The organism is Lactiplantibacillus argentoratensis (genome assembly GCF_037290055.1).
Lineage (GTDB): Bacteria > Bacillota > Bacilli > Lactobacillales > Lactobacillaceae > Lactiplantibacillus > Lactiplantibacillus plantarum.
In genome coordinates this window covers 288,358-345,694 of record NZ_CP147647.1, presented here as the reverse complement: position 1 = coordinate 345,694, position 57,337 = coordinate 288,358, and the positions used below count along the sequence as shown (strand labels likewise).

The 57,337-nt window shown below is 44.8% G+C and carries 60 protein-coding genes (1 of these 60 cut by a window edge); 22 read left to right on the top strand and 38 right to left on the bottom strand.

What is annotated here, in order from left to right; translation table 11 throughout:
• Positions 1-253: 253 nt before the first annotated feature.
• The 3 genes from V7R88_RS01590 to V7R88_RS01580 all read right to left on the bottom strand — a co-directional run bounded on the left by V7R88_RS01590 (position 254) and on the right by V7R88_RS01580 (position 4,161).
• A complete protein-coding gene (locus V7R88_RS01590) occupies positions 254-1,585 on the bottom strand; it encodes a dihydrolipoyl dehydrogenase family protein (protein ID WP_114648395.1) in 1,332 nt (443 codons plus the stop codon).
• A gap of 77 nt (positions 1,586-1,662) precedes the next feature.
• Positions 1,663-2,634, bottom strand: a complete 972-nt coding sequence (locus V7R88_RS01585; RefSeq protein ID WP_054397376.1) for an ABC transporter ATP-binding protein — start codon at positions 2,632-2,634, stop codon at positions 1,663-1,665.
• The gene (locus V7R88_RS01580) at positions 2,635-4,161 is read right to left on the bottom strand and encodes an ABC transporter permease/substrate-binding protein (protein ID WP_003641940.1); all 1,527 of its coding nucleotides are present in this window, start codon (positions 4,159-4,161) and stop codon (positions 2,635-2,637) included.
• A 237-nt stretch (positions 4,162-4,398) separates the two neighbouring features.
• Between V7R88_RS01580 and V7R88_RS01575 the strand changes: the two genes are divergently transcribed.
• Positions 4,399-4,845, top strand: a complete 447-nt coding sequence (locus V7R88_RS01575) for a hypothetical protein (protein WP_063724647.1) — start codon at positions 4,399-4,401, stop codon at positions 4,843-4,845.
• A gap of 542 nt (positions 4,846-5,387) precedes the next feature.
• On the opposite strand, the gene V7R88_RS01570 is transcribed toward V7R88_RS01575, so the two are convergent.
• Entirely contained in the window at positions 5,388-6,299 is a 912-nt protein-coding gene (locus V7R88_RS01570; RefSeq protein WP_003643768.1) for an oxidoreductase, read from the bottom strand.
• Positions 6,300-6,435: 136 nt separating this feature from the next.
• Between V7R88_RS01570 and rihC the strand changes: the two genes are divergently transcribed.
• Complete coding sequence (gene rihC / locus V7R88_RS01565) at positions 6,436-7,356, top strand: ribonucleoside hydrolase RihC (protein ID WP_063724646.1); 921 nt, start codon at positions 6,436-6,438, stop codon at positions 7,354-7,356.
• A gap of 153 nt (positions 7,357-7,509) precedes the next feature.
• On the opposite strand, the gene V7R88_RS01560 is transcribed toward rihC, so the two are convergent.
• The 3 genes from V7R88_RS01560 to V7R88_RS01550 form a co-directional block, all read right to left on the bottom strand.
• Positions 7,510-8,067: an acetyl-CoA carboxylase biotin carboxyl carrier protein gene (locus V7R88_RS01560; RefSeq protein ID WP_063724645.1), complete on the bottom strand. Its 558-nt coding sequence runs from the start codon at positions 8,065-8,067 to the stop codon at positions 7,510-7,512.
• Positions 8,068-8,170: 103 nt separating this feature from the next.
• Positions 8,171-8,491 (bottom strand): hypothetical protein, encoded by a 321-nt coding sequence (locus V7R88_RS01555; RefSeq protein ID WP_223843866.1) that lies wholly within the window; start codon positions 8,489-8,491, stop codon positions 8,171-8,173.
• Between the two features lie 153 nt (positions 8,492-8,644).
• Positions 8,645-9,115 carry an RrF2 family transcriptional regulator gene (locus V7R88_RS01550; RefSeq protein WP_214334700.1) on the bottom strand — a complete coding sequence of 157 codons (471 nt, stop codon included), beginning with the start codon at positions 9,113-9,115 and terminating at the stop codon, positions 8,645-8,647.
• A 109-nt stretch (positions 9,116-9,224) separates the two neighbouring features.
• Here V7R88_RS01550 and V7R88_RS01545 point away from each other — a divergent pair, with 109 nt between their 5' ends.
• The gene (locus V7R88_RS01545) at positions 9,225-10,421 is read left to right on the top strand and encodes a DUF2075 domain-containing protein (RefSeq protein WP_003641933.1); all 1,197 of its coding nucleotides are present in this window, start codon (positions 9,225-9,227) and stop codon (positions 10,419-10,421) included.
• A gap of 30 nt (positions 10,422-10,451) precedes the next feature.
• Entirely contained in the window at positions 10,452-10,961 is a 510-nt protein-coding gene (locus V7R88_RS01540) for a YbhB/YbcL family Raf kinase inhibitor-like protein (RefSeq protein ID WP_003641932.1), read from the top strand.
• 112 nt (positions 10,962-11,073) lie between these two features.
• Here the strand turns inward: V7R88_RS01540 and V7R88_RS01535 are convergent, their stop codons facing one another.
• The 3 genes from V7R88_RS01535 to rpiA form a co-directional block, all read right to left on the bottom strand.
• The gene (locus V7R88_RS01535) at positions 11,074-11,442 is read right to left on the bottom strand and encodes a DUF1304 domain-containing protein (RefSeq protein WP_013355173.1); all 369 of its coding nucleotides are present in this window, start codon (positions 11,440-11,442) and stop codon (positions 11,074-11,076) included.
• Between the two features lie 264 nt (positions 11,443-11,706).
• Positions 11,707-13,212: a multicopper oxidase family protein gene (locus V7R88_RS01530; protein WP_054397361.1), complete on the bottom strand. Its 1,506-nt coding sequence runs from the start codon at positions 13,210-13,212 to the stop codon at positions 11,707-11,709.
• Positions 13,213-13,369: 157 nt separating this feature from the next.
• On the bottom strand, positions 13,370-14,038 hold the full coding sequence (gene rpiA / locus V7R88_RS01525; protein ID WP_214334701.1) for a ribose 5-phosphate isomerase A: 669 nt from the start codon (positions 14,036-14,038) through the stop codon (positions 13,370-13,372).
• A 193-nt stretch (positions 14,039-14,231) separates the two neighbouring features.
• Between rpiA and V7R88_RS01520 the strand changes: the two genes are divergently transcribed.
• Complete coding sequence (locus V7R88_RS01520) at positions 14,232-14,795, top strand: M57 family metalloprotease (RefSeq protein ID WP_063724637.1); 564 nt, start codon at positions 14,232-14,234, stop codon at positions 14,793-14,795.
• Positions 14,796-15,024: 229 nt separating this feature from the next.
• Here the strand turns inward: V7R88_RS01520 and V7R88_RS01515 are convergent, their stop codons facing one another.
• Both V7R88_RS01515 and V7R88_RS01510 read right to left on the bottom strand, forming a co-directional pair.
• Entirely contained in the window at positions 15,025-15,294 is a 270-nt protein-coding gene (locus V7R88_RS01515) for a hypothetical protein (RefSeq protein ID WP_054397356.1), read from the bottom strand.
• A gap of 102 nt (positions 15,295-15,396) precedes the next feature.
• Positions 15,397-16,356, bottom strand: coding sequence for an L-lactate dehydrogenase (locus V7R88_RS01510; protein ID WP_054397353.1), 960 nt, complete (start codon positions 16,354-16,356; stop codon positions 15,397-15,399).
• A 528-nt stretch (positions 16,357-16,884) separates the two neighbouring features.
• On the opposite strand from V7R88_RS01510, the gene V7R88_RS01505 reads away from it, so the two are divergent.
• A complete protein-coding gene (locus V7R88_RS01505; protein ID WP_214334704.1) occupies positions 16,885-18,201 on the top strand; it encodes an ammonium transporter in 1,317 nt (438 codons plus the stop codon).
• Between the two features lie 325 nt (positions 18,202-18,526).
• Here V7R88_RS01505 and V7R88_RS01500 read toward each other — a convergent pair whose 3' ends face one another.
• Together V7R88_RS01500 and V7R88_RS01495 are read right to left on the bottom strand one after the other, a co-directional pair.
• Positions 18,527-19,972 (bottom strand): MFS transporter, encoded by a 1,446-nt coding sequence (locus V7R88_RS01500; RefSeq protein ID WP_214334706.1) that lies wholly within the window; start codon positions 19,970-19,972, stop codon positions 18,527-18,529.
• On the bottom strand, positions 19,969-20,511 hold the full coding sequence (locus tag V7R88_RS01495; RefSeq protein WP_046038086.1) for a PadR family transcriptional regulator: 543 nt from the start codon (positions 20,509-20,511) through the stop codon (positions 19,969-19,971). Before V7R88_RS01495 ends, V7R88_RS01500 begins: the two co-directional genes overlap by 4 nt.
• 905 nt (positions 20,512-21,416) lie before the next feature.
• Here V7R88_RS01495 and V7R88_RS01490 point away from each other — a divergent pair.
• Complete coding sequence (locus tag V7R88_RS01490; RefSeq protein ID WP_016527164.1) at positions 21,417-22,415, top strand: IS30 family transposase; 999 nt, start codon at positions 21,417-21,419, stop codon at positions 22,413-22,415.
• A gap of 88 nt (positions 22,416-22,503) precedes the next feature.
• Here the strand turns inward: V7R88_RS01490 and V7R88_RS01485 are convergent, their stop codons facing one another.
• The gene (locus tag V7R88_RS01485; RefSeq protein WP_214334708.1) at positions 22,504-23,595 is read right to left on the bottom strand and encodes an ABC transporter ATP-binding protein; all 1,092 of its coding nucleotides are present in this window, start codon (positions 23,593-23,595) and stop codon (positions 22,504-22,506) included.
• A 12-nt stretch (positions 23,596-23,607) separates the two neighbouring features.
• Positions 23,608-24,423 carry an ABC transporter permease gene (locus tag V7R88_RS01480; protein ID WP_003641920.1) on the bottom strand — a complete coding sequence of 272 codons (816 nt, stop codon included), beginning with the start codon at positions 24,421-24,423 and terminating at the stop codon, positions 23,608-23,610.
• Between the two features lie 594 nt (positions 24,424-25,017).
• On the opposite strand from V7R88_RS01480, the gene V7R88_RS01475 reads away from it, so the two are divergent.
• Positions 25,018-26,184, top strand: coding sequence for a hypothetical protein (locus V7R88_RS01475; RefSeq protein ID WP_063852390.1), 1,167 nt, complete (start codon positions 25,018-25,020; stop codon positions 26,182-26,184).
• A 176-nt stretch (positions 26,185-26,360) separates the two neighbouring features.
• Here the strand turns inward: V7R88_RS01475 and V7R88_RS01470 are convergent, their stop codons facing one another.
• The 6 genes from V7R88_RS01470 to V7R88_RS01445 all read right to left on the bottom strand — a co-directional run bounded on the left by V7R88_RS01470 (position 26,361) and on the right by V7R88_RS01445 (position 31,431).
• A complete protein-coding gene (locus V7R88_RS01470; protein ID WP_003641918.1) occupies positions 26,361-27,536 on the bottom strand; it encodes a pyridoxal phosphate-dependent aminotransferase in 1,176 nt (391 codons plus the stop codon).
• A gap of 153 nt (positions 27,537-27,689) precedes the next feature.
• Positions 27,690-28,010 carry a hypothetical protein gene (locus V7R88_RS01465; protein WP_003646430.1) on the bottom strand — a complete coding sequence of 107 codons (321 nt, stop codon included), beginning with the start codon at positions 28,008-28,010 and terminating at the stop codon, positions 27,690-27,692.
• Positions 28,007-28,978: a biotin--[acetyl-CoA-carboxylase] ligase gene (locus V7R88_RS01460; protein WP_054397326.1), complete on the bottom strand. Its 972-nt coding sequence runs from the start codon at positions 28,976-28,978 to the stop codon at positions 28,007-28,009. Before V7R88_RS01460 ends, V7R88_RS01465 begins: the two co-directional genes overlap by 4 nt.
• A gap of 37 nt (positions 28,979-29,015) precedes the next feature.
• Positions 29,016-29,579, bottom strand: coding sequence for a biotin transporter BioY (locus V7R88_RS01455; RefSeq protein WP_003643749.1), 564 nt, complete (start codon positions 29,577-29,579; stop codon positions 29,016-29,018).
• A 128-nt stretch (positions 29,580-29,707) separates the two neighbouring features.
• Complete coding sequence (locus V7R88_RS01450) at positions 29,708-29,953, bottom strand: hypothetical protein (protein WP_003641910.1); 246 nt, start codon at positions 29,951-29,953, stop codon at positions 29,708-29,710.
• A 65-nt stretch (positions 29,954-30,018) separates the two neighbouring features.
• The gene (locus V7R88_RS01445) at positions 30,019-31,431 is read right to left on the bottom strand and encodes a C69 family dipeptidase (RefSeq protein ID WP_003643748.1); all 1,413 of its coding nucleotides are present in this window, start codon (positions 31,429-31,431) and stop codon (positions 30,019-30,021) included.
• Positions 31,432-32,122: 691 nt separating this feature from the next.
• Here V7R88_RS01445 and V7R88_RS01440 point away from each other — a divergent pair.
• From V7R88_RS01440 to V7R88_RS01430, 3 genes are all read left to right on the top strand, one after another.
• Positions 32,123-32,323, top strand: coding sequence for a hypothetical protein (locus tag V7R88_RS01440; protein ID WP_003643747.1), 201 nt, complete (start codon positions 32,123-32,125; stop codon positions 32,321-32,323).
• 12 nt (positions 32,324-32,335) lie between these two features.
• Entirely contained in the window at positions 32,336-33,238 is a 903-nt protein-coding gene (locus tag V7R88_RS01435; protein ID WP_003643746.1) for an SPFH domain-containing protein, read from the top strand.
• Between the two features lie 169 nt (positions 33,239-33,407).
• The gene (locus V7R88_RS01430) at positions 33,408-34,724 is read left to right on the top strand and encodes an MFS transporter (protein ID WP_054397321.1); all 1,317 of its coding nucleotides are present in this window, start codon (positions 33,408-33,410) and stop codon (positions 34,722-34,724) included.
• 154 nt (positions 34,725-34,878) lie between these two features.
• Here V7R88_RS01430 and V7R88_RS01425 read toward each other — a convergent pair whose 3' ends face one another.
• The 3 genes from V7R88_RS01425 to fba form a co-directional block, all read right to left on the bottom strand.
• Complete coding sequence (locus tag V7R88_RS01425; RefSeq protein ID WP_143142903.1) at positions 34,879-35,130, bottom strand: hypothetical protein; 252 nt, start codon at positions 35,128-35,130, stop codon at positions 34,879-34,881.
• A gap of 76 nt (positions 35,131-35,206) precedes the next feature.
• Positions 35,207-35,380: a helix-turn-helix transcriptional regulator gene (locus V7R88_RS01420; protein WP_135294641.1), complete on the bottom strand. Its 174-nt coding sequence runs from the start codon at positions 35,378-35,380 to the stop codon at positions 35,207-35,209.
• Positions 35,381-35,686: 306 nt separating this feature from the next.
• Complete coding sequence (gene fba / locus V7R88_RS01415) at positions 35,687-36,550, bottom strand: class II fructose-1,6-bisphosphate aldolase (RefSeq protein WP_003641904.1); 864 nt, start codon at positions 36,548-36,550, stop codon at positions 35,687-35,689.
• 425 nt (positions 36,551-36,975) lie between these two features.
• Between fba and V7R88_RS01410 the strand changes: the two genes are divergently transcribed.
• Positions 36,976-38,343, top strand: coding sequence for an aldehyde dehydrogenase family protein (locus V7R88_RS01410; protein ID WP_338816318.1), 1,368 nt, complete (start codon positions 36,976-36,978; stop codon positions 38,341-38,343).
• A gap of 105 nt (positions 38,344-38,448) precedes the next feature.
• Here the strand turns inward: V7R88_RS01410 and V7R88_RS01405 are convergent, their stop codons facing one another.
• From V7R88_RS01405 to V7R88_RS01380, 6 genes are all read right to left on the bottom strand, one after another.
• Entirely contained in the window at positions 38,449-39,462 is a 1,014-nt protein-coding gene (locus V7R88_RS01405) for an ABC-2 transporter permease (protein ID WP_054397314.1), read from the bottom strand.
• A 12-nt stretch (positions 39,463-39,474) separates the two neighbouring features.
• A complete protein-coding gene (locus tag V7R88_RS01400) occupies positions 39,475-40,368 on the bottom strand; it encodes an ATP-binding cassette domain-containing protein (RefSeq protein ID WP_054397312.1) in 894 nt (297 codons plus the stop codon).
• Complete coding sequence (locus tag V7R88_RS01395) at positions 40,368-40,721, bottom strand: GntR family transcriptional regulator (protein ID WP_054397310.1); 354 nt, start codon at positions 40,719-40,721, stop codon at positions 40,368-40,370. The genes V7R88_RS01400 and V7R88_RS01395 overlap by 1 nt, the downstream gene beginning before the upstream one ends.
• A 248-nt stretch (positions 40,722-40,969) precedes the next feature.
• Complete coding sequence (locus tag V7R88_RS01390; protein ID WP_057716968.1) at positions 40,970-41,155, bottom strand: hypothetical protein; 186 nt, start codon at positions 41,153-41,155, stop codon at positions 40,970-40,972.
• A 93-nt stretch (positions 41,156-41,248) separates the two neighbouring features.
• Complete coding sequence (locus V7R88_RS01385) at positions 41,249-41,776, bottom strand: GNAT family N-acetyltransferase (protein ID WP_214334711.1); 528 nt, start codon at positions 41,774-41,776, stop codon at positions 41,249-41,251.
• A 3-nt stretch (positions 41,777-41,779) separates the two neighbouring features.
• Positions 41,780-42,265, bottom strand: coding sequence for a GNAT family N-acetyltransferase (locus V7R88_RS01380; protein ID WP_214334713.1), 486 nt, complete (start codon positions 42,263-42,265; stop codon positions 41,780-41,782).
• A 185-nt stretch (positions 42,266-42,450) separates the two neighbouring features.
• Between V7R88_RS01380 and V7R88_RS01375 the strand changes: the two genes are divergently transcribed.
• From V7R88_RS01375 to V7R88_RS01350, 6 genes are all read left to right on the top strand, one after another.
• Entirely contained in the window at positions 42,451-42,918 is a 468-nt protein-coding gene (locus V7R88_RS01375) for an ASCH domain-containing protein (protein WP_003641896.1), read from the top strand.
• A gap of 343 nt (positions 42,919-43,261) precedes the next feature.
• Positions 43,262-43,804: a helix-turn-helix domain-containing protein gene (locus V7R88_RS01370; RefSeq protein WP_054397298.1), complete on the top strand. Its 543-nt coding sequence runs from the start codon at positions 43,262-43,264 to the stop codon at positions 43,802-43,804.
• A 70-nt stretch (positions 43,805-43,874) separates the two neighbouring features.
• Complete coding sequence (locus V7R88_RS01365; protein ID WP_054397296.1) at positions 43,875-44,972, top strand: ABC transporter ATP-binding protein; 1,098 nt, start codon at positions 43,875-43,877, stop codon at positions 44,970-44,972.
• A gap of 11 nt (positions 44,973-44,983) precedes the next feature.
• Positions 44,984-45,817 (top strand): ABC transporter permease, encoded by an 834-nt coding sequence (locus tag V7R88_RS01360; RefSeq protein WP_054397295.1) that lies wholly within the window; start codon positions 44,984-44,986, stop codon positions 45,815-45,817.
• Positions 45,817-46,632, top strand: a complete 816-nt coding sequence (locus tag V7R88_RS01355) for an ABC transporter permease (RefSeq protein WP_046038044.1) — start codon at positions 45,817-45,819, stop codon at positions 46,630-46,632. The genes V7R88_RS01360 and V7R88_RS01355 overlap by 1 nt, the downstream gene beginning before the upstream one ends.
• Positions 46,629-47,699, top strand: coding sequence for an ABC transporter substrate-binding protein (locus V7R88_RS01350; protein ID WP_003641891.1), 1,071 nt, complete (start codon positions 46,629-46,631; stop codon positions 47,697-47,699). Before V7R88_RS01355 ends, V7R88_RS01350 begins: the two co-directional genes overlap by 4 nt.
• A 500-nt stretch (positions 47,700-48,199) precedes the next feature.
• On the opposite strand, the gene V7R88_RS01345 is transcribed toward V7R88_RS01350, so the two are convergent.
• From V7R88_RS01345 to V7R88_RS01320, 6 genes are all read right to left on the bottom strand, one after another.
• Entirely contained in the window at positions 48,200-48,628 is a 429-nt protein-coding gene (locus V7R88_RS01345) for a protein-export chaperone SecB (RefSeq protein ID WP_003641890.1), read from the bottom strand.
• Positions 48,628-49,185: a helix-turn-helix domain-containing protein gene (locus V7R88_RS01340; protein WP_003641889.1), complete on the bottom strand. Its 558-nt coding sequence runs from the start codon at positions 49,183-49,185 to the stop codon at positions 48,628-48,630. Before V7R88_RS01340 ends, V7R88_RS01345 begins: the two co-directional genes overlap by 1 nt.
• 38 nt (positions 49,186-49,223) lie before the next feature.
• Positions 49,224-49,568, bottom strand: coding sequence for a hypothetical protein (locus V7R88_RS01335; RefSeq protein WP_021356469.1), 345 nt, complete (start codon positions 49,566-49,568; stop codon positions 49,224-49,226).
• A gap of 239 nt (positions 49,569-49,807) precedes the next feature.
• Entirely contained in the window at positions 49,808-50,077 is a 270-nt protein-coding gene (locus V7R88_RS01330) for a hypothetical protein (protein ID WP_054397290.1), read from the bottom strand.
• 194 nt (positions 50,078-50,271) lie between these two features.
• Entirely contained in the window at positions 50,272-51,474 is a 1,203-nt protein-coding gene (locus V7R88_RS01325) for an NAD(P)/FAD-dependent oxidoreductase (protein WP_214334715.1), read from the bottom strand.
• Positions 51,475-51,662: 188 nt separating this feature from the next.
• Positions 51,663-52,085, bottom strand: coding sequence for a MarR family winged helix-turn-helix transcriptional regulator (locus V7R88_RS01320; protein ID WP_003641885.1), 423 nt, complete (start codon positions 52,083-52,085; stop codon positions 51,663-51,665).
• Between the two features lie 73 nt (positions 52,086-52,158).
• Between V7R88_RS01320 and V7R88_RS01315 the strand changes: the two genes are divergently transcribed.
• Entirely contained in the window at positions 52,159-52,602 is a 444-nt protein-coding gene (locus V7R88_RS01315) for a GNAT family N-acetyltransferase (protein ID WP_015825093.1), read from the top strand.
• Positions 52,603-52,728: 126 nt separating this feature from the next.
• On the opposite strand, the gene V7R88_RS01310 is transcribed toward V7R88_RS01315, so the two are convergent.
• Complete coding sequence (locus V7R88_RS01310; protein ID WP_214334716.1) at positions 52,729-53,925, bottom strand: acetate/propionate family kinase; 1,197 nt, start codon at positions 53,923-53,925, stop codon at positions 52,729-52,731.
• 188 nt (positions 53,926-54,113) lie between these two features.
• On the opposite strand from V7R88_RS01310, the gene V7R88_RS01305 reads away from it, so the two are divergent.
• The 3 genes from V7R88_RS01305 to V7R88_RS01295 all read left to right on the top strand — a co-directional run.
• Positions 54,114-54,476: a hypothetical protein gene (locus V7R88_RS01305; RefSeq protein WP_063732026.1), complete on the top strand. Its 363-nt coding sequence runs from the start codon at positions 54,114-54,116 to the stop codon at positions 54,474-54,476.
• A 419-nt stretch (positions 54,477-54,895) separates the two neighbouring features.
• Entirely contained in the window at positions 54,896-57,265 is a 2,370-nt protein-coding gene (locus tag V7R88_RS01300; RefSeq protein ID WP_214334718.1) for an ATP-dependent DNA helicase, read from the top strand.
• Positions 57,265-57,337: the 5' portion of a hypothetical protein gene (locus V7R88_RS01295; RefSeq protein WP_003641880.1), read on the top strand. 644 nt of this gene lie beyond the right edge of the window; only the first 73 of its 717 coding nucleotides appear in the window; it begins with the start codon at positions 57,265-57,267; its stop codon lies beyond the right edge, outside the window. Before V7R88_RS01300 ends, V7R88_RS01295 begins: the two co-directional genes overlap by 1 nt.

The window sequence follows — 57,337 nt, the reverse complement described above, 5'->3', positions numbered from 1 at the left end:
AAAATAATTAATTTACTAACACTGAGGGGCTCGTTATGGGTTTTGATTTTGAATTTTTTTCACAGTGCTTACACCCTGAAGCAATCCTGCCACGAAAATGACGACGAACAGGTTACGCTGTCATTCGGTCTCGATATTCCGGTCAAACAAAAAAAGAGCGGCCGGTCATTCCTGGTCACTCCTGGTCACTCCGTTAGTGTTGACATATTCAGTTAAGCTGAATAGCTGGACTTTGATTTAATTCAACCACACATTAATACAAGTATTGTAAGTCACTAGCCGGCGTTGGGTAAGCCAATACCAACCGTTGTAAATCTGGTAAAGTCACGTGTTTTTCAATTAACAACGTGAAGTAGTTAATCATCTCGTCGGCAACATCACTTAGAAGGGTAGCACCCACAACCTGTCCACTCGCTTTAGCAACCACTACTTTAGCTTGGGCTTGTTGTGCGCCAAAGCGGTAATAAGTGAACCACTTCGTCATATCAAGTGTATTGACACGATACTCATCTGGATGCTCAGTCGCCGCGGCCGCGCTGGTCCCGACTTGCGCTAACTTGGGCGCTGCAAAAACCTGCGTTGGCACAACGGGATACTTTATGGCTGCGCCGGGATGCGTCAACTCACCGACCAGATAACGCGCTTCAAAACCTGCAACTGGCGTTAACTTCGGTACCGGTGTATCGCTGACATCCCCAATGGCATAAATGTGCGGGTTGGCCGTCTGCAAATGATCATTGACTTGAATCCCATGCCGATCAAAGGTAACGCCCACGTTGGCTAGGCCTAACTGGTCCGCGTTCGGAATCCGTCCCGCTGAGCTGATGACCAGATCCGTTGTCAGCTCGAAATTATCAGCTGTCAATTGTAGACCGGTCGCCGTTTTAGTAATTGCTTGGACATCCGTATTCAAGTCAAACGTGATTCCATCAGCCGTCATTGCGGCCATCAAATCCTTAACCAAATCTGCATCAAAAGCTTTTAACGGGCGGTCATTATGATGAATCACGTGCACATCAGCGCCAGCGGCATTCGCAATCGTCGCCAATTCAAAGCCTACGTAGCCACCACCTACGAATGTCACGCGTTTAGGCATCTGGTCCAAATCTAAGAAGTCAGTGCTCGTCTTAAAGTATTCGTGCCCGGTAATCGGTAGAATCGCTGGACGCTGACCAGTAGCAATCACGTAATCAGTCGCACTGACTACTCGATCCCCGACCGCTAACTGATTGTCGGATTGAAAGTGCGCTTGACCATGTAACGTCGCAATATCTTGCCCCGTTAGTCCGTTCAACGTCCCATCGTTGATGCCATCCGTATAGCCTCGTTTATGCGCCATCAGTGCTGGCCAATCAATTTTGGGCGCGCCAATCAGGCCCTGCCCTTGTAAATGTTGCGCCGCTTGTCGCGCTTCGACGGCGCTTAACAGGATTTTCTTAGGGTCACAACCGCGGTTAGGACAAGTGCCGCCCCACAGATCCGCTTCAACGATCAACACTGTCTTGCCCTGGGACTTTAAACCGCTAGCCATGGCATTGCCGGCTGGTCCGCCACCAATCACAACAACATCATACTGTTCCGCCATTCGAAATTCCTCCTTAAATTCATTAGCGACCATCAATTATCACAACCTAGTGTAACTGATTCATCCTTAATTGACGATTAAGATACTTCTTCATGTTGACTCAAGTAAGCCACGATTCGTTGGCGATCCAAATAGCCAACAACCCGATTTTCTTCCGTGACCGCCACATAATCGTGATCTGTCAATGCCGTAAAGGCGGTGCGTAACGTGGCTTGAACGTCTAACGATTGAATCCGACCACTCGCAACACTGGGTTTTTCTGTGAGATAACCCTGAATAAGCCCGACACGCCCAACGTAGACATCATAGACATTTTTAGCTCGGCTCGCGCCAAAGAAGTTTCGCACAAAGTCGTTCACTGGATGCTGAGCCAGAGCAGCCGGCGTATCGACTTGTACTAACTGACCGTGTTGCATGACACCGATCCGGTCACCCAACTTCAACGCCTCATTCATATCATGCGTCACGAAGACGATCGTGTTGTGATAGCGGGCGTGTAGCCGTAAGACCAAGTCTTGCAATTGTTGCCGCGAGATGGGGTCTAACGCACTAAATGGTTCATCCATCAAAACAATATCTGGTTGCGCCGCAATCGCCCGTAAGATACCGATGCGTTGCTGCTCACCACCGGATAATTCTGACGGCATCCGGTCACGGTATTCCTTTGGATCGAGGCCAACTTCCGCCAATAGCTCATCAATCGTTTGATTAATTTCCTTCTTAGCTGTCCCTTTCATTTCTGGAATCACGGCGATATTTTGCGCCACCGTCATCGTTGGGAACAAGGCAATTTGCTGTAAGACATACCCCATTTGCCACCGTAGACTTCGGACTGGTATCGTGGTTGTATCAGTACCATTAACTAGGATTTTACCAGCCGTCAGTGGCTCTAAGCAGTTGATCATTTTAAGTGACGTCGTTTTGCCACTCCCAGAGGTCCCTACCAAAACAAATAACTCGCCCTGGTCAATCGTTAAATTAAGGTCGGGAATCACGGTCTGCCCATTAAAGTCTTTCTGGACGTGTTGAAATTCAATTGCCGTTGTCATTTAACGTCCCTCCTTCAATAAACCGTGCTTCACAAGATAGCGGTGAGCAACCGTCGAAGCGGACTGCTTCTTAACATTGACTTCATAGTTCATTTCTTGCATATCAGTTTCTGAAATCTTTCCTGCTAACTTATTCAACGCTTTAACGACCTTAGGATGTTTGTTGGCAAAGCTCGTCTTCATCAACGGTGCCCCTTGATACGTTGGGAAGAAGTGCTTGTTATCCTTCAATAAGGCCAAGTGATACTGCCGTAATTCACTATCCGTCGCATAGGCATCTACCAAGTTGATTTTCCCCTTACTGATGGCTTCATAGCGTAGCGCCGGCTCCATCGACTTGGCAGTCACGTCTAACCCATAAGTCTTCTTGATTCCTTTTAAGCCATCATTACGATCAATAAACTCTAGGGTCATTCCGGGTTTCAGAATCGATTCAACTTGCGTTAAGTCGCTGATTGTCTTCAAATGATGTTCTTGTTGAAATTTCTTAGTCACTGCCAATGCGTACGTATTGTTATACTGCATCGGCTTCAAGTAAGTCATTTGTTCCTGTTTAGCGAGGCGCTGTTTGGCGAGCTGATAGGTCTGGTTAGCTGTTTGACCAGCTGGGTTATTTCCCTTAACTAAGGTCTCCAGCACCGAGCCAGTAAATTCAGGATAAATATCAACCTGATTATTCTTTAACGCGCTGAATAAGAACGTGGTCTTGCCAAAGTTAGGCTTGAGCGTCACATGAACGTGTTCATCTTCAGCTTCAATCAGCTGCTTATACATATTAATCAAGATTTCTGGTTCGGAACCGAGTTTACCTGCAATCGTAATTGTTTCAACTCGATTGGCATAGACACTATAAGCCCCGCCACCACCAAGTAAAGCTAAAATACCGACAAAGACGATTAAGGCGTGGCGTGGTTTAGCCGTTTGAAACCACCGAACGAGCGCACTCAGCAGAATTGCTAACAATGCTGATGAGATGGCCCCAATCAATAATAACGAGGTATCATTACGGTCAATACCGAGCATGATAAAGGTCCCGAGACCCCCAGCACCAATCAAAGCGGCCAAAGTAGCCGTCCCAATGATTAAAACGAGCGCGGTCCGAATCCCAGCAATGATCTGTGGTAGGGCAATGGGTAGTTCAACTTTAAACAACTTACGCATTCGTGACATCCCAAAGGCATCGGCGGCCTCTTCAATTGAGGCATCGATTTCTGAGATACCCAAATAAGTATTTTGAAAAATCGGCAGTAGCGCGTAGATCACCAGCGCAATTACTGCTGGCACCGTTCCAATCCCAACTAACGGAATCAATAACCCTAACAGTGCCAAAGACGGAATCGTCTGTAAGACACTCGTGAGCTGTAACAATCCCTCGGCCCACCGTGGTCGTCGAACGACCCAAATGGCCAACGGAATCGCAATCACCATTGCGATGACTAATGATGCTAATGAAATCCCCAAGTGTTGCCATAGCGCAGTCAACAAATCCCCGCGTCGATCCATAAACGTCTGTATTAATGTCTGCATGCTAACCTCCAGTGCTCACCTTTATTGCTTAATAACTTCCTGTTTATCCATGTATTTAATCGTAGCATACTCCCGCAAAAATAATAGTAATACGCACTGGCAATTTACTGGATTTTGTAACTATTGTAGTTTCACGTTGAAATTATTCATTAATTTAAAATGAAGCTAGCTAGTTTTTACGAAATTACTAGATGAACCACTCAATGGATTATCATTACGATTAAGGAGGCCCCACCAATGACTACGATTCATCTTTACCTTGCAAGTACCGACCACCACTCGACCAACATCACCGCAACGACCCCCGCTGCTTGGGTCGTCATTCTGCGATACGCTGACCATCAAAAGGCACTAAATGACGGTGGCTACGGACATACCGAGACTTCACTGACCTTGAGTGCGCTGACCGCCGCACTCGCCACGTTGAAACGTCATGATTTACCCGTTCATATTCACACCACCACTGAACAAGTGGCGGCAATCATTAGTGAACAACGTTATTTAAGCTGGCGGCAAAACAACTGGGACGTTCCCGAAGCCGACCAACCAGACCTTCCCCAATGGCAAACGCTGATTCCCATTATCGAAGAATTTCCCAACCTCACCATCACCTACCACCCCGCGGACGATCCCGCGATGACCACCGCAACGACTACGCTAACGGCGGTGATGACGAAGCTATAATGGCGGTGCAAAACTAAGTCCAAAGCAGCCAGCTTAGGCCCGCTGGAAAAGTTCGAGTTAGCGTAAACTTGCCTAGGGTGCGCGTCCTACACCGACCTCCAGGCATTTCTGCCAATTGCCGGAACGTGGTGGGCACAGATTTAAGCCGAAGCCCACGTCTTAAATACTGGCCTTTCACGCCTTAATGCCATATTGACGAAACGTGCTCGGTAGCTAAATTATTCTAAGTCGGAAGTGGGTTGCTTCCGGCTTAGAATAAGACTCGTATTTGAGATGACGCGGGTTGTGCGTTAGCTCAAATCGATGTCGGCTTACGTTCCAGCAATTGTCACCCAGCTCCGGAGGTCGGAATCGGACGCTCACCGGCTGACGAACAGGAATCCACCTGCTTGTCATCATCCAAGCACCAGCTAAAATAGAGACCCTATCTCTCCCATACTACATGGGGGAAGCTTAAAGTTTAGACTTGAAATAAAGAAGCGAACCCCTACCACAATAACAACTGTGATCGTTAGGCTCGCTTCTTAGCATCATTATTCAGATTAATTATTATCAGCGGGTATTTTGCCATGCCGATAATGCCGGCTCCCGGTTCGCCGGTCCTTACGCCGCGTAACTTTTGACAGCTTAGCCGCACCATTGACGGCGGAGTTCATCATGCGGTCAAACTGACGATCACTCAACCACTGACGAGCCGTTAATGAGACCCCTGCGCCCATACCTGCGTGATAGCGAGTCTTGGGCTTCACATCATTGACAGCGCGAACCATCAGTTTAGCAATCACTCCCGGATTGGAAGCAAACTGATCGAACAATGACAGCATCGCACCGACCTTAACGGCTTGTTCATGATAAGCTGTTTCACCGGAAACTGCCAACAGCTTTTTTTCCGCAATACCAGCCCATTCAGTCTTGATGCCACCAGGTTCAACGATGACAACATCTATACCAAATGGTGCGACTTCCATCCGCAACGAATCGCTCATCCCTTCAATTGCGTGTTTGGTTCCCATATACCAAGCACTTAAAGGCTGATAGATCTTCCCCCCAATTGAAGAAACATTAATGATGCGACCACGATGTTGTGCCCGCATCAACGGTAAAACTAATTGTGTCAACCGCATCACACCAAAGACATTGACCTTGAATTGGTACTCGCCTTCTGCGACCGGAACGTCTTCCAAGGAACCGTATGAGCCATACCCCGCATTATTGATTAGGACATCAATGCGCCCCTGCTCGACCTGAATCGTTTTGACAGCCGCGATTAACGTCGCTTCATCCGTCACGTCGACTTTTAAGACGTGCACTCCAGCCGCTGCTAAATCCGTCATTTTTTCAATCCGCCGTGCGGCTCCGTACACAATGTTCCCCTGAGCTTGTAACTTCAAAGCAGTTGCTTTACCGATCCCCGAAGATGCGCCCGTAATTAAGATGACCCGTGGTTGACTCATAATCCGTTCCTCCATCGTTAACTGTATTTACTGTCATGCTACGTCAAACCCTTCACAATTGCAATCGAATTCATTGCCCGTAGTATGCTAAAATAGAACTAATTTCAAGCACGTCAATTTAATTGGAGGAATGAACATGTCAACAAAGATTATCATGGACACTGACCCTGGTATTGATGATGCCGCCGCAATTACCTTTGCGTTAAATCATCCTGACTTGGACTTACAATTAATTACAACGGTCGCCGGCAATGTGACGGTCGACAAAACGACGCTGAATGCGCTCAAACTAACGCGCTTCTTTAACAGTGACGTTCCCGTAGCGGGTGGGGCTGCCCAACCGCTGATCAAGCCGTTTGAAGATGCCGTCCGAATTCACGGTGTTTCAGGAATGCCGGGTTATGACTTCCCGACTGACCTTGCGAAACCATTACCAGAAACAGCCGTTGAAGCGCTCCGTGACTACATCATGGCTGCTGAACAACCGATTACGTTAGTGCCAACGGGAGCCTATACCAACATCGCGCTCTTATTTAAGACCTACCCCGAAGTAATGCCACACATTAAAGAAATCGTTGCGATGGGTGGGGCCTTAGGCAAAGGTAATATGACCAGCGCTGCAGAATTCAACGTCTTTACCGACCCGCATGCGGCTGAAATCATGTACCAATCCGGCGTTCCAATTACCATGGTCGGCTTAGACGTGACGATGAAGGCCCTCTTAACGCGCGAATCGATTGAACAGTTACCGGCCCTCGGTAAAACTGGCGAAATGCTTCACGCCCTCTTTGGTCATTACAACGACCGCAACCAGACTGGCGTTGCGATGCACGATGTCAATACACTCTTCTACTTACTACATCCAGAAGCCTTCACGACTGAAAAGATGTGGATTGATGTCCAGACGGAGGGCCCCGCTAATGGCGAGACCGTTGGCGATATTCGTGGTGCTTACCATGACGGTAAAACCAACGCGACCGTTTGTGTCGATATTGATGCGGCTGCTTTCAACAAATGGTTCCTAGAAACCGTGGCAGCCATTGACCAACCTAAATAAACCACTACCAATCGTCATTAATTAAGCTAAAAAATGAACCACTTCAGCTTGCACAACTATCATGTGCGCTTGAAGTGGTTCATTTTTAGTTTGTGTCACGCTTTTATCAAGACATAGTGCTTAATACGTTCAGCAACCACTGACAGTACCTGATTAAATGTCATCCGGTGTATCTGGGATTAATTGAATCAATGGTTGACCGAAGTTGACTTCTTCACCATTCTTCACTAGGAAGGCCTTGACCGTCCCCGCTTGCTTAGCAACCACTGGCCGCATCATCTGCATCGCTTGAATGAGGCCGACTTGTTGACCAACGCTAACGTGGTCGCCTAACTTAACGTATGGCGCTTCTTCTGAAGAATGCGCTGGGTAATAGATTCCGACGACCGGTGCCGTCACGCATTCTTTAGGATCAATCGGCGCTGGTTCTGGTTCAGGATCAGATGTTACAACGCTCGTCGGATTGCTAGCCGTACTGGTCGCCACTGGGGTTGGTTCCGCCTCCGCAACAACTGGGGTACTAACCGTTGAGACCGGTGTTGGGTCAATCACCGGCTGATTGGGAAGTGGCGCCGGCTGCGGGGTCACCGTCGTCTTGCCGTGTCCCTTCTTACCCATTTGAATTTCAAAATCTTGGTCCCGATACTCAAAACTAGTTAAACTGCTTTGTTCAAACTTGTCCATTAACTGATAAATCTTATCTAATTCCATACAACACCCTCCAATTAATTTACGCTTTGATTATACCGCATAGTTTAGCGCAGGAGTGTGGTGGAAGTATGAACGCTTCTTTAAGAATTCGTCAATATTTCGATTAAGCAGACGCCAACTCATGATCCGCCGGAACTAATTTAAACAGAAATAATGGTGCTGGTGACTTACCGGCCTGCGCGTACGCTAACACTGTATCAACGTGGTCTAGCTGTAACAACCGATCATCAAGTTGCCACAAGCCACGTTGGTAATAGTCGCGGCAATATTGCACGAGGTTGGTCAAAAAGTTACCAATGGCCTCATTGACCGTCGCGCCACGCCCATCGACACCCCAAAAATCGGCGGATTCTAACCAGTATCGTTGTTCCGATAATTCTCGATAACGACCAACTTCATGAATTAACACTAACCGTGCTGTCATTGCCAAGGCCCCTTTCAATCTCAATGCCACTTTCATAATGACATCTAAGATAGCACCGATAATTAGCCCTGACAATCCTGAATGGCAAACCCGTTTCAAATTAAGGTTATTAACGAAAATCGCCTTGTTTTCCAATCAAGTGATACTTTTTACTTAAGATTCTGAATCTTGTTCGTGTTGTAAAAACGTGCCGTGGTGGTTCAGGTCGGCTTGTAAATCAGCCATCGTAAACTGATGATAGTAAGCCCGATATTGACGGTCAGCTACTGTAAATAAATCCGTCAACGTTTCACTAATATTGGCCGCAATCGGGGATTGATCAGCCTGTTCATCCGTTTTGGATGGTCCCGTAATGAAGCGCGCATAGCTAATTGTTGGGGGGATGGTTAAATCATATAGATTGCCGAGGTTCATATCGGCCAACGCCAAGTCTAATTGGTAGCCCCCATTTTTACCAACCGTCCCCGTTAAATATCCATGCTTATGTAGAACTGATAAAATATTGCGAATCATCACCGGGTTAAGATGCAGTGACTGCGCGAGTTCCCGACTAGAGACCTTACTATCACGGTGTGCATCAAGGTACAGGATACTATGCACCGCCACCGAAAAATCAAGTTTCATGTTACTTCCTCCCACACTTTGTCATAATTCTATTCTACCACCAACTGTAATGACTCTCATTTCAATTAGCCCCAATATGCAGGTATAATGTATTTGGGAGTGAAAAAATATGTCATCTACAATCAGTGCCGCAACGTTCAAGCTAAATGATCAAGCTGCGTTGTCACCGGCACAACAATCATTAGAGCACCAACTATTAACTTTTATCCGTACCCATCGCCAGCAAAAACAGCCCAGCCTCTTTGTTATTCATGGTGATGCAGGAACTGGCAAGAGTGCCGTATTAGCCGCCGCGTTTGCTCGGCTACAAGCCCTCAATCGTAGCTTGACACCAAACGATTTGCAGGCCACTGACAACTATCTCGTCGTCAATCACAATGAAATGCTCAAAATTTATAAGCGCTTAGCTGGTGAAGATCCCGTCTTGCGCAAAAAAGACTTTCAAAAACCCACTCCGTTGATCAACCGGTTGGCAAAAGACCACCGGCAAGCAGACGTTGTTTTTATTGACGAAGCGCACCTATTACTCACGCAACCAGACCGCTATAACCGCTTTACAGGTCACAACCAGTTAACGGAACTGATCAATCATAGTCGCGTCGTTGTCCTCGTCTTCGACACCCGTCAAGTCTTGAAGTTAAAGAGCTACTGGCACAGCAACGATCTCAAGCCATTTTTAGACCAGTACCCGCACGCGAGCTACAACTTAGACGAGCAATTTCGGGTCACTGGCGGCGCCGATGTTGTCGACTGGATCGATGGTTTTACCCGCGGGCAATTACAACCAAAACCCGTTAGCGATAACTTTGATCTACGCTTTTTTGATGACGGGCAACCCTTATACGACCTGATCAAACAACGCGACCAGCAGTATGGACTCGCTCGGATGGTGGCAACCGCTGACTTCCCGTACGTCGTTAATCATGGCACTTGGTACGTGACGGCCGGACAATTGAAGCTTCCGTGGGATAAAGTCAACTTAACTGATGATCCTTGGGCCTTACGACCTGAGACACTGAATGAAGTTGGTTCTATTTATACCATTCAAGGGTTTGATTTGAATTATGCGGGGGTCATTCTTGGCCCTTCTGTAGGCTATGATGAAGACCATGATCGGATTGTCGTTCGCCCTGAACGCTATGAAGATCAAGAAGCGTTCAAAAACCGGACAGACTTAGGCGATCTGCGTCCCCTTAAACAGCAGATTATCTTTAACTCAATCAACGTCTTGATGAAACGTGGTCGTTATGGGCTTTATATTTATGCGGTTGACCCAGCACTACGCCAGCGACTATTAGCGTTATAATAAGACTAATTACACGAGGAGGGATTTGCAATGCAACTATCAATTCCGACCATCAATGGCGCCCTTGCAGCCACCTATTCCAAACAAGCGGCCGTTGCCCAAACGTATAAGGGCCACCCCATCATCTCGTTTCCCGTTGACATTAGTGATGTGCCAGCTGGCACCCATTCACTGGCGTTCACTTTCGTTGACCACGATGCAATTCCGGTAGGTGGCTTCACCTGGATTCATTGGATTGCCGCCAATTTACCGGCAACCACGACCCACATCCCTGAAAATGCCAGTCAGACCGGTGCTATTCCGATGGTCCAAGGTAATAATTCCACAGCGGGCGCCTATGTTCACGAGACTGATCCGAAAGTTAGCCAACACTACGTCGGCCCGTATCCGCCTGACAAGGATCATCGTTATTCATTTAAACTATTTGCACTTGATACTGAGTTAGACCTCCAACCTGGATACTGGCTCAACGAATTTCATGATGCCATTGCCGGTCACGTGCTAGCAACTGCTAAAACGACGGTCATTGGCAAAGTGTAATCCAATCTGCCATATAATATGGATAGCTTAGACAACCAAAAACGTTGCTACAGAATCACGTAGCAACGTTTTTTATTAACACTAATATAATGGCATTACTTCAAAGAACCGGTTAAGCAAAATACATCAGAATAAACGCAATTAATGCCGGTAGCCCCTGAATCACGACGATTGCGCGACTGACAGTAATACTACCATAAACCGCGGCAACCATCACACAGGCTAAGAAAAACAGGGTTGCCCCGACGCTCGCGACGGCCGGAATCACAAACAAGCTGTATAAAATACCGACGGCCAAGAAACCGTTATATAACCCTTGATTTTTAAACAATAATTGCACTGACGGCGACTGTAGCGTTTGCCGTGGAATTCCAAACGCTTTTGCGGCCATTTCACTATCCGCATTAAACATTTCCAGCCACAAAATAAATAAATGTTCAACGGCAACCAAGATCGCCATAATCATTGCTGCAACGTGCATCCTAATCCCCTCCTTTTTTCGGTCCTTACTTGAATTGTACCAGTTACTGCGCCTAAACTGTAGAAATACAGACTTACTTGTCTTTATACGAGCTAATTCGTCACAAATCATGATTAAAACATGGTAAATCCGGGGTCAAAACCGCCACCGTTTTGACCCCGAGGTGCTTTTAAATGATAAAGCCCGACTACGACCAAGCAGATAACTTGCTAGTTGCAACCGGGCTTTATTCACATCTCATCACTAAATTAGCTTAATCTACACTTACATACCAGGCATCCAAACATCTTCGGGCTTGATGCCTTGTTCCTTCGCAAAAGCATTCCGTAAGGTGTCCATATCCATTAAATGATAAGTTTGTGGGTGTTGTGGATCATATGATTCAATTTGGGCCATCATACCACCATCTTCATGTTCGATGATATGGCAGTGATACATGTAAACCCCCGTCAGCTCAAATTTGACCTTGATCCGCACCGTTTCACCAGGGTTGACACCGACCGTATCTTTCAGCCCATGTTCATTAGGATAAACTGGGCCATCGTTCCGTGCCAAAACTCTAAATTGAGTCCCATGAACGTGGAATGGATGAACCATGCCGTTTTCAGTACTGTTGGTGTTGCGGATTTCCCAAATGGCGACATCCCCAACTTTCTGCCGAGCGTCGATGCGACTCATATCGAATTTCTTACCATCCAGCGCGACTTCATCATCCATCCCATCCATCGTGATTGTGCGAACAGGTAAGTCAGGTGTTGGGGTTTCATCAGGAATATCAACTAAATGTTCTGGTAGTTTGGTGTCATCCGGTACGAACGACTTGATTCGGAAGCGACATAGCGGCGTATCATCCGTCATCAGCGTGACTTCATCGCCCGGCTGATACTGACCGAAATCAACGACAATTTCGTCCCGTTCCGCACAGGTCATCATCACTTTAGTCATATAAACCGGTGCCGGCAAAATGCCACCATCGGAAGCGACCTGTGCAAATTCCAAATCGTCATTGAAGTGCAGACGCCATTCGCGCCGGTTCGACCCATCCAAGATTCGTAGCCGCACCCGCTGCGTCGTCACATCAAAATATGGGTTGACCGTCCCGTTAACTAACGCCGTATGCCCTTGAACACCATCTGGATCGTAGTCCGCCCGGTAATCAAATTGGTTATCATCGTGAAATTCACGGTCTTGTAATACCAACGGAATATCATCCACACCATAATTACGTGGTAACGGTAACTGATCTTCAACGTCATCCTTAATAATCACCATCGTTGCTAGGCCTTTCCAAACCTGCGTCGCAGTCGATGGGCACGGATGAGCATGTAACCACGTAGTCGCAGCTGGTTGATGTACTTTAAAGTCAATGTGGTTCGTTTCACCGGGATAGACCGGTGCGTGGCAGCCACCATCGGTAATCGGCCCTGGGACATTCAAGCCGTGCCAATGGAAAGTCGTCAATTCAGGGAGTTTATTTTTCAAGTCAATATGGGTCTGCTTACCATTACGAAAGACGATGGTTTGGCCTAGGAAGCCCGCATTATAGCCCCACGTTTTAGTCTTCTTACCAGGTAAAAACTGGGTTTCGCTTTCTTGTGCCGTGACGGTATAGTAATCATCCGTATCCGTCTGGCGGTCCGGCTTCAATAACGGTGGAATCGCTAACGGTTGTGGATCGACTTTCGGTGTAACTAGTGGAATATAGCCACCGTCATGTGTGTTGTAAGCAGGTTCATCAAAAAAATAATCAGTATAGACTTTTTTTACCATGTTGACATCCCCTTAGATATTTAAAATAACATAGATTCAAAAAATGGTGGCGCTTTTATACGTCACCTTCAGTTTAGAATTATTTTAAAAAAGTGTCAAACGAATTTCAGCGCTCAATTGCTAATCATTAAGGTCATGCTATCGTTCCTGATGACACTTAAAATAGCGCTTTGACCGTATTCGTGGCCGCATCGCCCAACCAAGCATTCGTCACCAAGTGATCAAAATAGCTCGTCTCAACAACGCCAGCCAAAGTTGCTAATCCAGCATTCAGGTCCGTGAGCTTGGCATACGTTGGAAAATGACAATCGATCAATAAATTGCCACTATCGGTTAACGTGAAGCCGTCCCGATTATTAGCAGTTCGAATGGTTGCCTGACCGCCAAGATCACTCACCGTCCGCATGACTAATGACAAGGCCGCTGGTAGCACTTCTAAGACTAGTGGCGTCTTGATATCAAATTGATCGACTAACCGGTCCTGCATCGTTAGTAACCAATATTCATCCGCCAAGCTGGCAATAATCTTCTCATTAGCATGGATTCCACCGCCACTTTTGAGCGCGTTACCGTGATGATCTAACTGATCGCAGCCGTCAAAAGCAATATCGACGCGGTCACAATATGCAGTATCTACAACGGTATACCCGAGCACGGTCGCAAGTTGGCGGGTCGTCGGTGATGGGGTGACGACCGTAATATCATTCACATGATTGGCTGCCTCCTTGACCAGTTCACCAACCGTCGAGCCACCACCAAAACCAACAACCATTTGCGGTTTTATTAACGTCAAGGCTTGTTGAACAATTGCCTGTTTAATCGTCATATCAATTTCCTTCCATCATCATAAGATGTTCTCATCATAGCACGTGATAACCTATTTAACTAACTTTAATCGTCACCAAATCTCGCAATTTTGGGTCAAATCCGGGTCTAGGATGAGGCCCCTATCTCAGCAACGTTTTAAAATACAATTATTGATGGCGACCTTCGTTTTTGGGGGAAAGAGGGTTACAACAATGAAGAATAAGTACAGTGCTAAGTTAGGTTTAACCACATTAACTGTGATTTTTGGTCTTGGGCTGACACCAATTGCCAACGCAAAATCGATTGCGACACCATATTCACGGAGTCGTTGGCCACACGCCCAAGTGACTTATGTCATTCAAGCATCATCGTATGAGCGGCACGTCTACCAGGCGGCCATCCAAGCCTGGAATGCGACTGGTCACTTTAAATTCGTGCCGGGCACCACTGCTCACCATCAAATTACTTTGGGGACCAGTAATGCCACCAGTGGGCAGTATTATCGCTTAGCCGGTATTACTTTTTCGACCGGTTATACCAATGGTTATTACACAAAAGCGCAAGTGTACTTGTTAACACGTAATTTTGTACGCTACCACTATTCCTATTCAGATCAAGTCCACGTGGCTGAACACGAGTTAGGACATACCATTGGTTTGGAACACAGCCGCGATCGCCACAGTGTCATGTTAGCTGATAATCGCTATAACGGTATTAGTGCAGCCGATAGCGCGGCGGTGCGGCTACGTTACCGCTTACCAGTTGGCAGGCTTTAGGTAAAGCAATCCAACTAGGTCTGCCATTAATACCTTGGGTACGGTGACCCCACTTTGATGTTTACAATCAATACCGCACCCAGGAAGGCCGTGATGATGAGTCGCGGCCTTTTTAGTGAGCATCGATGGCCGTAATCATTGTTGAAACATAACTTAATTGGCACACTAAAAATGATTGCAGACAAAAAGCACTTTGATACGGTCGATTTCTCGTATCAAAGTGCTGCGTTTAGCTGTGCAGTAAATAACCGTAGCTTCCTAAAATAACTAGTACATACCCTGTAGCCGTGACCAATGCTAGCAACATGCCGCTCCCAGGTTGCCACCCGCGGTGATGACAAAAAGTCAAACAGCCACTAGTTAACAACATTAGCGCAAACGTTGCGGCGATGACTCCGAAGAACTGGCCCCATTGACCAAGCAAGGCACAGCCTACTCCCAGAATCGTCGCGATTACGATCACTAACCACCGTTGCCGGTTTGTTAATTGTCGGCGCATATTCATCCCACCATATAGTTAATGCAGTCAACGTTCTGCTTAGTAAAATTTTAACATTTTGGTAGAAGTTTGCCAAACAAGACAATTAACAACCGTCACTTTTTAGGCTTGTTGCCGTTTTTTTACTGATGAGTCACTTAAGACGTCATCAAAGGCGTGGAATTTCTCGATAATCGTGTCCGCTGAATTACGGAACTTAGCTTGTTCATCAGCAGTCAGCGCAAGCGTCGTCACACTCTCGACCCCATCTTTGCCAATGATTGCTGGCTGACCAACATACGTCCCAAAGGTCTCACTATACGCAGAGACCGGGCATGCTAAGCGAGCATTTGCAAAGACCGCTTCACTTAATTTAACCGCGCAAGTGGCGATGGCAAAACTGGTATAACCCTTACCAGAATGAACCGCCCAGCCACCATGGCGTGCAGCTGCCTCAAGTGCATCTAAGTCCAAATGATACTTATCAACCAAGGATGTAATTGGAATACCATTAACCTGAACCGTTGACCACGCGCTGAATTGTGATTCGCCGTGTTCACCGTAAACATACCCGCTAATGTTTTTTGGATCACAGTCGAAGGCTTCTGCGACAACCTTTTGCATGCGCGCCGTATCCAAGAAAGTCCCAGTCCCAAAGACCTGTTGGCGTGATAATCCCGTTGCGCGTTGGAAATAGTGCGTAATTGCGTCGCACGGATTCATTGTATCGATGACCACGCCATTAAATTTGGTTGCTTTAACTTTCGGCGCGATATCTTGAACGATTTGCTTCGTATATTCAAATTCAGCCCATCGGTTACCGGAAGCATGGTCTAACGCGTGAATGTTGCCGCTAGTAACAAATAAAATATCCGTGTCGTCTAATTCATGATAGTCATTGATTTTAATAATCGTTCGACTATCTAAACGGGCTTGAGCGTCTTGTAAATCTAATTGCTCTGCGCGAGCTTTAGCCGCATTAGTATCAATCAAGACTAATTCATCCGCAATTCCTTTACAAACTAATGTATAAGCAATGGTCGCTCCAACGTGACCGACCCCAATAATCGCATATTTTCGCATAAGCTGAACCTCCGTTTTAATTATTAAGACGTTATGTAATAATCTCATCATCTTTTAATTTATGTGGTGATAACCTTACTGCTCCGGTTACTAATGGTCAACCGCTGAAAGCGCCTTATCTTTCATATCATCATTTTATTAATTAAAAATTCGTATTTTATCAACTATTAGGGCCTTTCAGTTTAAGATAATTAATCAAAATGGGGCGCTCACTTATTTTTTTGCTTTCCAAACGAATCACTAGTCAGGTCGTTGAGTCGTGATTGTCGGTTACATCCACATCATGGCCGACTGTTCCGGTCGCTGTGCATTAGCGCTACACTGCATCGCAACCACCACTTAGTGAAAATGGTGATTGATAGCTGCAGCTTAGACCCACGTTAAAAAATATAACATTAACAATCATAATGATCGGTGGTTGACCGATATAAGTTCGGTATTTATCCTAAAATATAAAAAAAGAGTGCGTCACTCAATAATCAATGTTATAATTTCTAACATCAAATGGTATGGATAGGGGTTGGGAGTATGAACGCTGCAAATTCAACGTTTTTAGTGTTATCTAGTATATTGGTATTATTCATGACGCCCGGATTAGCATTTTTCTACGGTGGCTTAGTTTCCAAACGGAATGTCGTTAACACCATGTTATCCGTCTTCATGATTTGTGGCTTAGCAATCTTGTTATGGCTCGCATTCGGTTATTCACTATCTTTTTCCGGTGATTTAGGTGGCTTTGTCGGTAATCTCAGAGCCACTTGGTTGCATGGTGTCGACTTGACCGCGCTTACCGCAACAAAGATTCCCAACGGTTTATATCTCATCTTTCAAATGATGTTCGCCATCATCACGCCGGCACTATTTGTTGGCGCGGTGGTCGGCCGTATCCGTTTTAAATTCTTATTAACCTTCATCATCTTCTGGTCACTCCTCATCTACTATCCAATGGTTCATATGGTTTGGGATAACGGTTTATTAGCTAAACTCGGCGTCATCGACTTCGCTGGTGGCACCGTCGTCCACATCAATGCCGGTATCACCGCTTTAGTCTTATCAGCATTCTTAGGTGCACGCCACAAGTATGGCAAAGATGCGACCCAGCACTATAACATCTTATGGGTATTGCTGGGGACCGCTATTTTATGGATTGGCTGGTACGGTTTCAACGCCGGTTCGGCGCTTGCCATGAACGACATCGCCATCCAAGCCTTCTTAACCACGACCGTTGCCACCGCCACTTCCATGATGACGTGGATGGTCGTTGATATGCTAACCAAGGGCAAACCAACCCTAGTCGGCGTCTGCACCGGTACCCTTTGTGGTCTCGTTGCGATTACACCTGCTTGTGGCTACGTCACCATTTCTGGTGCCTTTTGGATTGGCCTTATCGCCACATTAACTAGTTACGGCTTCATTACGTTCATCAAACCACGCTTAGGTATTGATGATGCACTCGATGCCTTTGGCTGCCACGGTGTTTCCGGCATGGTCGGCAGTATCATGACTGGGCTATTCGCTAGCAAAGCCGTTAATCGCACAATTTCTCTAAACGGTCTTTTCTATGGTGGCGGCTTTAAATTATTCGGATTACAACTATTAGCAACGATCTTTACCATTGGCTTTACTACCATCGTTTGCATCGTCATTATCGTACTATTGAAACGAGTCATCAGAATGCGCGTTGACGAACAAGAGGAAGAACTCGGACTCGATCAAGGCGAACACGGCGAAGTCGCCGACTACACCGTTCAAATGAGTCACGACTTGACGAACATTCAACACCATAGCGATGAATTTCGTGGTCAGTTAGCGCAACTGCTAGATAAGCAACAACGATTCCGATAATCGGAATCATGGGCGTAATATGCACAGGTTTCAGTGCGTTCGAGAAAGCAGTCGCATGGCATTTCTATCAATGCTCAGTATCACAAGCGGGCATAAATCAGACGGGAGAAGACTGTGGATTAGCCTAACTAGGGAATTAAACGACGAGTTTGGCGTCATAACGGCGCTAATCCGAGTTTTTTTCAGTGAGCTTATGCCCTGGATCTTTAAAACAAGCCTGATTTAACGACCCCATTTCAGCAACATCAAGGATGCAAGAATATAAAAACGTGTCGCAAGAAATCATCTCAGATTTCTCGCAACACGTTTTTTGATTTACTAATGTTTACTTGGCAGGTGCCGTGCGTCGATGTTTTAGTAACCGCCCGCCAGTAATGACCGTCGCAACTAAACAAATCCCTAACGAGACCATGAACGCAATGTGCATACCATCAATAAAGATCTCCGGGTGAGTTGGCAGGTATGACGTAACCTTATACCCCGCTGATTGACTCATTGCCGAATATAGTACGGTCGTGGCAACCGAAATTCCAACAATCATGCCTAATTCACGTGCCAACGCGTTAATCCCGCCAGCAACGCCCAAGTCCTTGACCGCCACTGAACTCATCACGATCGAATTATTAGGTGCCATGAAGATACCATTGCCAAATCCAACTAATCCGACGAATAATAAGAAGAACCAAAGTGGTGTTGCTAGCCCCACAACCATGTAACCCACTTGACTGATTGAAATCAGGACCAATCCCACGAACGTTAACAATTCTGGTCCGATCTTGTCAGAAATCGTCCCAGCAATCGGGGCGACCACCACTTGTACGATGGGGAATACCATCAAGGCGTAGCCCGCATAGTTTGCCGCTAGCCCCCGAGCATTTTCTAAATAAAACGGGGCAATCACGTTAAAGAAAAAGTTCGCAATAAAAATTAATAACGCACATAAGATACTAATGCTAAAACGGGCATTCTTAAATAATTGTAGCGCTAGCAGCGGATTTTCATGACGTAACTCGACGCGAACAAAAATAATCAGCGTCACAATTGCCACTGCAAACAAGGCTAAGATAACCGGCTGCAAGAACCCAATCTGTTGCCCGATAAACACCCCTGCAAATAGTGCAACCATGAGTACGGCAAATAGCCCCGCCCCGGTCTTATCCAATGGTTGTTGCGTCGTCGTAACGTCTTTTGGCAAAATCATTGCACCTAAAATCATCGCCAAGATTCCCACCGGAACGTTGATCCAGAAAATATAGCCCCAGCTCAAATGAGCTAGGATCAAACCACCGATACCGGGGCCAGCAATACTCCCCAATGCAACGAATGAGCCAATCATACCTAGCGCCCGGCCCCGTTCCTTAAACGGGAAAACTTCGGTAATAATCCCGTTGTTCGTACTCATCGTCATTGCCGCTCCGACTGCTTGAATACTGCGTGCAATGAGTAGAAATGGCAACCCCACACTGAATCCTGACAATAACGAGCCAATAATGAATAGTAAGGACCCGATTTTAAACACCCGAATCTTACCGTAAATATCACCTAATTTACCAAATAATAACAATAACGCACAAACCACAATCAAATAAATTGAGACGACCCATTCTGCCTGATTCATTGGAATCGCTAAACCCTTACTCATGACTGGCAAGGCAATGTTCACAATACTCCCATCTAACGTTGACATGAACGTAAATAAACATACCGCAACCAGTATCCACCAGCGATGCTTTTGAATTTGTGGATCAGTCGCAAACGACATTGTTTTCATCCCTTAACTTCCCCTCCATTGCGCAACTGGCGTTCAAGCCAGTCTAATTGTGCTTGGGCTCGTACCCGTTGTAACTCATTGACCATCAACGCATCTTGAATATCAGCGGCAAGCATGTGGGTATTCGTCATCACCCGTTTGTGCTGCGCCGTTAAGCGTGCGACCTGTCCCCGTGCAAATTGCTGAAAATCCAACAAGATTACTTGCTGCTGATCACGACTTAATAAATGTAAAAAATTCAGCTTTATTTGAAACGTTAACTGCGTTTGCTTGTTGAGCGCGACTGGCGTCATAACTAACTGCCAAAATTGCGTGCGACCAGCCGCTGTTATCGTGGCTAACTTTTGTGGCCGTTTATTAGTGGTCCGCTTAAACGCCAGTGTTAATTCTTCAGCCGCGGCTAACTTATCTAGCAACGGGTACAACGCACCAAAACTAATAGTTAATTCTGACCCGACTACGTTTACCAGCGCTTTACGCAACTGGTAGCCCGTCATCGGATGATCCATCAACTGTCCTAAAATAAACAATTCATACATTAAATTCACCAATCTTTCGCGTTGTTAAGTATATATATCTTTTAGATATATCTCAAGGAGCCAAACTGATTTTTAATTATGCCCCTCCGTTATCGAATAACCCAGTTCACGTTTAATGCTAGATTAAAACGGCTAAACACCAGTACTTCTCAAATCGATTTTTGGGCAAAAAAATAGCACCTCTCAGGACGACATCATCGTTCGAGGTGCTATCTCATTTAATCATCACTTATGTTTCGATTTTTTATCCTTAATAAAGAAGTACCCGAATACTAACATGACCCCAATAGCCGGTACATCTAACGCATTAAAGGGGTTCTGAAATTGCGGTCCGGCCAAAATCACCAATATTGCGACAAAACATAGCCCAATTAACCACCTCCCGTATTTTTGAAAGAAACGGATAAAGGTACTGTCTGGAAATTTGAATTTGATATATTATAATACCAATATTAATAGCACATAGGCGATAACATTTAAGAATAGTGGCATATCCATGATATGACCCCCTTTATGCTCTAGTATTAAGATAACCCACCAAATGGTATTTCAGACGGAAAATAATCTAATGCTTATAGCGAATATAACTAGATTGCTGAAGCATTACAAAAAATCAAGCTTAATTTAACCCGAAACCAACTCATAAATTGTGCATTGAAGTTTAGACATTTTCCTTTCAAATCGGTAGTACGGTCAGCCCAAGCTCGTCCCCTCGAATAAAAGCATCAGCGGCCCTCAGTCCGAATAATGTGCGACGTTGTATTGTACTTTATTCCAACCAAAGCCGTCTTGAATGCACGACGAATTTACAATTGAAGTGCAACAAATGATCAAAAAGAAGACTCACAGCCTGAGTCCTTGTAAAATATAGTCACCACAACTTACTTACAAGGAGGACTCAGACTATGAGCCTATATCATCATCTTACCTTAAATGACCGTGAATGCCTACTAGTTGGGCTAACTTTAAAACAGTCTTACCAGGCCATTGCCCAACGCATCGGTTGTTCTAAAGCGACTATTTCACGGGAAGTTAGCCGGAATGGTGGTCGTTCTAAATATTCCGCAGTTAATGCGCAACTAAATTATGAGCGTCAACGTTTGAAAAGTCGACGGCCACGGATCTTATCGCAAACTGATATCCGGGCATTTGTCATTAATTGTATCGTCCATCGTAAATGGTCCCCAGAACAAATCGCAGGACGGCTAAATTTTGAGCATAGTAACTGGAAAATCAGTTACAACACAATTTATCGTGGAATTGCTTTGAATAATCTTGGTGAAAAGCGTAAAAGTCATGGTGCCCGTGGATTCGCCCGCCAATTAAGACATCGAGGTAAAACGCGCAAAGTTAAGGGAACTATCAAGGAACGGCGTGGTCGTTTTAACGATGTACCTTCAATCCACGACCGCCCACTTTCGGCTGAAAATAGAACTCGGTTTGGTCACTGGGAAGGTGACACAGTGCGTGGTAAAACCGGACGTTCAGCGCTGGTGACGCTGGTAGACCGTAAATCACGGTATTTATTAGCGGAACGGGTAAGTAAAGTCGCAGCTAAACCCGTGGCACAAGCTATGATGGACTTATTAAATAGCGTCACACCGGAACGGGTAAAGACACTTACACCTGATCGTGGAACTGAGTTTGCCAATTATCAAGACGTCATTGACACTTTAGAAATACCGGTATTTTTTCCAGATCCACACGCACCACAACAACGTGGAACCAATGAAAATACTAACGGTTTAATTCGTGAATATTTCCCCAAAGGAACTGATTTGAACGATTTAAATGACCAAGAGATTATCGCATTCGTCACAGATTTAAATAACCGTCCACGCAAGGTCTTGGGATGGAAAAGTCCAAGTGAAGTTTTCTTCGGCAAAAAGTTGCGCTTGATTTGACAATTCGTCACACAAAAAATGGGTGATTACCATCGAAATCACCCATCGATATTAATGTTAATTTAATGCAACCACTAACCAGCCGCCGTCACTTACTATTGAATAAGACTGACTGACCTTTAATATAATGATTGACTGGATGTAACAGTACTGTCGGATTCTCAATCGCCGAAGTAACCGAGTGACCTGAAACATTCACTAACGCAAAGAAGACGAACAGGACAATTGCCACTAACATGACGAGCTTGGTGGCAATCGTCATCTTTTCTGGCAAGATTTGCTTGTATAGCGTCCGATGAACTTGACGGCTAACTGCCTGCTTACTCTTATCGCTATCCTTAGCCTTTTCTTCGACTAATTGTCGTTCATAAGCGACAATGTCAAAGTCCGCTTGTTCCTTCTTCTTACCGACCTGATACTTCTTACGATAAGCCGCCGTTTGCGCTTTGAAATCCTTAGAGAATTTCCGGTAATGATCAACAGTTTCCTTGGTCTCGCCGACTTCTAAAAGATCCCCAAAGTGCATCCAAGCGACCCGGTCACAAAGTAATTCCACTTGCCGTAAATTATGGCTGACAAAGATAATGGTCTTCCCTTGCTTCTTGAATTCCATAATCTTATCCACACATTTTTGATAGAAGGTGTCATCACCAACCGAGAGTGCTTCATCAATAATCATGATGTCGGGATTGATATGCACCGCAATCGCAAATCCCAATCGTGACCGCATCCCGGTCGAATAGTCCTTAACTGGTTGACCAATAAAATCACCGATATCCGCGAAATCAACAATATCATCACGAACCGCTTGGATCTCTTTAATACTCAACCCTTGCATGAGTCCTTTCAACCGAATGTTTTCATCACCGGTCAAATTCCACTTTAAGCCGGCCCCGATTGAAATAATGGACGTATCACCGTGCACATCCACTGTCCCAGTCGTTTGAGGAATGATTCCCGAAATGATATTCGAAATCGTTGACTTACCAGAACCGTTGATTCCGATAATCCCCAACGCTTCACCTGGTTTAACGTTTAAGCTGACCCCTTTTAGCGACCAAAACCGCGGGACATCAACATTACCAATGTTAAAAAAGTGTTTTAACTTATCGTTGTTACTACGATATAAATCATATTCTTTAGTGACATTATGCAATTCAACCTTATATTGATTTTCCATCAGTTCCGCCTCCTAAATCAAATCCACAAAGTTCGAACGGAACTTGTTATAGAGATACGTTCCAGTCAGAATCACAACGAGATTGAAGAGCCAAAAGACAATCGTCAACGTGATATTAGGCTGTTGCCAGATCCAACCACGATTAAGCAGCGATTCCCGCATTCCGTTGAGCACGTAGTAGAACGGATTTAGTTCTAGTAGGCGCACAAAAACTGCGGGGAAGTTAGACGTTGTAAAGTTAAATAGCACCCCACTCATATAGAACAGCATCCGTAATACGGATTGAAGCGTGATATGCCAGTCACGAATCAGAACACTGACCGTGGCATTAAAAATCCCAAGTGAATACATTAATACGATCATACAACCAAAGTAGTAGATAAATTGAATCCAAGAAACTGAGGGCCAAATGCCATTAACGAACATCAGGAAGATTCCAAAAGCAATCATCGTCCAGAAACTATATAAGTTACCATAAATTTTAATTGACGGTAATACGTTGACTGGGAATTTCATCTTTGAAACTAACCCAACCTGACGATAAATGCTAGAAGACGCGTCCAGCGTCGTTTTGTTCATGTATAACCATGGTGCAATCCCGACAACCATCCATGGTAAATACGGGATTCCTGGCATCGGATCGCCACGTTTTAACGCGACCCCGAATACTAAGTAATAAATTCCGATTTGAATCAGTGGGTTTAGAAATTCCCACGCTAACCCAAGGTAATGGCTTTGGTATGTGGCCCGATCATCATACTTCGCCATTCGCCGAATAATCTTGAAATTGGCGAACTGATCGCCAATCGTCTTAAACATCGTAAACATAGTGCACTCCTTAAATGTATGTCGCAACACGATCAAGCGCCTCTTGAAAGGTCATGACAGATTTACGGTCAAGATAAACCGCAGACTACATTATAACGATAAACCTCGTTAATAGCACCGAAAATAACATTTTTTATTAAATATTTACCTATTATCAATGGATACTTATTGACCGATACTCCTATTTCACAAACAAAGAAAGCCCTTACATACGTTGTGTTTTAAAAAACCCGTATGCGTTTATTTTGGCAATCATCATTTGAATATCGAATTGCACTTTAAGATCACTAGCCGTGAACGCATCATCGGAACACTATTTTTTACGTAGCGATGACCAGCACCGTGTTGTGTTGCACACATACCAAACAGCCGCACTCAATGCCGGTGACAGCGTCCGGGTGCAAGCGAAAACGGTTTTAAATTTGCAGAACAAGGCCCTTCTAATGAGATGATCGACCTGAATAGCACGCGAGCATCCGTTTACTTACCTAGTCATAACACACTTACCAAACCAGCTGAATAATGACTTATAATGGCGTCTTCACCTCAAAAAGTGCTATGATGAGGGAACATTAACTAAGGGGGTTAGACACGATGAGTTCAATTATTGAGAGTTTACAATTAGCCGCACAACAGGTTCACCTCATCAACCTATATCAAGCCAATAGCGAAGTGGTTTACACCGGCTACATCGACCGTCTGGCACCTGATGGCGTTGTCGTGAATACTTACGATGATGCTGGGCTCCAGGACGGCGCCGTCTTCATGCGCTACGACGTCATTGATGAAGTTGAAATGATGAGTGAAGACCTTGATAACATGGCCTTTCGCCTTGAAAATGCAACTACTGAAGGTTTGAACAGTGTGCCACAACCAACCGTAGCTTTAGACGATCAACGGCCAGTCCTAACACAGTTAGTCACCCAAGCCCAAACCGATCATCAAGTTGTGCTACTAGTCCTCGAAGACAACGAAAATTATTTAGAAGGTCAGGTCCAACAAGTCACTGACCAAACGATTACCTTTAAAACTTTTGACAAATTTAACTTTAAAAACAACGGGCAACAGGAAATTCCATTGGCTGCTATTCAGATATTAGAGTTTTGCGGCAATGAGCTCTTATTGGAAAGCGCCTTTGTCAAGACCATCCATACGCATCGAGCAACCGTCAAAGTCAGCGAGTTTGACGACGTTGATCATACTCTAAACAACGCCTTAAATGAGCACCAACTGATTGCAATTCGGTCAGCGGACGGGTCTGACATGTTCTTTGTTGGCTTCATTAACGCATTGAACGCTGACAGTGTCCTGCTCAATCTGATCGATATGACGGGCCAATTTGGGGGCTACACCCTTTGCCGCCGTTCACTAATTGAATCGGTGACGACCCAGTCCGACTATTTACAGACAATGCGTGGCTTTATTGAATTAAACCGCCAGTATGAGTTAAATGTTCAACCCGTCTTAAACGACGAACGGTTATTTGACGCCACAACTGATCTTTTTGATTCAATTTTGCGACAAGCCGCAACTTTCAATAACCTCGTTCACATCACGACAGAAAATCCCATGTTGCCAGCAATGACTGGCTATCCGGGAACGTTAACGAACGGGCACTTCATCTTCTATAACGTGGATGATGATAATCAAATTAATCATGTTGGCACGATGATCGAACTCGATCAGGTCGTTGAATTATCCTTTGGGTACATGGACGCGTACCTGTTAGAGAAGCGGCTAAAGAGCACCGGTAATTTATAATAATTTCAATAACTTGAAACAAAATAACGCAACTGGCATGTGAATGCTAGTTGCGTTATTTTGATACCATTATTGCAGTTCAGTCCTTCCGAGCAATCAAAAACGAGTTGCGCCCCCGTTGCATGAATTATGCTAAGCAAGTAACTGACTGTCATCATTAATGCTAAGAGGTCATCCTAACGATCGAATAAGTGCAGTTTTGCAATTCGCTGACAGGCTTCCGTGAAGCGGGGTTCATCAATCAAGAGGCCAACGCGCACATAGCCTTCGCCACCCGCGCCAAAGCCGTTGCCTGGTGCCACCGCAACCGCCGCTTTATCCAACAGCAAATCGGCAAATGCTTCACTGGTATACCCTTCAGGGACTGGCATCCAAGCGTAAAATGAGCCCCCTGATGGGTAGGGCTCCCACCCAATCTTGCGGGCTGCCGTAAAGAACTGATTACGGCGTCGTTCATACAGTCTAACCAGTTCGTGGACCGTCTGTTGGTCACTGTTCAAGGCTGCAATCGCTGCATCTTGAATGGCCGGAAAGACGCTGACAAACAGATGATCCTGAATCAAATTTAAGGCTTCAATCATGTCAGCATTACCAGCGGCAAAACCAACGCGCCAACCTGCCATGTTAAAGGACTTAGATAACGTGTACATCTCAATTCCAACGTCTTTAGCCCCCGGTGTCTGTAGGAAGCTCACTGGTCGCTGACCATCGAACCCAATTGCACCATAAGCAAAGTCATGAACGATACCAATCTGATGTTCATTTGCAAAATCCACCGTGTCTTGAAAAAACTGCGACGTTGCAACAGCACCAGTGGGATTATTCGGGTAATTCAGGTACAACAGCTTGGCCGCCGCAGCCACTTGTGGATCAACCTGCTGATAATCCGGTAAGAAATGATTGTCCGCTGTTAACCGTAGTAAAGCCAACTTCACCTGTGCCAACGTAATACCAGATAAATAGTCTGGGTAACCGGGGTCAGGTAAGATCATTGTATCGCCCGGATTTAGTAAGGCAAAGGGTAACTCGACCAACCCAATCTTACTGCCACCCAATACGGCAATCTCAGTCTCCGGGTCTAATTTCACACCGTACTCGCGTTCGTAAAAATCAGCCGCGGCTTGTTTGAAGCGCGGCAAACCTCGAAACAACGAATACTTGTGATCCGCGGGATTGGCAGTTGCAGTCTGCATCGCTTTAACAACAAACTCAGGGGTGGGTTGGTCAGGATTGCCTTGACCTAAATTAATCACATCCGCACCGGCCGCCGCTTTGGCATTGACCTTTTTGACCAGATTCGCAAAAAACTGTTTTGGTAATTGCTGCAAAATTTTGGACTCTTCAAATTTCAAAATTAGTGCTTCCCTTCTGTCAATGGTTGTCAGCACAAATTCACAATCAACCATAATTTCAAGCTTAATTATGAGTTTTAATTAGAATATGTCAATTTTTTAATTGTTTTTCGATTAACCACTGAATTCAGCCAAAACTACTAAAAATACGTCTCAATTTTGCTTTTCAAAGTAAACCTTGTCATGCAACCGACACCGCGGGTTAAATGGCCGGTGACAGTGCGGGCATTGCCCCTCATGATACCGATCAACCGTCATTCGATAACGACAAGCACCACACATCACGGCTAAATCCGTCGGAGCGCTGGCCACAAAAGTATGCTGGCACAACGTATCATGGCACCGGTAACACGCGTAATAGTGTTGACATCGCCGACACCACAATGCCGCGATATCAGTTTCAAGGTGATAATGTTGGCACCGACCGGCAGCGTCTAAACCGATGCCGTAAATCACTGGTACCCACTCAGTCATACTGGTAATCCTACCCTGATCACTTCACCACTCGTAAATGTCCGCCGCTCCCCGGTCAACATGCGGACCACTAAGCCACCATGTTCATCGATATCTTCAGCCACCCCATTCACCATGGAATCGCCCACTTGAAGTGTCACTTGTTGACCCAACACTAGTGATTTAGCCCGATATGCTGGCAAAAAGTCGGCCGTAGCGTAGCGCTTTGATAGCGCTACTAGTGCTGATAATAAGGCCGCCGCTAACCGATTGCGATCCACTGGTATGCTCGGGTCGACCGCCTGGGCACGGGCTTGCAATTCTCGCGGAAAATCGGTGGTCGTTAAATTGAGCCCCACACCGACAATAAAAGCCGTTGCGGAAGTCGATTCTAATTCCAAACTTGCTTCCGTGATAATGCCCCCGACCTTATGCTGATCAAGATAAATATCATTGACCCATTTCAACCCAAAGTTCTTATTAGGATAAAATTGCTGTAAAACATTCAAGACACTCACCGCGACACCAGTTGTCAGTAAACCCACATTGACCAATGCATTCGTGGGATTAGGAACAACCAAGCTAAAATACAGCCCAGTTTTGGCCGGTGAATAGAAGTCTCGGCCCAAACGGCCATAGCCAGCTGTCTGTTCGTCCGCGAAGAAGGCGGCAAACTGTGGCTGATGATGACTTAAAAAGCTCTTAGCTAGAATCTGAGTGGACGGCGTCTGAGCGACCACTTCAAGGGGCCCCGTAAATTGACGTTGCCCATAGATTTGAATGGCTTTGGCATCCAAATTACGACTTCCCAGATAACAGTAACCCCGGTTTTTACGACTCTCAATCTGGTGTCCTTGCTTTCTCAAAGCATTGATTGCCTTCCAAATGCTCTCACGACTACAGCCAACTGATTGGGCAAGCTGGTCCCCCGATTGCCACTCACCATGATGACGCAATAAAATTGTTAAGACCTGTTCTTTAGTTGTCATTATGACCTCCTGACCTGCCAATCACATTAGCTATTTACTAAGCTGGCAATCCAAAATCAACGATGGCCCGCACACGCCGGGCAATAAATACGGCCAAAGTCCCTTTAATGATGTCACCAGGAAGAAAGGCCACGTTCGACAGCAAGGCGGCCGTCAAAGTCATATGTGACTGAACAGCTAGCCAACTAGCGCCGATTACATCAACAAATAAGATACCAGCCAACCAGACAATGCCAACTTCTAGCCACCAATAACCACTTGTCATCGCCCGGGTTATTTTGATCAACGTTCCAATCAGCATTGGTGCCAGCAACCAAGCAACGAGATAGCCACCCGTTGGCCCGAGAAAAATCGCGGCACCCCCACGCCCCCCAGATAATAGGGGTAGTCCCAGTGCCACTAATCCTAAGAACAATCCAACTGCGATCGTCCCATATTTGCGGCCAAGTAACTCCGCGGCTAAAAAGATGCCCATATTCTGCAACACAATCGGGACGGGAATAAAGCCCACTGGAATTCCCGGAAAGAAACCTAATACAATAATCAAAGCGGTCACCATCGCCGTCTGGGTCAGGTGTTTAATCGTCTGTCGATTCGTCATCATCGCACCCCTGTTAATCAATTTAAACGCTATTATAAAACAACAGTAACCCAATATCAACATCATGGGTTACTGTTCAGAAAATAAAAAATCCCATGACCCTTTTTACTGATCATGGGATGATTGAACTATTCTTTTGGAATACGCTTTTCAACGTGATATTGACGTGCTTCTGGTCTTGGCGTATCGGCTGTCAGTAAGTCATCCGCGTAAAAAACCGAATAACCGTGATCCTGTTCTAGCGGCCGCGCAATCATGAGTCCGCGCTTACGTCCGTGACGCGCATTATAAATATCCGCACTACGGAGCGCTTCATTGTAGTCATGCGATTCTGAAATTGCGTCACCAGGATTAAATAAGACATTTTCATCCATTTGCCATCAGCTCCTTGTCCTCTTAATAACCTAATTATACACGCTGATACCGTCATAACGAAAGTTTAAAGATTGATATCAACATTATAGGTTAGTTTCGAGAGCGTTAAACCTTTGGTGACTAATTGACCAATCAAAGCTTGGGCTTTATCACGCATCTTTGCGACCATCACTTTATCTTGTTCAGTCAAGAAAGCCGTTAACTCGTCACCAGATAACTTCGCCGCTTGTTCATCGGTCGCAGCCACAAATTGACCCAGTTCGATTCGACATTCTTTCAAATAATCAATATCATCCTGAACGAAATCAGCATAGTGTGATTCAACAATCATTGATAGTGTCCGGTAGAGCCAGTAAGCACTATTCATATCATGTTTTAGCGGTGTGTTCGCAAAACTAGGATCAGTTTCAGAAACGTTCGCATGGAATGGGAGGTATGGCGCAAAAGCTGGTACCCCAAATGTCATCCACATAATCGCGCTTTGTTCTGCTGGTACGTCATTCCGCACTTGCATAACGTGTGAATTCTGCGTCCGATTCATTGAAATTGGTCGAAACTTTTTAGCTTCTGGTGTATTCAAGAAGGGATCGTACTTCGTTTCGTTATAATGAGAACCCAGTACAAATTCAACGTCGGCAACTGAAATCTTCTTGGCTGCGTGACAAATGAACGGTAGCTCACTCGACTGTGGATCCTGTTCGATCTCTGGATTGAAATAACGTTGGCCGTACCAGACCCGGGGAGTATTATAATGCCGGTCTTTTTCATTATCAGTACCGAAGATATGACGGAAGTTAAAACCTTCCTTGTCAGGGTTCAAATGGTGTTCCGCAACAAATTCTTGAATACCATCAGACCACATAAAGTTATCGGGATCATCAAAATCAACCCATTGAATCGCAACTTGGTTGGCAGCCACCGCGTAAGCATCATCTGGAATCCGTTGTGCAACCCAGTGGTGACCAGTGACGATCTCCATGTACCACACATCATCTTTATCATTGAACAAAACACCGTTACCTTCTGGCGAACCATATTTAGCGATCAACTGGCCCAAGTATTCAACCCCACCACGGGCAGAATCAATGAACGGCGTGAGCATGGTTGGCAATGAATCTTCTGCGAGCCCATTCGGCACGAAGGGATCAAAAGTCAGCGTATGTTCATTACCATAAACACTTTCAGTTGAAGAAACACCAACGTTTTTTTCGTTAAAGCCATTCTCTTCAAAAACACCCTTTTCAGCGACTTCAATGTTCGGGACAGCTTGGTAACGGTAGCCATCCGCTGGAAGTGGTGCGGTAAAGCCATTCTTCCCAGAAGTTAACGTTTCGTTGCGACCATGAACAGCGGGATGGACGATAAATTTTTGCGGTGTAATCGGCATAAACGTATCATCATTACGGGCAATCATCGTCGAACCATCAACGGTCGCCTTTTTTCCAACTAAAATTGTGGTACAAGCTTGTTCGTACATGCAAGCATCTCCTGTCTTTAATTTCCGTGATCATTATTAATGATACACGCTCTAATTTAAAAAGCCACCATTGCGAAAGCGCTGACAGATAATTCTTACGCAATTTTAATTGCCGATAAATTTATCAATAGTCATAAATCTTTTCGTAATCTAATCAATAATTCTTAAATTTGAAAAATCATCGTCACATTTTCTTCACAATTCGTTGTTAAGATATATCTATAGCAATTAAGGATCCCCCTCCAAGATTGCTACTATAATAATTAACATTCTTTTCATTTACTCCTCCAAAGTAATGAAATCCGTCAAAGCGTAACAACTTTGACAGCTTGATGAGCGGCATGTGAACGTCCCCCCGCTTATATGAATAAACGCTCATCAAGTTATCAGCATATGATTCCCCGTCATATGCTGACCTACTCCTTTTGACCTTCGTATTCCCGTACGAAGGTTTTTTTGTCGGCTTAAATACTTCAAGCGCCCCTTTAACTCACCAATCCCGTATTACTTGAACCGCCCTCTAAAACGAGCTTATCCAAATAGTTACTGGGCGATATGCAGCATGAATTCACCATTTATCGCCATACTTTATCAACAATCCAAAACTCACCCACTATTTTATAACGGCCCTATCAATCTAACCAAAAACAGCATATAATTTAATTATTATCACATTAAAGGTGGGTCATCTATGCAAGAGGGATACTTAGATCAGCGCTTAATCGGTCAGCGCTTCATTATCAAACCGACCGATCTAACTGACGGCGTCGCATTCTATGGCATCTTGTACCATTTGCACGCCGCAACACCACTGCACACCGGCGATACCGTTGAAATCACGGCCGTCAGTGCTCATGGTCTAACGGTAACGATTATCGCACCACAACAATAGGGGGAAATTATTATGGTAGGCATCATCGTTGCAATTATTGTCATTCTACTGGTCGTTTTAGTCCTAATCGCTTCCATCCGCATCATCACCCAACCGAACCAAGGTGTCGTCTTAACATTTGGAAAGTTCGAGCGCGTCATTAGTTCTGGCTTTCACTTTATTAAACCGTTCATCTCACGAGTCATCACCGTTAACACGGCTCAGACACCCGTTGATCTTAACCAACAAGTCGTTATCACCAAAGATAACGCTGAAATCTCAGTTAAGATTTCGCTTAAGTACCACGTCACTAATATTGAAGACTTCGTTTTTAAAAACGAAGACTCCGTTCGTAGTATGATTCAAGATACCCGCGCGGCACTGCGCGGCATCATTGGGAATAAAGAATTAAATGAAGTCCTGAATGGAACACAAGAAATCAATGCTGCCCTCTTCAAGGAGATCTCCTCCGTTACGGCGGGTTACGGTTTAAATGTTGACCGGGTCAATATTGATTCCGTTAACCCTTCGGCAGATATTCAGGCTTCCATGAATAAACTCCTGCAAGCTACGCGGGAACGGGATGCCACCATCGCAACTGCTGAAGGTAAGAGTAAGTCAATCACACTGGAAAATGAAGCCAATAACCGGGCCTTATTAGCCACCAATAAAGCCCAAAACGAAGCTTTAGTGAATAGTGCAAAGGCGAAAGCAACAGCCGTTCAAACTGAAGCAGATGCTGATGCTTACCGGACGCGGATCTTAAACGAAGCCTTGGCACAATCATCCGAAAACTACTTTATCTTCCAAAACACGGAAGCTGTCAAAGCCTTGGCGGACGGCAATGCCAACACCGTTGTTTTACCAAACCAAACGTTAGATAGCTTGGGCTTAATCCCAGCACTCACCAAGGTTAGCAAATTAACAACTAAGTAGCTTTTAATCAGGACAAACAATGCAAAGCCTGCAGGTTGACGAACGCCACCTGCAGGCTTTTTTCTGAGCAATCTAAGACCTAATCAATTTTGTAAACCTTTCCGTTAGGTTTAAGCGTGCAACTAGGTTAGAATTAGGTTGTGCAAAACCATACTTAGAGGTGTTAATATTGAAACAAACTTGGCAAACAGCTTGGCCGGAACGAATTAGTTATGGGCTCAGTGATGCCGCGGATAACTTAGTCTTTCAGATGATGACCACATACTTATTATTCTTCTATACCGATGTTTACGGCCTATCCACGAGTGCAGCGGCGATTTTATTTGTCGTTGCGCGCTTAGCCGATGTCGTTGAAAGTCTGATTATCGGCGTCATGATTGACCATACCCATTCGCGCTTCGGTAAAAGCCGCCCGTTTTTCTTATGGTACGCGTTACCCTACGTCTTGTTCGCCGTTTTGACCTTTGTGACCCCGAATTTCGGAGCAACTGGTAAACTCGTCTGGGCTTATGTGACCTATTTAGGGTTAGGATTCTTCTATACCGCCGTCAACCTACCAATCACATCGATTTTACCAGCACTCTCCCAGAATGAACGTGAATTAACCTTACTAGGCGTGATTCGTCAATTCTTCGGTAGTAGTGTTCAAATTATCGTCGCTGTCTTCACCTTGCCACTAGTTGCTTTATTTGGTCAGGGTGATCAGCAACGAGGTTTTTTACTGACAATCGTTCTATTTGGCATTATTTCGTTGGTCCTGATCCTCAACACCTTCTTCCAAGTCAAGGAACGCTTTAGTCAACCTGAGCGTCCGCACCAATCACTCAGTGCGGTGTGGGGCATGCTCAAGCAAAACCAGCCGTGGTTTATTTTATCCAGCGTGATTTTACTGTATTGGTTAACAACTGCCATCAAGAATCAAACGACCATCTACTACTTTAAATACTTGATTCAACGCGAAGACTTAGTGCCAGTCGTTAACGGCTTTACGTTTGCGTCACTGATCGGGGTCATCTTAATTGTCCGGCTAGCCAACCACCACGGGAAAAAGAATACCATGTTGGCGGGTATCGCCATCGCCGCTGTGGGGCAACTGATCCTCGGTCTCGGGACAGCCATCAATCAACTGGCCTTCGTCTTCGGTGGTACGTTGATCAACGCTGTCGGTAACGGTCTCATCATTGGTTTGGTCTCAATTATGATTGCTGATACGATTCGTTATGGCACGGCACTGGGAATACAAGCAGAAGGTATTTTAGCCTCTACTGATGACTTCGGCGTTAATGTCGGCTTAGGACTTGGTGGCCTAGTCACCGCCGGACTCTTTCATTTAAGCGGCTACACCGCCAATCATGCGCAAAATATCGCCACTCAGCATATGATTACCCTGAACTATGCGTGGTTACCATTATTACTTTACATGGTGATGTTTATCGTATTAATTTTTTACAATGAGCAGCAATTGCAAGACGCGATTAATGTTTAGTTAATTATATAAAAATATGAGGTTAGCTATCCCAGAACAACAGTTGGATACCTAACCTCATATTTTTTATCATGTTTTTTACGAATGAATCAGACATAAGAATCACTAACAAATCCACAAGCAAAAAGAGTAATCCCAAAGCATTTAAACAAATCTACATCGTTCTATCAAACCGTGTGATTGCACAAAACTCTATAATTGGTCCTCCAATAATAACTAACGCACCAATACCAAGCATACGATCCAGTGGCACCAACATTGGCGTTGGAGTCCACAATGACAGTATCATCAGAATAGCAATGATTATAATCAACGCTTCATAGTACGTTTTAGTAACGGCACCTGCTCTTAATTTAAGATATTGCCAGCGCTCATCATTATGATAATCTTTTTGTAACTTTGCCATTCGACGGGTAGCGTACAAATAACTCCCTATGAAAATCAATATGATTACTATCAATCCAACTCGTTCAATCATCATTTTACCCCCGATAAAAGACATCCTCAATCATACAGTCAAAAACTGTTGCGATTTTGAAAGCTAGATCCAATGATGGATAATATCTAGATTTTTCAATCGAAATAACCGCTTGCCGTGAAATTCCAAGCCGCTGGGCAAGTTCAGCTTGCGTCCAATTTCGCTCAGCTCGTAACATTTTAATTTTATTGCAAATCAAAGTAACACCATCTTTACAAAAAGTAAGGTTTTGTTTACAACGTTAGTATAACAATATATTATACTTTTGTATAGTTTCCACTAAATAATATCGCGTAATATCGTTTCCGAATCAAGACTATAAAGATCACAATACCAATTAGAAAGACAAAGCACTAATTTATAATAGCAACCAGAAAAGGCCACACTGGCACTCCCAGGTGGTAAGTCAGTCCCAAGTTCCCCAAAAAAGCGCAGGAAAAAAGCCGACCCCGAGGAGTCGACTTTTTCTGAATCAAAAATCCAATTATTTAACAGCTGGAGTCTTGAACCAGCCAATCCGTGATGTAACAACATCAACGATGGCCTTCTTACCAGGTGCCAATAACTTACGAGGGTCGTAGCCCTTACCGATTTGGTCTGCGCCAGATTCGATGTAAGCACGAGTTGCATTGGCAAAAGCAACTTGGTTTTCGGTGTTAACGTTAACCTTGCTAATACCCAATTCAACAGCCTTAACGATTTGGTCCTTAGGAATACCAGAACCACCGTGAAGTACCAATGGCATCTTAACGGCTTCTGAGATTTCTTGAAGACGATCGAAGTGTAAGCCAGTCCAGTTTTCTGGGTACTTGCCGTGGATGTTACCAATCCCAGCGGCTAAGATGTCGATACCAGTAGCAGCTAAAGTCTTAGCTTCTTCAACATCAGCTAATTCACCTTCACCGATGATACCGTCTTCTTCACCACCAATTGAACCAACTTCGGCTTCAACAGAGATGCCCTTAGCATGAGCTAATTTGACGATTTCCTTAGTCTTTTCTAAGTTTTCGGCAAATGGTAGGTCATGGCCATCAAACATAACTGATGAGTAACCAACTTCGATACATTCCTTGGCAGCTTCGTAGTTACCGTGGTCTAAGTGCATAACAACAGGAACAGTGATGTTCATGCTTTCCATTTCATCAGCAACTAAGTCCATAACGAGCTTGTAGCCACCCATGTACTTAGCAGCACCCATTGAAACTTGGATAATAACTGGGGTGTTAGTGTCTTGAGCACCCTTCAAGATGCAACGAGTCCATTCAAGGTTGTTTGTGTTGAACGCACCAATAGCATAATGGTTCTTGTATGCGTCTTGTGTCATATCAACAGCATTTACAAATGACATAAAATAACCCTCCTAGGTTAATTAAGAGATACGATTTTTGAATCACATTCATTTTAGCACATTTTACATAGGAGTGATAACCGATTTGTCATATTTATTAACCAACGATTTCCCGTCAATTCTTGCTTATTTGACAACCGCCCGTTTGTAAACCCTTCCATTTATATAAAATCAGTTACAGATCAAGCCAAAAGTTGCTTCGAATTTAATCAACAATTAATTGTGAATATTATAACAGCAATCCGTTCGGTGAAAATGTAAGCGAACAGTTTATTTACATTTATATACGCTATTAAATCAATAATTATAGTGTTTTAAAAGCAATTTATGAAATTAAATATTAGCTATTTACATTTGTGAAAAAGTATTTATAATAGTGATTGTGAAATAAGAAACAAGTTGATTTTGCATAGGAGGAACCGTGAATGCTGAAAGAAATGGAAGAAACAACCGTATCACGTTCAATCGATCGGTTAGTCTTAAATGCTTCGTTAGCTGCCAACCGTCTTGAAGTCATGGACCAAAGTCAAGTTGATCAGGCTGTCGCTGCCATGGCCCGCGCTGCCCACGCTGCTCGTGGCATGCTGGCCGCTATGGCCGTCGAAGAAACGGGTCGCGGAAATTATCGTGATAAAGTTGCGAAGAACGACTTTGCAGCCAAAAACGTTTATAACTACATCAAGGATGACAAGACGGTCGGTATCATTAATGACGATCCAGTCAGTGGTGTGATGAAAGTTGCTGAACCAGTTGGAATCATTGCGGGGGTCACCCCAGTTACCAACCCAACATCAACCGTCATTTTCAATGCCATGTTAGCATTAAAGACACGCAATCCCATTATTTTTGGTTTCCATCCCTTTGCACAAAAATCTTGTGTTGAAACTGGCCGAATCATCCGCGATGCTGCTATTGCCGCTGGCGCTCCTAAGGATTGGATTCAGTGGATCAAGACACCTAGCCTTGAAGCAACCAACACCTTGATGAACCATCCGGGCGTCGCTACCATTATTGCAACTGGCGGTGCCGGCATGGTCAAGACCGCGTATTCAACTGGTAAGCCGGCACTCGGTGTTGGCCCTGGTAACGTGCCATGCTTCATCGAGCAAACCGCAGACATTCAACAGGCAGTCAGTGATGTCGTCACTTCCAAGTCATTCGACAACGGCATGATCTGTGCTTCCGAATCAAACTTAATCGTTGCTGATCAGATCTATGATCAAGTTAAACGTGAATTAAGTCACAACGGTGTGTACTTTGTCGGTACTGAAAACTTCAAGGCCTTAGAAGCAACTGTCATGAACCTGGATAAACAGGCTGTTGACCCGAAAGTAGCTGGGCAAACGCCATGGCAAATCGCTCATTGGGCTGGTTTTGATGTCCCAACTGATACCAAAGTATTAGCAGTTGAGTTGCCTAGCATCGGTGGTGACCAAGTCTTATCACGAGAAAAGTTATCACCTGTCCTCGCCGTCGTTCATGCCAAGGATACTGAGACCGGCTTCAACTTGATGAAACGCAGCCTAGCACTTGGCGGTCTGGGACATACGGCCGCCTTGCATACGACTGACGAAGCTGTTATGAACAAATTTGCCTTAGAAATGACTGCTTGTCGGGCATTGATCAACGTGCCGGCTTCACAAGGTGCCATTGGTTATAAATATGATAACGTCGCACCATCCTTAACACTCGGTTGTGGAACATGGGGGCATAACTCGATTTCACACAACTTGGAAGATTGGGATCTGCTAAATATCAAGACCGTTGCAAAACGCTTAACTAAGATTCGCTAAAGTCTCATCAATCAGGATAATAAATTTAAAATTGCCGCTAACAAATACGCCCGCTGAAGTCAGTCTGCTTAACTTCAACGGGCGCATTTTAGGTTTATGATCAAATTAAGCCAACTTCTTAATCGTCCACGCATCGCGAAAACGATCCGGTCGGTACAGAAACCACCGCCCCAAACTCCAAGTTAGGTAGGCGACGACCAGTGCCATTATAATCCCAGTCGATAATGGCATATGCGCATGATAGTTATCCGTTAGCAACCCTAAAACACCGTTACCAAATTGTGAACAGCAAATTGCAACAATTAGATAAATAATTGAAAAGCCCAGGACGGCTCCGCGCCACTGCGGAAAGCGGAAAAAATCCCCACTATTTTCCAAAGATAAATGCTCAAACGCCCAGCGGTTAAGCAAATACAGGCCGCCACCGATAACACCACAAATCACCCAAGTGGTTAGTAAGCCCCCGGGTTTCCAGCTCGGCAGCTGACCTAAAACATCCACCTGCTCATATTTAAGCTTCGTTAATCCTGCAACAAGATTGATCAAACCATCATATGCAAAGGGCAAGCTGCAAACGAAGACAAATGTCGCAAGCGCACTCGCAAAGACATGGCCAACCCATAACCCGAACGTAACGGCTAATAATCCAAACACTAACATTACGGCCATGATTCCGAGTTCTTCATACAATGTCGTAAGCCAATCAATCCGCACCTGCTGCTTAGCGAGCACGCGCCAAGCAATTAGCCCAAAAACAGCTTCCGCCACCATGTATGCACTGACCAACATTCCAATAAGTAACCCGATTTTACGGCGATAAATTTGCTTGCGAGCGACCGGCAAACTAAATAAATATTGATTAAAGTTCGTGAAATTATCGCTTAAGAATAGCGCGACTCCTAGCACTAGACTAACGATGATGGCGACCACCGTTCCCATCCGAAGATGAGTGGCTTCCATCAACGCAAAACTACTGACGTTTCGTGCAACGTACCGTGACGGATCATGCGCAATACTGTAGCCTTCCTTTACGCCCACTAGTAGTAAGACACCGCCCGCCGTTAACAATAACGTGCGATAGTGGCGCCACAACAACTGCCATAACTTTCGTTTCGTCATTTTATCGTCCCCCTAAGATAATAATTCAAAGTCGGCTTCATCCGTCAGATTAGCCATAAACAAGTCTGCTAATGAGAGTGGTAAATCTTCTTGAAATACCGGGTCCGTTGCCGCCAATTGTGCCTGGACCTCAGCATTATAATCTTCAAACACCACGACGATGACCCGACCAGAAACGTGTACAATATGGCCTAATTGTTTAACAACGGCTGGAATCTGCTTGTCACGATACACTAATTGAACTTTTCGTGCACTTCGTCGCATGGCTTCTAATTGATAGTCATTGACGATGCGACCGTGTTTAAGCATCAACGCGCGGTCAATAACCCCCTCTAATTCAGCCAAATTATGTGACGCAATCACGATTGAACGGTTTCCCGTAGCCACTTCATCAATTAGAATACCAAGAATATTTTTTCGAATTAGGACATCCAAACCATCTAGCGGCTCATCCAAAAAGAGATACGGCGCTTGCGTCGCAACACTGAGAATGATTGTAAACAAACCAAACGTTCCCTTAGAGAAATGGCGTAATTTTTGTTTGGACGTCAGATGATAACGGTCTAGCAATCGCGCAAATTTAACATTATCAAAGTCCGGGTAAGCAGCTTGATAATACCACTGGATTTGCGCAATCGTCGCGCCTTTAAAAAAATTTGCCAGTGGATCAATAAAACACAGTTGCGTCCGCATTTCCGGTTGATCGACAACGGCTTGCCCATCAACCAGGACCTGACCATGATCCGTGAGGTACTGCCCATTGATTGCCCGAAAAAGGGTGGTTTTCCCAACCCCGTTACGGCCAACAACACCGACGATCTGACCCAGTCCAATCTCAAAACTAATATCATCTAACGTCTGGTGATGGTCAATACGCTTACTTAACTGATTAATCACTAAACTCATTATTTCTCCCCCATTTGATCAAGCCAGCTGTGCAGTTCAGTCATACTGACGCCACTTTGACCCGCTAGCCTGACGATTTGTGTAAACTGCGCTCGTAATTCTTGGCGGACTAGCGTCGAATCCGCCGCCTTAACGTACGTCCCTTTCCCGGGGACTGTCTCAATAATTTGTTGCACCTCTAGTTGCTTATAGGCTTTACTGACCGTATTCGGGTTCAGCAAGTGTTGACGAGCCATTTCACGCACCGACGGCAGTTGTTCGCCACTTTGTAACACACCATGAGCAATATCTTGTTCAATACCGGTTACGATCTGAGCGTAATACGGTTGTCGGCTTCCATGATCAATTTGCATGGCCCACCTCCATTTAATACACAGTCGTTACTTCGCTTACGTTAAATAGTACAGTATAGTACAGTTATAAACAAGCTAAGAAAACGTTAAAATCAGGCCACTTTTCCGATCCGAGCAGCGGCCTTTAGTCCTTCCTAGCCGTCACGAAAAAAGCCCGTATCTGCCAATCGTGGTAAATACGGGCTTCTATATATACGTGCTCCTGCTAAACAAGCACGATATTAGGTTACGATCTATTTGCGAGTCACTTACTTGCGCCGTAATTCCGTTGCGGCGTATTCCATAATCGCCATCAACACAATCAAACTAATCGGAAAAGCAATGACACTAACTGTTAAACTAGCCGTAATTTCAAAGAAGGTAAAAATCACCATTAATAACAATACGGCTGCAATCAACATGCCAGTTTCGGCCTTTCCCCAATGCTTAATCATCGTGTTAACCTCATTTCTATTTATTAGTCATCACGAGTTTAACATGTCTGATATCGCTTACTAGGCCTTATTGCTAAGAGTTCGATGAGAATTCTATTGGAGTAGCCGTGTCATCGTCGTCACCGCTAACCGACCACCGGCTTTTAAAGGTAAGAACAGCTGGTTACCATCTTCAAAACCGAGTTTCTGCCAGAATCTTGCGACCCCTTCATCAGCGGTCACACGTGTTAGTTGGATCGCCGTTATATTCGCTTGAAGTGCCGCTTGCATCAGTCCGGTTACAATAACTCGGCCCACTGATTTACGTTGGTAAACCTTATTGACCATGAGTAATCCAACGAATAAAAATTGTTCTTGTGGATACTGATTGAGTACATCTAAAACGGCTACTAACCGGTGTGCTAAGTAAAAACCAAAAACCTGTTTTTGTGCCGCCGCTAACTCGTCCGGGTGGGCCGTCAAATCATGTTGTACCTCAGTCATCGTTAGTGGTTCCGGTGAGAAATATTGGTGATAGCGCGGATTACTTTGTTCCAGCTTTAGCAATGCTTCCTGGTCAGCTAAAGTTAGTAATCGGATCTCAAAATCCGGTAATTGTGCTTGTAATGTTGCTAATTTCATGATTTAATCCCAGACTTTCTCTAAATTATACCAAGTTTCACCAGCATGTTCGGAGTTCGCGACACCTTGATTAATAAAACCATTACGTTCATAAAACGGAATTAGTCGTTCCAAACAAGTCAACGCCATGCTTGTCCGCCCATCTGCTTGAGCCTGCTCAGCTAGCGCGGTCAATAATTGACTACCGATCTGTTGGTGACGTGCTAGTGGCGAAACCGCCAACGTGAAAACCAGCTGATGGCCGCCACGCGGTAAGTTGGTCGGTGTCTCTACAAACATCTCATCTTCAATATAGCGGGCACCGACAGCTGGTCCCACGATAAAGCCAAGTACGACCGCACCATCGCGGGCGACCAGAAAAGTATCCGCTAATTTCTCAATGCGTTCGCGATAAGCAGCCTCGCTGCCAGCCTCTGCTTCTGAAAAACCAGATTTTTCGATCGCCATGATTTGTGGTAAATCCAGCATTTTAACAGGTGTAATTTCCATTGATTTTCGCCCTCCAATTCGTACGTATATTATAGCAAATGTCGGTCAATAGTTGACTAACTTAATTTTCCCCGAAAAACCAGTGTCGAACGTGTCGTTTTCAGAAATGTCATGCTATACTTGAATTGTGAATTCGGTTACATGCATTCGAATTCAATAATTTTAATCGAAATTAGGTGACCTTTATGCCCGCTCAATCAGCAGAACAATTATGGCATGCTTATAACGAAAGCACCGACACAAACGGGGCTTCTTATCAAACACGTTGGTTCGGTCAACAAAATAACCCTGCCGAAGTGACTGCTTTAGCCGACGCAATTCTGGCTGGGACGAAGACAGCGACAACCACGCCGCTGGACAGTTATACCGCGGAACAAATTGCCATTCCACAAGTTGGCGACTACAACGTCTTGCTAAATGGTGACATGAAACCGGTCGCGATTCTGAAAACGGTGGTGTCTGAACTCATTCCGTTTTATCGCATCTCGGCGGAACACGCTTACCATGAGGGCGACGGTGATCGCACAATTGGCGATTGGCGCAAACGCAAGACGGCAGAATTCACCCCGACGCTAGAAGAACACGGCAAAAACCTCTCATCGGACACACCGATGGTCAGCGAAGTTTTTGAAGTCGTTTACCGCGCGGATTAATCAACAACGCTAACGGCCTAAGACGGATGTCTTGGGCTTTTTTATTAGAGTGTGAGGGGGCCGCGGGTTGAAGCTGAGCATTGCCTAGCCAGCGCAGGCTTCAGCGGCACTCCGCGAAAGGTTCACCCACAGCGTCACCTAATTTATTCACTAACCAAACGACAGTTCCAACCCCTCAACACCACTGTTTCTGGGCGATTTGACCAGACAAGCTGGCAGACTAAAAAAAAAGAAGCTGCCAATTGTAAAAAATGCTTGTCACCACGTCATTTTTCATTATAATTAAAGCTCGTACTAAACTTATTGTTTAGTTTAACAAAACTACTGATTCGAGGTGAATGTCATGGACATTGGTCAACGCATCCGCAACTTACGGATTCAAAAGCAACTCACGCAAGAAGAATTAGGCGAACGAACTGACCTTAGCAAGGGGTACATATCACAGTTAGAGCACAATCAGTCATCGCCTTCAATGGAGACGTTCTTTGCGATTCTTGAAGTACTCGGTTGTGCCCCCGCTGATTTCTTTGCGGCTGAGCAGCCCACTCACAAAGTGGTCTACCATCCAGCAGATCAGACCACGTATGACGATGAAGCCTTAGGATACCGTGTGAAATGGCTCGTACCCGCGTCTAACGAAAATCAGTTAGAACCGGTCACCGTCACGCTGGCACCTAGTGGTCGCTTCAAATCTTTTGAGCCGTCGCCGGCAGAGACCTTTATTATGGTTCAAACCGGCACTTTAAGCTTACAACTCGGAGCTCAGCAATATACTGCCGCGGCGGGAGATACGCTGTACTTCCATGCGACTAAGACGCATCAGATTCGTAATCTTGGCACCACGTCCTGCACGTTCACCTTGGTTACGACCGCGTCCTACTTATAATCATGTCACAACCAATCGCGCTGGTATTAGGTTACACTAGCACGGTACACGTTTTAAGGAGGTCTTTACTTTGGCGGTTAATACACAACCAATCATTCGATTAACAAATGTCACCAAAAGTTACGGGGAACATCAAGTTTTAAAAAACATCAACTTAGATCTTGAAGCGGGTAAATTCTATACGTTACTCGGTCCGTCTGGGTGTGGTAAAACAACCATTCTGCGTACCATTGCGGGGTTTACGGATGCCACTTCCGGTCAAGTTTACTTTGACGGTCAGGTCATCAACGACCTACCGGCCAACCAGCGACAAGTCAACACAGTCTTTCAAGATTACGCCCTTTTTCCACACATGAATGTCGCGGAAAACGTGGCATTTGGCTTGAAATTACACAAAGTGCCCAAGGACGAAATCGAGACGCGGGTCCAAAAAGCACTCGCGATGGTCCAACTAGCCGATCTTGGGGAACGTGAAATCAGTGAGATCTCTGGTGGACAACAACAACGGGTCGCCATTGCCCGGGCACTCGTCATGCAGCCTAAGGTCCTCTTACTCGACGAACCGTTATCGGCCCTCGATGCCAAACTGCGTAAGGATATGCAGTATGAGTTGCGGGACCTTCAACAACGCCTCGGCATCACGTTTCTCTTTGTCACCCACGACCAGGAAGAAGCCTTGGCCATGAGTGATGAAATCTTTGTCATGAACGCTGGCGAGATTTTACAAGGGGGGTCCCCAGTTGATATTTACGATGAACCGATCAACCATTTCGTGGCGAACTTCATCGGTGAAAGTAACATTATCCCGGGTAAAATGCTCAAAGATTTTGAAGTGGAATTTGTCGGCAAACAATTCGAATGCGCCGATGCGGGAATGCAGCCTAATGAATCTGTCGAAGTCGTTCTTCGGCCCGAAGATCTCGACATTGTGGCCGCAGATCAAGGCAAGTTAGTTGTCACGGTCGACTCCCAATTATTCCGAGGCAATTATTTCGAAATCGTCGCTTACGATACCGATCATAACGAATGGCTCGTTCATTCAACTAATCCTGCCGCAGAAGGCGAACCGATCGGCCTGACCTTTGACCCACAAGACATTCACGTCATGCGGTTAAACGAGAGCGAAGCTGCTTTTGATGCTCGTCTTGAACAATACGAAGATGATTAGGAGGTGTCAACATGCAACCAAAACAACGATTAAGTCGTAACACCGCCTACTTTATCCCGTACATGTTGTGGATCATCCTCTTCGTCATTGCCCCAGTCCTATTGTTGATCTATCAATCATTCTTCAACATTAACGGGCAATTTACACTGGGCAACTACCAAACGTATTTTTCATCAAATACCTACTTGATGATGACGCTCAACTCTGTCTGGTACGCCTTCTTGATCACACTCGCAACATTATTGATCAGTTATCCGACGGCTTATTTACTCAACGAAACGAAGCATCCGCAGCTGTGGCTACTCTTGATTATTATGCCAACATGGATCAACTTATTACTTAAGGCGTACGCTTTCATCGGTATTTTTAGTCAAGCCGGCATCGCCAACCAGTTTTTGAGTTTCATCGGCATCGGGCCCAAGCAATTGCTCTTTACTAATTTCAGCTTCATCTTTGTCGCGGCCTATATTCAGATTCCGTTTATGGTCCTGCCCATTTACAACTCAATCAGCGAACTGAACCCATCTTACGTCAATGCTAGTCGGGATCTCGGTGCCACAAATTGGCAGACCTTCAATCGGGTAATTTTTCCACTGACACTCCCCGGTGTGAAGGCTGGCATTCAAGCCGTCTTCATTCCCTCGCTGTCACTCTTCATGTTGACCCGTTTAATTGGCGGCAATAAGGTGATTACACTCGGGACTGCGATTGAGGAACACTTCTTGACGACGATGAACTGGGGCATGGGTTCGACGATCGGGGTCGTCCTGATTATCGCGATGGTCATCATCATGTGGCTCACTGGTGGCAGTAAAAAGCGCGCACGAAAGGGGTTGACGAAATAATGACCTTACGTAACTTCAAGTGGCGCAATTTATACTTGTGGCTCGTTTTCATCGTGCTGTATGCGCCAATTATTTTTCTGGTCGTTTACTCCTTCAGCCAAGGTACGACTATGAACAACTTTCACGGTTTTACCTGGCAACATTATCAAGACTTATTCGCGGATAGCCGTTTAATTGCCATTTTTCTCGACACCATTTTGATTGCGCTCTTATCATCATTATTAGCAACTGTCATTGGCACGCTGGGGGCACTCGGAATCAATAGTACGACCAAACCGATTACCCGCAATACGTTGTTGTCGTTGAACAACATCTTGATGGTTTCACCCGACGTCATCATTGGGGCCAGTTTCTTGATCTTCTTTACTGCCCTTAAAATCCCGCTTGGTTTTGGCTCAGTCTTGTTAAGCCACATCGCTTTTTCAATTCCAATCGTGGTCTTGATGGTGCTACCGAAAATTCAAGAAATGAGCACCAGTTTACTGGATGCCGCGGCTGACTTAGGGGCCAACAATTGGCAATTGCTCAGTCAAGTCATCGTGCCCTACATCATGCCCGGGATCTTTTCCGGCTTCTTCATGGCGCTGACCTACTCACTTGATGACTTCGCTGTCACCTTCTTCGTGACTGGAAACGGCTTTAGCACGCTGTCGGTTGAAATCTACTCACGGGCCCGTCAAGGCATCAACCTGGAAATCAACGCCCTGTCCGGTCTAATGTTCCTGATGGCACTGGTGTTAGTAATTGGCTACTACTTCATTAACCAATACAGTAGTCGGCACCGGCGGCCAGCAGTTAGGGGGCGGCGGAAGTGAAAAAATTATTAAGCATTATCGTTAGCTTACTAGTCGTCTGTGGCTTACTGGCCTTTGGCGCGCAACGCTTGCAGACGAGCTCTGGTAGTACTGGCAAAAAGGTTTTGAACCTCTATACTTGGGGTGACTACATTGACCCTAGTCTGCTCACTAAGTTTCAAAAACAGACTGGCTATCACGTTAACGTCGAAACTTTCGATAGTAACGAAGCCATGTATACGAAGATCAAGCAAGGTGGCACCAGTTACGATCTGACCGTGCCTAGTGATTACATGATTGAAAAAATGAAAAAAGCGCACTTACTCTTACCGCTCGATAAAAGTAAACTGACTGGAATGAAGAATTACGATCCGCGCTTCATGAACCTGGCCTTTGATCAACACAATCGTTACTCGGTCCCATATTTCTGGGGAACGCTTGGTATCATTTATAACGACAAGTACGTTCAGCCGGGCAGTATTCAACACTGGAATGATTTGTGGCAACGAAAATACCACAACAAAATCATGCTGATTGATAGCGCCCGCGACGTAATGGGGTTCGCCCTCGCATCAATGAATCAGTCCATGAACACGACCGATCCAGCCACGCTATTGGCTGCGCGAAACAAGCTTAACCGGTTATCACCAAACGTCAAGGCCGTCGTGGCGGATGAAATTAAGATGTACATGATCCAAAACGAAGCCGCAATCGCGGTCGATTGGTCTGGTGAGGCTAGTGAAATGTTGGCTGGCAATTCACACTTGCATTACGTTGTCCCATCCGAAGGGAGTAACTTGTGGTTCGATAACTTGGTCATTCCTAAAACGGCCAAACACTTTAAGGCGATTTACGCCTTCTTGAACTTTATGAGTGAACCCAAGAACGCCGCCCAAAATGCGGAATATATTGGTTACGCAACACCTAATCGGAAAGCCAAGGCGCTATTACCTAAGGCCATTCGCAACGATCGCCAATTTTACCCAGACAATAACACAATCAAGCATCTTCAAATCTATCAAGATTTATCGCCAGCCAAAGTCGGCTTGTATAATGACCGTTACTTGGAATTTAAGATGCATCACTAATCGGATCAGCCTACTTGCTTCGAACGAGTGACGTCAAAGAACAGTCGATTATAAGCTAAAAGGGCTTGATTTGAAACAAAGGAAACTCTGTTGTTCAGAGACGATGAAGTTATATTTAGGATTCAATTCATCTACGAATTGGATCCTTTTTCGATTCTCGTCTTGAATGCAATCCGAATTCGGCAAATAATTTTTTACCGGTTCTTGATAAACATTTTAATATTAGTCATTAGCTGAGGAATAGTATTTCCTACATTACCTGGGCCTACTCTAAAGGATTGATAATCGCTCTTTTCAAAACTGTCATAATCTTTTAACCTTTAGGAATATATAAGAGAAAACATCTTTGTCACTAAATTACTAATAGTGGCAAAGATGTTTTCCTGTCTAGATATTTTGATTATGAATACTGCAACCAACCATATAACAATATCTATCCTATAGTTAGATACACTTTCTGCATATTTATCATATGATACGATTTATTTGTATTATAAACCTTAGTCAGCAGCTTCTTGACGATTACTTTGTTCATCAAGTAATTGTGCAACGTTTATAGTGGGCAAAATAAGTGCTGGAAATTGGTTTGATGCATTAGTTATACCGGATACTAGCGACCGAACATAAGGGTAGAGAATGGCAACAGCATTTTTCTTGATTAAAGTATCAATACCAACTTGATTATGATCTTCTTTCTCATGATAGACAAATTCGCCGCTGACGCTCGCCGTAACTATAAATGGATTTTTCTTCTCCGCCAGCGATCCGATATGCACATCAACTGTTACAATAATTTTATCTTGCTTTGGCGTATTTTTAATTTCAATTTTGGGATTTATACTAATATTCTGGTTAGTTTCCTTATATAAATCGTTTTTTCTATAACTCAGCTCGTTAACTGTATAGCTTTTAAATTCTAAAACTGCCATTATGCAACACCTCCAACAAATTCTTGAACTTTAAAGATTGTGGTTTCTGAGGAATCATTAGTTTTATAGAAATATTTGGCCGTATCTACATATTCTGTTTCAGTTAAAACCTTAGTTAATTCGGCACTATCACTCGTATCTGAATCATAAGAAGTCAAGAATCCCTGTTTTTCGTAATCTTGTTGTGCTTTTCTAAAAGAGACTTCTTGTGAAAGTGTTTGAACTCGTTTATTGTTCTCTATCTGTGATACTTTTGCATAGCTAATACCTAATCGTTCAGAAAAGACGCGCTGACTTAAGTGCAAATTTTCTCGTAACTTTTTTATTTCATTTGGTTGCATGAATCCTTTTCGATTTCTATAAGCATTAAAGGCCTTTCTAAAATTCTCATTGGGGTCATCAAAATCCAACCAAAGTTCTCCTCGAGAATCTTTCCAGTAATGATTATGGACTATCAAGTCAGATATGTCTTTGACTCGCATGAGTTCGTATTTCCACACCTCCGAATATTCCTCAGTGGTATTTAATTCTTCATTGTAAAAAGTTTTTTTGGTCATAATGAGTACCTCCAAGAACGTAAAGTGAAAATAGTCTATTATTTAAAAGGATATTCCAACGGGTATTCAGCTGGATGAGTTGAAATCCAAAATATGATATTGCCGCCCTTAATTTGAAATTTTAGATAACATTCAATATTTTCGATGTCTATTCCAAAGAGCCACACATCTCCTGGGATTCTGGGGTGGTGATTATCCGCCATTGGACCATTAACATAATCGCGCCATGTAATTTGTTGATATATACTGTCTAAAATTCCATCTAAATCCATACCTAACGTTACTGCTGCTGAATAATTCTTTGCGCGATGACTAATTTGCCAGTTGTTTCTTTTCAACTTTATCAAAGCAACAATCGCTTTGGCATCTTCCTCTTGAGACATTCAAAACCAACTCACAATCGAATTTTCACTTGTAATAACTATACCACAATGTGTTTCCCGTGGGAAACACATTGCACTTTTACTTGAATTAACAACAACAGCCATTTAGTTTCTAATTTTGATAGATAAATCGTACTTTATACGACACAAAAATAGTGTTGATGAATTTTATCCATCAACACTAAAGATTATAGACCCCAACAGAGTGCTTCAAGTCAGGTCCTTTAATGTCTAGGCGCTTACTGCCATGTCAGACCACTAATGAGTAAAAATTTAATATTCGCGAGCACTACTAGCACTAGTACCAATCCTAAACTGAGCCGATTTAGCCAATAACGATCCGCGGTGGTTGGAAAGACGATAAATTGTAAGTTTAAAATGAGTAGCGCGCAAAACGCACTGCTAGCCAACCACCAAAGTGTGTTAGAAAACAAGGTTATCAGTAAGCTGCCCGCTACCACTAGGGTAAACCACGGTTGAATTGGTGTTCGTATTGATTTAGTCGTCATTTTGACCGCCCCCTTATCATGCCTTCATTGTAAGGGGTGCCCATAAAGTATCGTTAGTCCCAACAGCTGGTTACTTAATTGCCCGAATCAGCAACCAGCTGAGCCATTCGACGGTTAACTAGTCCAAAATAGCCACCACAGAAATCGAATTTCTGCAGTGGCTATTTATCATACTACTGGAATTAATTTAATAATTAGTGATATAAGTCAAAGCGCCCTTTACTGAAGACCGTTCCTAAATGCGCACTTTCCAAAAGTGAGCGGTCAGTAATAATTTTCTTCAATGCTGATGCCGCGTAGCCATGAACCGGTTTGTTACTACTGAAGATTTCACCAATACCGTCACGATCGCTCAATGAGGCCACGGTCCCACTAGATTCATAGTGGAAGGTCGCCGTTGCTTGGTTATGACGCAAAGCGCCAATATTCTTGGCAGCCTGTTCGCCAGCTGCCAGTGCAATTTGAGCTGTGGTTGGATATGGCCGATTGCTTTCGGGATCCATCACTGCAGCGACATCCCCCACAATGAATACTTCGGGATGCCCTTCCAGTGATAAGTCGGGCTTAACTACGACCCGGTTACGGCGCTGATCAAAACCGGAATCAGCAATGACGTGTGAACCACTGACACCAACCGTCCAAATAATAGTGTTAGCCGTAAATTCATGTTCGTTCTTGTCCGCGTCACTGTAAACCACAGCACCCGGTTTGATGGCCTCAATAACGGCACCTAACCGCATTTCGACATTATTCTTTTCCATAAACTTCAAAGCGTAGTCCCGCAATTCCTGCGTAAACATCGGTAAAATTGATGGCATCCGTTCCAAACAAACTAACTTAGCAGCAGGTGTTTGATACTTCGCCTGCAATCTTGGTAACGTCTGGGTCAGTTCACCTAATAATTCGATTCCAGTGAACCCAGCACCACAGACCGCAATCTTCAAATCATTTTTGTCCTTACTGGTACGGTAGGCTTTAAACCGTTCTTCCAAATGTTCATAAACAGCCTGTGAAGTTGCCAAATCATCCATTGGCAAGGCATTTTCATCGGCGCCAGCTACCCCAAATGTTTCTGACTGGAAGCCCAATGCTAATACTAAGTAGTCATAGGTTATTTCAGGATGATCTTCAAAGGTCACTTGTTTTTGTTCAATATCAACGCTCTTGACCGTTGCTTGAACGAACTGGACCCGCTTACCGATAATATCTGGAATCTGATAAGTAATTCGATCAGGTGCGATCGTCCCCGCTGCGACTTCGTGTAAATTAGTCTTCTCCGTATGCGTCGGTATCTGATCAACAAGAATGATTTCATCCTCAGTTGGTAGACTCTTCTGTAAAAACTTGACGGCTCGCATCCCTGCGTAACCCCCACCTAACACCAAAGTTGTTGCCATGATTTATTAACCCCTTTCATTATTCCTGTTGACTAATGCCGCCTGTCCAGCAATTGTGCTAACCTGCGTTGATCACATTAATCCAGTTATAACTTGATAACTACATGGTACACTCTTCACGCCTAAAATTCAGCTAAAACGCCACGCCATTTTAATTGTTCACAATTAATCTAGTTTAGTGATTAAACTTACTCAATATGCTGGGTGACATTAGCCGTGACTAACGACAGACTTTCAAACAAAACTTGTTGTTGGCCCGGCGTTAACTGCTCACCAACCAAGTCTGCACACCACTGCTCATAAGCATGCAATTCCGGGTACAACGCTTGCCCAGCGCTCGTTGGGTACAAACACCGGACCTTTTTATTCTCTGGATGTGTCTGCTTAATCACGTAACCTTTTTTTATTAAGTTCTGAACGGCGCGATAATTCGTGGTTCGATCCATCTTCATTTGGTCAGCCAATTGACTAAAAAATAGGCCAGGTTGCTCACAAATTCGAATTAAATAAATAAACTGATTGTTATTGAGGCCGTATTTCGCAAAACGTTGATTACCCTCGTTCGTGACGATTCGCGACAACGTGCCCATCAATCTTAATGTTGGTATCATAGAAGCTCCTTTTTATTATTGCATATGCAATTATTTGATGATAAACTTAGCACTATGCTAAGGAGGCATCACCATGTGGTCGATTAAAACATTCTCAGAACTAACAACAACTGAATTATACGCTATTTATGAATTGCGCGTCAAAACGTTTGTTGTTGAACAACAGCGCATCTATCAGGAAGTCGATGATACTGATTTAAAAGCTTATCATGTCTTTAAAACCGTCAATCAAAATATTGTTGCATACGCACGAATCTTTACAGAAGATGACCATCTCTCCTTCGGCCGGGTCGTGGTGGACAAAAACCAACGCGGACAACACTTGGGCGCTGATTTAATGGCCCATATCGAACAGGTCGTACAGGAACACTATGCTGATTTGCCAATTCAAATTGAAGCCCAAGTGCCAGTACAAGGATTTTACCAGCATTTCGGCTTCACTTCGAGCGGTACCCCTTTTCTATTCAACCACACGCCCCACATCAAAATGACTAAACCTGCGCGACAACGCCAATAGCTGAGCACATCACATCGGCACATATGCGGGGACAAGAGCTGACTTAGCGCTATGCTGATTAGAATCCAAAACTCAAAACGCGTGACTCGGACCACAATCCGAATCACGCGTTTTTAATTGACTCATTTATTCAGCTTTAGATAACCGTTCAACGTCACGCACAATCATCAACTCTTCATTAGTTGGGACAACCATGACCGTTACCGGTTCGTCATCTTTGCTAATAATTTGTTCCTTACCGTGCATATGATTCTTTTCATCATCCACTGTCACGCCAAAGTATCCTAAAGCTTTAGTGACGCGTTCGCGGATCATCCATGAGTTTTCACCCACACCAGCCGTGAAGACAAGGGCATCAATTCCGTTCATTTCAGCAATATAGCTGCCGACATACTTCACAACCCGGTTAACAAAAATATCAATTGCTAGTTTTGACCGTTCACGGGTGTCTTGCGACTTATCAAGATCACGCATATCAGGTGACAAACCTGAAATACCAAGTAACCCGGACTTATGATTCAAAATGTCCACAAAGTCTTCCACATCAGAGATCCCTAAATGGCGCATCAAGAATGGAATAATTGAGGCATCAATATCACCGGAACGGGTACTCATGGTAATCCCAGCTAGCGGCGTAAAGCCCATTGAAGTGTCGACGGCTTTACCATGATCAAAAGCCGTGATCGAAGCACCCGACCCTAAATGTAATGTCACTAATTTAAGCGAATCCAATGGTTTCCCCAATAGTTGGGCCGTCCGATTAGCAACGTAACGATGACTTGTGCCATGTGCCCCATACTTCCGCGCGCCAAATTTCTCATAATAATCGTAAGGAATACTATATAGGTAATTAACTTTAGGCATATCCGCATACAGCGAAGTGTCAAACACGGCTACTTGAGTCGCTTTTGGTAATAAATCACGGAATACTTCAATATAATAAGCCTGCGTTGGATTATGTAGCGGCGCATACTCAGATAAATCTTTGATTTTTTTCAAGGTTTGCGAAGTAATAACGACAGAGTCTTTGAAATCTTCGCCACCCGCAACAACCCGATGACCAACCCCAGTGATTTCACTAAGATGAGTCACAACATTATCGCTCTTCAGCCGTGTTAAGACCATTGCAGCGGCTTCTTTTGCATCAATTTGGTCCTTAGTTTCAGAATATTTACTACCATCCGCCTTCTTAATTGTGAAAACGGAATCTGGCAATCCCAGCCGATCAACCATTCCCGATGCGATTACCGTTTCTTCGGGAACACTGAAAAGCTTCCATTTTAAAGTTGAACTGCCGGCGTTAATTGCTAAAATTTTTGCCATGACTATTTTTCCTCCATCCATCATCAAGTGTGCCTAATGTCAGTTTAACTAATAGTGGATACGCTTTCAAGGATTTGTTCACAAACTTTCAATTTTCATAACATTGCAAACTTAATTATCGGCATATTATTTCTTTCATAAGGCGAAATTAGCCTATAATATAGTTAATAGAAAGCGAGGCGATCATGATGAAAAAAACGTTTACTTGGTCCGTCAGTAACGGCTTTGCTGTCCTCCTCCTGACCGTGGGGACAATTCTTGCTATCATCACTCTTGGTATTAGCTTTGGTTCACCAATCAGTGTCGACGCCATGGTCACAGCAGCGGCTCTGTGGCTAGCCGGTGTCGTCTTCTTACATCCAGCCCCTGTGAGAATTCTAATTCCCGTCATCACATTAGTCAGTCTCAGCCTTGGTTACGCCACCTACTTTAGCACGTCCGGTTCATGGTTGCTTGCGATTTTAGCGACCATTATCACAGCCGGCATCATCAGCTACGGTTTTAGTCTCCGTAAGACGATTCGCCAACACCACAGCCATTGGTACGATTAATTTCCTAGTCTGATTCATTTTCTTCTAAATCAAAATCGTCAATCTAAACATCGCAACGGGCATCGGCGCCCTTATCGCGATGCTTTTTTATTTAGCTTTCAATCCAGATTGTTAACCCGTATCAGTTTTTCAAAGGCAAAAGTGACCAGCTAAGATTCGCTGGAAAAAATTCGGAATAGCATGCACCCGTCTGGCTAGTTCGTCCTACATTGACTCCCAGGCATTTTCGCCAATTGCTGGAACACGACGAGCCCAGATTCAAGCCGCCGAAGCCCACGTCTTAAATACTGGTCTGCCACAGCTTAGCCATCATTTAAGGCCACATCACAGAGCCCCGCCCGGCATCATCAATCAACAGCAGACAAACACGAACAGATGTTTTATAATAGGAAGCGACTAAATTCAGAAGGGATGCTCCGATGGCAACTAAGATTGGAATTCGACAATTGGTAGAATTCGTCTTGCGACAAGGCGATTTAAATGAAGTAAAGAATAGCCAGAACACTGCGTTGAACGGTGCTAAGATTCATCGTCAGCTCCAGAGTAGTCGTGGTGAAGACTATGATAGCGAAGTTTACCTGAAAAAAATTGTGACGATGAACGATACTGATTACATTATCGCGGGTCGGGCAGACGGGATTCAGTTAAATGATGATGGGGCGTTGATTGAAGAAATCAAAACATCCGATCAAGTCTTCGAGGACTTAAGTACCAACACGTTGACACTTTACTGGGGGCAGATCAAAGTCTACGGTTACCTGTTACTGCAAGAACATCCCGATCTTGAGCAGGTCACGTTGCAGCTGACCTACTTTCAAGTCATCAATGAAAAAATCACGAAGACCCAGCAAATCCTTCACCGGGCTGAACTAGACGCATTCTTCCACGACTTAATTACAGAATATGAATACTGGTTGACATTACGAGCCGATTTACGACGACAACGAAACGCTTCTATTGAAGACTTGCCATTTCCGTTTCCAGCTTTTCGACCGGGCCAACATGAATTGGCTGGCGCTGTTTATAAGACAATTCGGTTGCAAAAACGCCTCTTTGTCGAAGCACCAACTGGGACGGGGAAAACGATCTCAACGCTATTTCCGGCTATCAAAGCAATGGGCGAAGACGTGATTGAGCGCCTCTTTTACCTGACCGCTAAGCAAAGTACGCGCCACGTTGCTGAAGAAGCGGTCACGCTAATGAGTCATGACGGACTCAAACTGAAAAGCATTACGCTAACTGCCAAGGATCAGATTCGTTTTCCCGAGGAACAAGATGTACTTCCGGAAGATAATCCTTATATGATTGGGTACTACGACCGACTTAAACCAGCACTCAAGGATCTGTTGACCCATGAAGACCAGATTACCCGTTCCGTGATTGAACAGTATGCTCGCAAGCATACTGTCGATCCGTTTGAATTTTCACTCGACACGTCGCTCTTCTGTGATGTGATTATTTGTGACTACAACTATCTTTTTGACCCATTAGTCTATTTACAACGGTTCTTTAGCGAACGTGATGACGACAACTTTTTCCTTGTCGATGAAGTCCACAACCTTGTTAGTCGCTCCCGTGATATGTACTCTGCAGCCGTTAGTGACCAGCCAATCAGTGCGTTGCTAAAATTAGCCAAGCCCGATAAAAGTCAGCCAAGTGACGACTTACAACGCGAACTCAAGAAAGTCCGGCGTAGTTTTACGCGCATCAGTAAAACCTTGATTGATGACCAAGTAACGGAACAGGTGCTACCTGATCCCCCGGACAAATTATTACGCACCCTCAGAACATTTAATGAATTTGTGACTGACTGGTTGGCGCAACAAAAGCCGGGGCCACTGCTCGACGCCGTCCGTGACTATTTCTTCGCCTGTCTGACCTTTGTTAAAATTGGCGACCTATATGATGGCAGCTACCAGACGCGCTTCGTCCTTGACGGTCATCACTTAACGATCAAGGAACTCTGCCTAGATCCCAGTGACTTTCTTAATCGGTCATTAGAGCTCGGCAGTGGTGCTGTCCTATTTTCTGCGACGCTGACCCCGATGGCTTACTACCAGCGGGTGCTTGGCGGTGAAGCCAACAGTTTGGCCTACCAGCTTCCATCACCATTTCCACCAAAGCATCAGGCCATTCTCGCCACCCAGTACGTCCAGACAACGTATCACGAACGCGAACATAACGTGCCCCGGATTATTGCCAGCTTGCACGCCATGTTGACGGCTAAACGTGGCAACTACCTCGTGTTCTTTCCGTCGTATGGCTATCTGTTGCAGATCAAAACTGCCTTTGAAGCCGCCTACCCTGATGTGGCAACTACCGCCCAAGCCTCGACGATGGATGCAACTGCCCGGCAGACCTTTTTGAACCAGTTTCAGTCAGCACCCTCGCAAACCTTACTCGGTTTCTGCGTACTGGGTGGTATCTTCTCCGAAGGCATTGACTTACGTGGCGACCGTTTGATTGGAGTCGCTATCGTTAGTGTCGGTCTGCCGGGGATCAACCCTGAAACGAACTTGATTCGTGACTACTACGACCATCAAAACGGCTTAGGATTCGCCTACGCTTACCAACTGCCAGGCATGAACAACGTCTTACAGGCTGCTGGCCGCCTGATCCGCAGTGCCAAGGACACCGGAATCGTTCTCTTGTTAGACCAACGCTTCGCTAGTCGGCGCTACACAGATTTATTTCCAGCACATTGGCAGTACTATCAGACGATCCAATCAGTCCCGCAGCTCGAAGCAACGATTGCCAACTTTTGGCACCAAATGGAGGTGACTCATTAATGAAGACTAAATTAACTAAACAACTTGAAAGTACCCTCTATCAGTACTGTCTAGAACAGGGCGCCTACGTGG

What these genes read in the sequence shown, in the direction of transcription:
- V7R88_RS01590 (WP_114648395.1), bottom strand. Translation starts at nt 1,585, where the DNA reads ATGGCGGAACAGTATGATGTTGTTGTGATTGGTGGCGGACCAGCCGGC.
- V7R88_RS01585 (WP_054397376.1), bottom strand. Translation starts at nt 2,634, where the DNA reads ATGACAACGGCAATTGAATTTCAACACGTCCAGAAAGACTTTAATGGG.
- V7R88_RS01580 (WP_003641940.1), bottom strand. Translation starts at nt 4,161, where the DNA reads ATGCAGACATTAATACAGACGTTTATGGATCGACGCGGGGATTTGTTG.
- V7R88_RS01575 (WP_063724647.1), top strand. Translation starts at nt 4,399, where the DNA reads ATGACTACGATTCATCTTTACCTTGCAAGTACCGACCACCACTCGACC.
- V7R88_RS01570 (WP_003643768.1), bottom strand. Translation starts at nt 6,299, where the DNA reads ATGAGTCAACCACGGGTCATCTTAATTACGGGCGCATCTTCGGGGATC.
- rihC (WP_063724646.1), top strand. Translation starts at nt 6,436, where the DNA reads ATGTCAACAAAGATTATCATGGACACTGACCCTGGTATTGATGATGCC.
- V7R88_RS01560 (WP_063724645.1), bottom strand. Translation starts at nt 8,067, where the DNA reads ATGGAATTAGATAAGATTTATCAGTTAATGGACAAGTTTGAACAAAGC.
- V7R88_RS01555 (WP_223843866.1), bottom strand. Translation starts at nt 8,491, where the DNA reads ATGACAGCACGGTTAGTGTTAATTCATGAAGTTGGTCGTTATCGAGAA.
- V7R88_RS01550 (WP_214334700.1), bottom strand. Translation starts at nt 9,115, where the DNA reads ATGAAACTTGATTTTTCGGTGGCGGTGCATAGTATCCTGTACCTTGAT.
- V7R88_RS01545 (WP_003641933.1), top strand. Translation starts at nt 9,225, where the DNA reads ATGTCATCTACAATCAGTGCCGCAACGTTCAAGCTAAATGATCAAGCT.
- V7R88_RS01540 (WP_003641932.1), top strand. Translation starts at nt 10,452, where the DNA reads ATGCAACTATCAATTCCGACCATCAATGGCGCCCTTGCAGCCACCTAT.
- V7R88_RS01535 (WP_013355173.1), bottom strand. Translation starts at nt 11,442, where the DNA reads ATGCACGTTGCAGCAATGATTATGGCGATCTTGGTTGCCGTTGAACAT.
- V7R88_RS01530 (WP_054397361.1), bottom strand. Translation starts at nt 13,212, where the DNA reads ATGGTAAAAAAAGTCTATACTGATTATTTTTTTGATGAACCTGCTTAC.
- rpiA (WP_214334701.1), bottom strand. Translation starts at nt 14,038, where the DNA reads ATGACGATTAAACAGGCAATTGTTCAACAAGCCTTGACGTTAATAAAA.
- V7R88_RS01520 (WP_063724637.1), top strand. Translation starts at nt 14,232, where the DNA reads ATGAAGAATAAGTACAGTGCTAAGTTAGGTTTAACCACATTAACTGTG.
- V7R88_RS01515 (WP_054397356.1), bottom strand. Translation starts at nt 15,294, where the DNA reads ATGCGCCGACAATTAACAAACCGGCAACGGTGGTTAGTGATCGTAATC.
- V7R88_RS01510 (WP_054397353.1), bottom strand. Translation starts at nt 16,356, where the DNA reads ATGCGAAAATATGCGATTATTGGGGTCGGTCACGTTGGAGCGACCATT.
- V7R88_RS01505 (WP_214334704.1), top strand. Translation starts at nt 16,885, where the DNA reads ATGAACGCTGCAAATTCAACGTTTTTAGTGTTATCTAGTATATTGGTA.
- V7R88_RS01500 (WP_214334706.1), bottom strand. Translation starts at nt 19,972, where the DNA reads ATGAAAACAATGTCGTTTGCGACTGATCCACAAATTCAAAAGCATCGC.
- V7R88_RS01495 (WP_046038086.1), bottom strand. Translation starts at nt 20,511, where the DNA reads ATGTATGAATTGTTTATTTTAGGACAGTTGATGGATCATCCGATGACG.
- V7R88_RS01490 (WP_016527164.1), top strand. Translation starts at nt 21,417, where the DNA reads ATGAGCCTATATCATCATCTTACCTTAAATGACCGTGAATGCCTACTA.
- V7R88_RS01485 (WP_214334708.1), bottom strand. Translation starts at nt 23,595, where the DNA reads ATGGAAAATCAATATAAGGTTGAATTGCATAATGTCACTAAAGAATAT.
- V7R88_RS01480 (WP_003641920.1), bottom strand. Translation starts at nt 24,423, where the DNA reads ATGTTTACGATGTTTAAGACGATTGGCGATCAGTTCGCCAATTTCAAG.
- V7R88_RS01475 (WP_063852390.1), top strand. Translation starts at nt 25,018, where the DNA reads ATGAGTTCAATTATTGAGAGTTTACAATTAGCCGCACAACAGGTTCAC.
- V7R88_RS01465 (WP_003646430.1), bottom strand. Translation starts at nt 28,010, where the DNA reads ATGACTGAGTGGGTACCAGTGATTTACGGCATCGGTTTAGACGCTGCC.
- V7R88_RS01460 (WP_054397326.1), bottom strand. Translation starts at nt 28,978, where the DNA reads ATGACAACTAAAGAACAGGTCTTAACAATTTTATTGCGTCATCATGGT.
- V7R88_RS01455 (WP_003643749.1), bottom strand. Translation starts at nt 29,579, where the DNA reads ATGACGAATCGACAGACGATTAAACACCTGACCCAGACGGCGATGGTG.
- V7R88_RS01450 (WP_003641910.1), bottom strand. Translation starts at nt 29,953, where the DNA reads ATGGATGAAAATGTCTTATTTAATCCTGGTGACGCAATTTCAGAATCG.
- V7R88_RS01445 (WP_003643748.1), bottom strand. Translation starts at nt 31,431, where the DNA reads ATGTACGAACAAGCTTGTACCACAATTTTAGTTGGAAAAAAGGCGACC.
- V7R88_RS01440 (WP_003643747.1), top strand. Translation starts at nt 32,123, where the DNA reads ATGCAAGAGGGATACTTAGATCAGCGCTTAATCGGTCAGCGCTTCATT.
- V7R88_RS01435 (WP_003643746.1), top strand. Translation starts at nt 32,336, where the DNA reads ATGGTAGGCATCATCGTTGCAATTATTGTCATTCTACTGGTCGTTTTA.
- V7R88_RS01425 (WP_143142903.1), bottom strand. Translation starts at nt 35,130, where the DNA reads ATGGCAAAGTTACAAAAAGATTATCATAATGATGAGCGCTGGCAATAT.
- V7R88_RS01420 (WP_135294641.1), bottom strand. Translation starts at nt 35,380, where the DNA reads ATGTTACGAGCTGAGCGAAATTGGACGCAAGCTGAACTTGCCCAGCGG.
- fba (WP_003641904.1), bottom strand. Translation starts at nt 36,550, where the DNA reads ATGTCATTTGTAAATGCTGTTGATATGACACAAGACGCATACAAGAAC.
- V7R88_RS01410 (WP_338816318.1), top strand. Translation starts at nt 36,976, where the DNA reads ATGCTGAAAGAAATGGAAGAAACAACCGTATCACGTTCAATCGATCGG.
- V7R88_RS01405 (WP_054397314.1), bottom strand. Translation starts at nt 39,462, where the DNA reads ATGACGAAACGAAAGTTATGGCAGTTGTTGTGGCGCCACTATCGCACG.
- V7R88_RS01400 (WP_054397312.1), bottom strand. Translation starts at nt 40,368, where the DNA reads ATGAGTTTAGTGATTAATCAGTTAAGTAAGCGTATTGACCATCACCAG.
- V7R88_RS01395 (WP_054397310.1), bottom strand. Translation starts at nt 40,721, where the DNA reads ATGCAAATTGATCATGGAAGCCGACAACCGTATTACGCTCAGATCGTA.
- V7R88_RS01390 (WP_057716968.1), bottom strand. Translation starts at nt 41,155, where the DNA reads ATGATTAAGCATTGGGGAAAGGCCGAAACTGGCATGTTGATTGCAGCC.
- V7R88_RS01385 (WP_214334711.1), bottom strand. Translation starts at nt 41,776, where the DNA reads ATGAAATTAGCAACATTACAAGCACAATTACCGGATTTTGAGATCCGA.
- V7R88_RS01380 (WP_214334713.1), bottom strand. Translation starts at nt 42,265, where the DNA reads ATGGAAATTACACCTGTTAAAATGCTGGATTTACCACAAATCATGGCG.
- V7R88_RS01375 (WP_003641896.1), top strand. Translation starts at nt 42,451, where the DNA reads ATGCCCGCTCAATCAGCAGAACAATTATGGCATGCTTATAACGAAAGC.
- V7R88_RS01370 (WP_054397298.1), top strand. Translation starts at nt 43,262, where the DNA reads ATGGACATTGGTCAACGCATCCGCAACTTACGGATTCAAAAGCAACTC.
- V7R88_RS01360 (WP_054397295.1), top strand. Translation starts at nt 44,984, where the DNA reads ATGCAACCAAAACAACGATTAAGTCGTAACACCGCCTACTTTATCCCG.
- V7R88_RS01355 (WP_046038044.1), top strand. Translation starts at nt 45,817, where the DNA reads ATGACCTTACGTAACTTCAAGTGGCGCAATTTATACTTGTGGCTCGTT.
- V7R88_RS01345 (WP_003641890.1), bottom strand. Translation starts at nt 48,628, where the DNA reads ATGGCAGTTTTAGAATTTAAAAGCTATACAGTTAACGAGCTGAGTTAT.
- V7R88_RS01340 (WP_003641889.1), bottom strand. Translation starts at nt 49,185, where the DNA reads ATGACCAAAAAAACTTTTTACAATGAAGAATTAAATACCACTGAGGAA.
- V7R88_RS01335 (WP_021356469.1), bottom strand. Translation starts at nt 49,568, where the DNA reads ATGTCTCAAGAGGAAGATGCCAAAGCGATTGTTGCTTTGATAAAGTTG.
- V7R88_RS01330 (WP_054397290.1), bottom strand. Translation starts at nt 50,077, where the DNA reads ATGACGACTAAATCAATACGAACACCAATTCAACCGTGGTTTACCCTA.
- V7R88_RS01325 (WP_214334715.1), bottom strand. Translation starts at nt 51,474, where the DNA reads ATGGCAACAACTTTGGTGTTAGGTGGGGGTTACGCAGGGATGCGAGCC.
- V7R88_RS01320 (WP_003641885.1), bottom strand. Translation starts at nt 52,085, where the DNA reads ATGATACCAACATTAAGATTGATGGGCACGTTGTCGCGAATCGTCACG.
- V7R88_RS01315 (WP_015825093.1), top strand. Translation starts at nt 52,159, where the DNA reads ATGTGGTCGATTAAAACATTCTCAGAACTAACAACAACTGAATTATAC.
- V7R88_RS01310 (WP_214334716.1), bottom strand. Translation starts at nt 53,925, where the DNA reads ATGGCAAAAATTTTAGCAATTAACGCCGGCAGTTCAACTTTAAAATGG.
- V7R88_RS01305 (WP_063732026.1), top strand. Translation starts at nt 54,114, where the DNA reads ATGAAAAAAACGTTTACTTGGTCCGTCAGTAACGGCTTTGCTGTCCTC.
- V7R88_RS01300 (WP_214334718.1), top strand. Translation starts at nt 54,896, where the DNA reads ATGGCAACTAAGATTGGAATTCGACAATTGGTAGAATTCGTCTTGCGA.